This window comes from Stenotrophomonas maltophilia group sp. LNF247 (assembly GCF_054083135.1).
The window spans coordinates 226973-284643 of record NZ_JBSRQL010000002.1 but is presented as its reverse complement, the minus strand read 5'-3'; the positions used below and the strand labels follow the sequence as shown (position 1 = coordinate 284643).

Annotated in this window: 45 protein-coding genes (2 of these 45 running past the window's edge); 20 read left to right on the top strand and 25 right to left on the bottom strand. The window is 67.5% G+C overall.

What is annotated here, in order from left to right; all coding sequences use genetic code 11:
- A protein-coding gene (locus tag ACTXG9_RS03360; protein ID WP_456115850.1) for a type 2 lanthipeptide synthetase LanM family protein crosses the window boundary here: on the top strand, nt 1-1804 show its 3' portion. Its footprint begins 1094 nt before the window's first position; only the last 1804 of its 2898 coding nucleotides appear in the window; its start codon lies off the left edge, out of view; it ends in the stop codon at nt 1802-1804.
- A gap of 21 nt (nt 1805-1825) precedes the next feature.
- On the opposite strand, the gene ACTXG9_RS03355 is transcribed toward ACTXG9_RS03360, so the two are convergent.
- Together ACTXG9_RS03355 and ACTXG9_RS03350 are read right to left on the bottom strand one after the other, a co-directional pair.
- Nucleotides 1826-2389 carry a response regulator transcription factor gene (locus ACTXG9_RS03355; RefSeq protein WP_005409063.1) on the bottom strand — a complete coding sequence of 188 codons (564 nt, stop codon included), beginning with the start codon at nt 2387-2389 and terminating at the stop codon, nt 1826-1828.
- Nucleotides 2386-3612 (bottom strand): ATP-binding protein, encoded by a 1227-nt coding sequence (locus ACTXG9_RS03350; RefSeq protein WP_019661188.1) that lies wholly within the window; start codon nt 3610-3612, stop codon nt 2386-2388. Before ACTXG9_RS03350 ends, ACTXG9_RS03355 begins: the two co-directional genes overlap by 4 nt.
- A gap of 114 nt (nt 3613-3726) precedes the next feature.
- Here ACTXG9_RS03350 and ispG point away from each other — a divergent pair, with 114 nt between their 5' ends.
- The 3 genes from ispG to ACTXG9_RS03335 all read left to right on the top strand — a co-directional run bounded on the left by ispG (nt 3727) and on the right by ACTXG9_RS03335 (nt 6570).
- Nucleotides 3727-4992: a flavodoxin-dependent (E)-4-hydroxy-3-methylbut-2-enyl-diphosphate synthase gene (gene ispG, locus ACTXG9_RS03345; RefSeq protein ID WP_019661189.1), complete on the top strand. Its 1266-nt coding sequence runs from the start codon at nt 3727-3729 to the stop codon at nt 4990-4992.
- Nucleotides 4973-5722 (top strand): phosphatase PAP2 family protein, encoded by a 750-nt coding sequence (locus tag ACTXG9_RS03340; protein ID WP_058980273.1) that lies wholly within the window; start codon nt 4973-4975, stop codon nt 5720-5722. Before ispG ends, ACTXG9_RS03340 begins: the two co-directional genes overlap by 20 nt.
- Before the next feature lie 200 nt (nt 5723-5922).
- Nucleotides 5923-6570 (top strand): response regulator, encoded by a 648-nt coding sequence (locus tag ACTXG9_RS03335; protein WP_021202017.1) that lies wholly within the window; start codon nt 5923-5925, stop codon nt 6568-6570.
- 319 nt (nt 6571-6889) lie between these two features.
- On the opposite strand, the gene eda is transcribed toward ACTXG9_RS03335, so the two are convergent.
- The 5 genes from eda to zwf form a co-directional block, all read right to left on the bottom strand.
- Nucleotides 6890-7549, bottom strand: a complete 660-nt coding sequence (gene eda, locus ACTXG9_RS03330; RefSeq protein ID WP_019661193.1) for a bifunctional 4-hydroxy-2-oxoglutarate aldolase/2-dehydro-3-deoxy-phosphogluconate aldolase — start codon at nt 7547-7549, stop codon at nt 6890-6892.
- Nucleotides 7550-7754: 205 nt separating this feature from the next.
- Nucleotides 7755-9671: a phosphogluconate dehydratase gene (gene edd / locus ACTXG9_RS03325; RefSeq protein WP_021202019.1), complete on the bottom strand. Its 1917-nt coding sequence runs from the start codon at nt 9669-9671 to the stop codon at nt 7755-7757.
- Nucleotides 9672-9729: 58 nt separating this feature from the next.
- Nucleotides 9730-10452 (bottom strand): 6-phosphogluconolactonase, encoded by a 723-nt coding sequence (pgl, locus tag ACTXG9_RS03320; protein ID WP_058980277.1) that lies wholly within the window; start codon nt 10450-10452, stop codon nt 9730-9732.
- Nucleotides 10449-11456 carry a glucokinase gene (glk, locus tag ACTXG9_RS03315; protein ID WP_019661196.1) on the bottom strand — a complete coding sequence of 336 codons (1008 nt, stop codon included), beginning with the start codon at nt 11454-11456 and terminating at the stop codon, nt 10449-10451. Before glk ends, pgl begins: the two co-directional genes overlap by 4 nt.
- Entirely contained in the window at nt 11453-12889 is a 1437-nt protein-coding gene (zwf, locus tag ACTXG9_RS03310; RefSeq protein ID WP_019661197.1) for a glucose-6-phosphate dehydrogenase, read from the bottom strand. The genes glk and zwf overlap by 4 nt, the downstream gene beginning before the upstream one ends.
- 352 nt (nt 12890-13241) lie before the next feature.
- Here zwf and ACTXG9_RS03305 point away from each other — a divergent pair, with 352 nt between their 5' ends.
- Complete coding sequence (locus ACTXG9_RS03305) at nt 13242-14324, top strand: ABC transporter ATP-binding protein (protein ID WP_019661198.1); 1083 nt, start codon at nt 13242-13244, stop codon at nt 14322-14324.
- A gap of 87 nt (nt 14325-14411) precedes the next feature.
- Here ACTXG9_RS03305 and ACTXG9_RS03300 read toward each other — a convergent pair whose 3' ends face one another.
- Nucleotides 14412-14543, bottom strand: coding sequence for a hypothetical protein (locus ACTXG9_RS03300; RefSeq protein WP_457654773.1), 132 nt, complete (start codon nt 14541-14543; stop codon nt 14412-14414).
- A gap of 92 nt (nt 14544-14635) precedes the next feature.
- On the opposite strand from ACTXG9_RS03300, the gene ACTXG9_RS03295 reads away from it, so the two are divergent.
- Nucleotides 14636-16081, top strand: coding sequence for a GGDEF domain-containing protein (locus tag ACTXG9_RS03295; protein WP_206621953.1), 1446 nt, complete (start codon nt 14636-14638; stop codon nt 16079-16081).
- 114 nt (nt 16082-16195) lie between these two features.
- On the opposite strand, the gene ACTXG9_RS03290 is transcribed toward ACTXG9_RS03295, so the two are convergent.
- The 5 genes from ACTXG9_RS03290 to ACTXG9_RS03270 form a co-directional block, all read right to left on the bottom strand.
- A complete protein-coding gene (locus ACTXG9_RS03290; RefSeq protein ID WP_111104260.1) occupies nt 16196-16534 on the bottom strand; it encodes a hypothetical protein in 339 nt (112 codons plus the stop codon).
- Between the two features lie 77 nt (nt 16535-16611).
- Nucleotides 16612-17553, bottom strand: a complete 942-nt coding sequence (locus tag ACTXG9_RS03285) for a DegV family protein (RefSeq protein WP_021203930.1) — start codon at nt 17551-17553, stop codon at nt 16612-16614.
- A gap of 94 nt (nt 17554-17647) precedes the next feature.
- Nucleotides 17648-18280 carry a 2-hydroxychromene-2-carboxylate isomerase gene (locus tag ACTXG9_RS03280; RefSeq protein ID WP_021203929.1) on the bottom strand — a complete coding sequence of 211 codons (633 nt, stop codon included), beginning with the start codon at nt 18278-18280 and terminating at the stop codon, nt 17648-17650.
- 25 nt (nt 18281-18305) lie between these two features.
- Nucleotides 18306-19568, bottom strand: coding sequence for an amidohydrolase family protein (locus ACTXG9_RS03275; RefSeq protein ID WP_021203928.1), 1263 nt, complete (start codon nt 19566-19568; stop codon nt 18306-18308).
- The gene (locus ACTXG9_RS03270) at nt 19568-20977 is read right to left on the bottom strand and encodes an amidohydrolase (protein ID WP_111104237.1); all 1410 of its coding nucleotides are present in this window, start codon (nt 20975-20977) and stop codon (nt 19568-19570) included. Before ACTXG9_RS03270 ends, ACTXG9_RS03275 begins: the two co-directional genes overlap by 1 nt.
- A 245-nt stretch (nt 20978-21222) precedes the next feature.
- Here ACTXG9_RS03270 and ACTXG9_RS03265 point away from each other — a divergent pair, with 245 nt between their 5' ends.
- From ACTXG9_RS03265 to ACTXG9_RS03255, 3 genes are all read left to right on the top strand, one after another.
- Nucleotides 21223-24816, top strand: a complete 3594-nt coding sequence (locus ACTXG9_RS03265; RefSeq protein WP_456115451.1) for an autotransporter domain-containing protein — start codon at nt 21223-21225, stop codon at nt 24814-24816.
- A 125-nt stretch (nt 24817-24941) separates the two neighbouring features.
- Nucleotides 24942-25718 (top strand): AMP nucleosidase, encoded by a 777-nt coding sequence (locus tag ACTXG9_RS03260; protein WP_058983588.1) that lies wholly within the window; start codon nt 24942-24944, stop codon nt 25716-25718.
- A 43-nt stretch (nt 25719-25761) separates the two neighbouring features.
- On the top strand, nt 25762-26301 hold the full coding sequence (locus tag ACTXG9_RS03255; RefSeq protein ID WP_019662077.1) for a DUF924 family protein: 540 nt from the start codon (nt 25762-25764) through the stop codon (nt 26299-26301).
- Nucleotides 26302-26421: 120 nt separating this feature from the next.
- On the opposite strand, the gene grxD is transcribed toward ACTXG9_RS03255, so the two are convergent.
- Nucleotides 26422-27348: a Grx4 family monothiol glutaredoxin gene (gene grxD, locus ACTXG9_RS03250; RefSeq protein ID WP_026347276.1), complete on the bottom strand. Its 927-nt coding sequence runs from the start codon at nt 27346-27348 to the stop codon at nt 26422-26424.
- 59 nt (nt 27349-27407) lie between these two features.
- Here grxD and ACTXG9_RS03245 point away from each other — a divergent pair, with 59 nt between their 5' ends.
- Nucleotides 27408-28187: a polysaccharide deacetylase family protein gene (locus ACTXG9_RS03245; RefSeq protein ID WP_019662075.1), complete on the top strand. Its 780-nt coding sequence runs from the start codon at nt 27408-27410 to the stop codon at nt 28185-28187.
- 100 nt (nt 28188-28287) lie between these two features.
- Here the strand turns inward: ACTXG9_RS03245 and ACTXG9_RS03240 are convergent, their stop codons facing one another.
- The 3 genes from ACTXG9_RS03240 to ACTXG9_RS03230 are packed head-to-tail and all read right to left on the bottom strand — an operon-like array spanning nt 28288 to nt 30907.
- Nucleotides 28288-29007 (bottom strand): class I SAM-dependent methyltransferase, encoded by a 720-nt coding sequence (locus tag ACTXG9_RS03240; protein WP_021203924.1) that lies wholly within the window; start codon nt 29005-29007, stop codon nt 28288-28290.
- A gap of 4 nt (nt 29008-29011) precedes the next feature.
- On the bottom strand, nt 29012-29629 hold the full coding sequence (locus ACTXG9_RS03235) for an SGNH/GDSL hydrolase family protein (protein ID WP_111104241.1): 618 nt from the start codon (nt 29627-29629) through the stop codon (nt 29012-29014).
- Between the two features lie 3 nt (nt 29630-29632).
- Nucleotides 29633-30907, bottom strand: a complete 1275-nt coding sequence (locus ACTXG9_RS03230; protein WP_456115450.1) for a pyridoxal phosphate-dependent aminotransferase — start codon at nt 30905-30907, stop codon at nt 29633-29635.
- Between the two features lie 114 nt (nt 30908-31021).
- On the opposite strand from ACTXG9_RS03230, the gene rsgA reads away from it, so the two are divergent.
- A complete protein-coding gene (gene rsgA, locus ACTXG9_RS03225) occupies nt 31022-32131 on the top strand; it encodes a ribosome small subunit-dependent GTPase A (RefSeq protein WP_021203922.1) in 1110 nt (369 codons plus the stop codon).
- Nucleotides 32132-32257: 126 nt separating this feature from the next.
- A complete protein-coding gene (locus ACTXG9_RS03220) occupies nt 32258-33511 on the top strand; it encodes a flavohemoglobin expression-modulating QEGLA motif protein (protein ID WP_197575523.1) in 1254 nt (417 codons plus the stop codon).
- Between the two features lie 438 nt (nt 33512-33949).
- Here the strand turns inward: ACTXG9_RS03220 and ACTXG9_RS03215 are convergent, their stop codons facing one another.
- The 4 genes from ACTXG9_RS03215 to ACTXG9_RS03200 form a co-directional block, all read right to left on the bottom strand.
- Nucleotides 33950-36247: a TonB-dependent receptor gene (locus tag ACTXG9_RS03215; RefSeq protein WP_197575521.1), complete on the bottom strand. Its 2298-nt coding sequence runs from the start codon at nt 36245-36247 to the stop codon at nt 33950-33952.
- Between the two features lie 199 nt (nt 36248-36446).
- A complete protein-coding gene (phbB, locus tag ACTXG9_RS03210) occupies nt 36447-37187 on the bottom strand; it encodes an acetoacetyl-CoA reductase (protein ID WP_005419193.1) in 741 nt (246 codons plus the stop codon).
- A gap of 24 nt (nt 37188-37211) precedes the next feature.
- A complete protein-coding gene (locus tag ACTXG9_RS03205) occupies nt 37212-38540 on the bottom strand; it encodes a CitMHS family transporter (RefSeq protein WP_029550722.1) in 1329 nt (442 codons plus the stop codon).
- Between the two features lie 74 nt (nt 38541-38614).
- Nucleotides 38615-39754, bottom strand: coding sequence for an OprO/OprP family phosphate-selective porin (locus tag ACTXG9_RS03200; protein ID WP_111098059.1), 1140 nt, complete (start codon nt 39752-39754; stop codon nt 38615-38617).
- Between the two features lie 232 nt (nt 39755-39986).
- On the opposite strand from ACTXG9_RS03200, the gene ACTXG9_RS03195 reads away from it, so the two are divergent.
- The 4 genes from ACTXG9_RS03195 to ACTXG9_RS03180 are packed head-to-tail and all read left to right on the top strand — an operon-like array spanning nt 39987 to nt 43791.
- Entirely contained in the window at nt 39987-40676 is a 690-nt protein-coding gene (locus ACTXG9_RS03195) for a response regulator transcription factor (protein ID WP_019662067.1), read from the top strand.
- Nucleotides 40669-42060 carry a sensor histidine kinase gene (locus ACTXG9_RS03190; RefSeq protein WP_031270791.1) on the top strand — a complete coding sequence of 464 codons (1392 nt, stop codon included), beginning with the start codon at nt 40669-40671 and terminating at the stop codon, nt 42058-42060. The genes ACTXG9_RS03195 and ACTXG9_RS03190 overlap by 8 nt, the downstream gene beginning before the upstream one ends.
- Entirely contained in the window at nt 42057-43112 is a 1056-nt protein-coding gene (locus ACTXG9_RS03185; RefSeq protein WP_111098060.1) for an ABC transporter substrate-binding protein, read from the top strand. The genes ACTXG9_RS03190 and ACTXG9_RS03185 overlap by 4 nt, the downstream gene beginning before the upstream one ends.
- 28 nt (nt 43113-43140) lie before the next feature.
- Nucleotides 43141-43791 (top strand): response regulator, encoded by a 651-nt coding sequence (locus tag ACTXG9_RS03180; RefSeq protein ID WP_111098066.1) that lies wholly within the window; start codon nt 43141-43143, stop codon nt 43789-43791.
- A 558-nt stretch (nt 43792-44349) separates the two neighbouring features.
- On the opposite strand, the gene ACTXG9_RS03175 is transcribed toward ACTXG9_RS03180, so the two are convergent.
- Nucleotides 44350-46992, bottom strand: coding sequence for a hybrid sensor histidine kinase/response regulator (locus ACTXG9_RS03175; protein WP_111098061.1), 2643 nt, complete (start codon nt 46990-46992; stop codon nt 44350-44352).
- Between the two features lie 66 nt (nt 46993-47058).
- Nucleotides 47059-48228 (bottom strand): OprO/OprP family phosphate-selective porin, encoded by a 1170-nt coding sequence (locus ACTXG9_RS03170; protein ID WP_111098062.1) that lies wholly within the window; start codon nt 48226-48228, stop codon nt 47059-47061.
- Nucleotides 48229-48556: 328 nt separating this feature from the next.
- Between ACTXG9_RS03170 and ACTXG9_RS03165 the strand changes: the two genes are divergently transcribed.
- Nucleotides 48557-49900 (top strand): dicarboxylate/amino acid:cation symporter, encoded by a 1344-nt coding sequence (locus tag ACTXG9_RS03165; RefSeq protein ID WP_021204354.1) that lies wholly within the window; start codon nt 48557-48559, stop codon nt 49898-49900.
- Between the two features lie 229 nt (nt 49901-50129).
- Nucleotides 50130-52421: an NADP-dependent malic enzyme gene (locus tag ACTXG9_RS03160; protein WP_021204353.1), complete on the top strand. Its 2292-nt coding sequence runs from the start codon at nt 50130-50132 to the stop codon at nt 52419-52421.
- Between the two features lie 452 nt (nt 52422-52873).
- Here ACTXG9_RS03160 and ACTXG9_RS03155 read toward each other — a convergent pair whose 3' ends face one another.
- Both ACTXG9_RS03155 and ACTXG9_RS03150 read right to left on the bottom strand, forming a co-directional pair.
- A complete protein-coding gene (locus ACTXG9_RS03155; RefSeq protein WP_111098063.1) occupies nt 52874-53617 on the bottom strand; it encodes a basic secretory protein-like protein in 744 nt (247 codons plus the stop codon).
- A complete protein-coding gene (locus tag ACTXG9_RS03150; RefSeq protein WP_111098064.1) occupies nt 53614-56958 on the bottom strand; it encodes a GH92 family glycosyl hydrolase in 3345 nt (1114 codons plus the stop codon). The genes ACTXG9_RS03155 and ACTXG9_RS03150 overlap by 4 nt, the downstream gene beginning before the upstream one ends.
- Before the next feature lie 422 nt (nt 56959-57380).
- Between ACTXG9_RS03150 and ACTXG9_RS03145 the strand changes: the two genes are divergently transcribed.
- Entirely contained in the window at nt 57381-57578 is a 198-nt protein-coding gene (locus ACTXG9_RS03145) for a zinc-finger domain-containing protein (RefSeq protein WP_005410967.1), read from the top strand.
- A 15-nt stretch (nt 57579-57593) separates the two neighbouring features.
- Nucleotides 57594-57671: the start of a glycosyltransferase gene (locus ACTXG9_RS03140; protein WP_019662058.1), read on the top strand. It continues 1038 nt past the right edge of the window; 78 of the gene's 1116 nt are visible here — the first part of the coding sequence; it begins with the start codon at nt 57594-57596; the stop codon falls past the right edge of the window.

Sequence of the window (57671 nt, the reverse complement as noted above, 5' to 3'; positions counted from 1 at the left end):
ACAGCCCGATGTGTCGTTGTACTGGGACCACATCAGCGAGGGCTTCATCGACGCCAGTGGGCGCCTGCGCGCGCTGGACGCGAACGGCGAACTGATGCCGCTGCTGACGGCCTTCGAAGGCTGCCAGGTGCGGGATGTACGGCGGCCGACAATGGCCTACGCCGAGCTCGGGCGGATGCTCTGGCATCCAGCATCGCTTCACCACGAAGCTCGGGCGGTTGAGCGCGCGATCGACCTGCTGGTGCGGAATGCGGCGGTGTCGCCCGCTGCGCCATCGGACCTGGAAACCGTACGCGGAGAGGTCGATGACCTGCGCCACGGTGACATTCCGATCTTCGCATCGCAGCTGGACGCGGCGCGTATCCACTCCGTCGTCGCCAACTGGCGCGCGATGCGGATCGACCTGGAAGACGTGACGATCCGCAGCACGCTGGTCGCCACCGACCTGAACCAGCATGCACTGGCCCGAGCCGAGGCCCGGTCCGGCTACAGCTATGCAGCACGGCATCCCCGCGCCGACGACCTGGACGCACGCCGTCGCACGCTGGCCACGCGCGCGGTGGAAAGCCTGCTGCGGCTGGCGGTGCACGGCGAAGACGGCTCGATGACCTGGATCACACCTGAAGTGACGCGTACCGGATGGACCGTCCAGCCGGTGCAGCCAGACCTGTACTTCGGGCTGGGCGGCATCGCTTTCGCACTGGCAGCCTATCGCCACGAAGTGGAGCAGGGGCGTGCCGATCCGGTGGCCGGGCTGGATCCGGCCATCGAGGGCGCCCTTGCGGTGTTCCAGACCCTGTGCGAGCGGCACCCCGCCGAAATTGACGGTGGATTCGTCGGAACCGGTTCGCAAATGTGGGCATTGCTGGCATTGCACGACCTGTTGCAGCGACCGGCGCTGCTGGCGCTGGCAGAGCGCTGCGCGGAAGCCGCGGAGCATCGCGGTTTCCAGCAGGCGGCAAAGTTCGAACTGATTGATGGTGTGTCCGGCATGATCCTGCCGTTGCTGGCGCTGGCTGAAGCCACCGGCAACGCACGCTGGCTGGAACTGGCGGCCGCAGCGGGACGCCGCATGCAGGACGCTGCGATTGTCGACGCAGACGGTACGCGCTGGCCGACGCCACAGTTCAGCGAGCCGATCGGTGGTTTTGGCCACGGTGCGATGGGCATGGGCTGGGCGCTGGCACGACTGGCCCGCTCCGAGGCTGGCAGCGTGCCCGAGCGGGCCGCATGGCGGCGGCTGGCCGAAGGAGCATTTGCATTCCAGGCAGCCCTGTTCGAGCCACATACCGGGCACTGGCGGGACATCCACCTGCAGGATGGGCAGAAGAACTTCCCGACCTGGTGCCACGGCAGCGTGGGCATCGGCCTGGCGGCGGCGGACCTGTATGCCCGCACCGGTGATGCCGCGCAATTGCGCGACATGCGTCGCGCCGTGGCCGATGCGCGCGGCAAATGGGGGTTCAGCCACACCCTGTGCCATGGCGATGTGTCCACCCGGGAACTGCTGGTGCTGGCCGCTGCGCTGGATCCGGCAGGGTGTCCCTATCCGCAGGACGAGGCCGCCATCGAGATCATTTCTTCGATCGAGGAGCACCAGGGGATGGTTGGCGGCCTCACCCGCGCGGCCTTTACCCCGGGCCTGATGATCGGCCTGGCGGGTTCGATCTACGGCTTCCTGCGCATGCATCCGGCCTGCGTACTGCCATCGCCGCTGCTGCAGGAGACGATGGCCACGCGGGCCGATGCGTGTGCGGTGCGCTCCAGCGCCGCGCAGGACCGGCCGGCGCTGGCCGAGGCCTGAGCCGGACCGGTCCGTCAGCGATCAACGGCTCGGATCGCGTTCCGGGCTCGGCCGCTTTGCCAGCTTGCGCTGCAGCGAACGCCGGTGCATGCCGAGCAGGCGTGCCGCTGCGGACACGTTGCCGCCGGTCTCGTGCATCGCCTGCTGGATGTGTTCCCACTGCAGGCGGCTGATCGGCGTCATCGCGTCCGGCACTTCCATTTCGCCATCGTCGGCCGGGCCGTCGTCTTCCTCGCCAAGCGCGCGCAGGATCATCGGTACCGTGGCCGGCTTCGGCAGGTAATCGTCGGCCCCCAGCTTGATCGCCTCAACGGCAGTGGCGATGCTGGCGTAGCCGGTCACCAGCAGGATACGCATGTCCGCGCGCAGCGCGCGCAGCGGCTGGATCAGCGCCAGGCCGGAATCACTGCCCAGCTTCAGGTCGATCAGCGCGAACGCCGGCGGATGCTGGCGGGCCAATGCCAGCGCGCTGGCGGCATCCTGCGCGGTCTGCGTTTCCAGTCCCTTGCGGGCCAGGCTGCGCTGCAGGGTGCGCAGGTACAGTTCGTCGTCGTCGACCAGCAGGCCGAGGGTTGAGGCGCTCATGGGGTTTCCTCGCGTGGGACCAGCGGCAGGCGGAAGCCGACGCGGCTGCCGGCGCCTTGGGCCGGGCGCATCCACATCTCGCCGTCGAGGCGTTCGATGGTGGCATGGGACAGGGCCAGGCCAACGCCCATGCCCTCGCTCTTGCTGCTGCCGAACAGCTTGCCTGGCAGCACCGCGGCACGGGCATCGAAGCCGTGGCCGTAGTCGCGGACTTCGCCGATCAGGTCGTCGCCTTCGATGCGCAGGTCCAGGTCTACCCGTGGCCGCCCGGCCTGTTCGCCGGCATCTGCGGCATTGTTGAGCAGGACCATCAGCAGATGGCCCACGCCCGGATCCAGTGGTAACCGCAGCGGCGCATCGTCATTGCGATGCAGGTCGATGGTCGGCCGCACCAGGCGCCACTGTTCCAGTACCTGCTGGGCGCTGGAGTGGCTGCGGCCCGGTGCGTCGGCCGAGGCCGGTGCGGCGAGCGCCAGCACGCGTTCCCGGCACTGCACCAGCAGTTCGCGCAGGGTCTCCATGTCTTCGCGCACTTCGGGCTCTTCGCTGCGCTCGGCGACGTCATCGGCAAGCAGGGTCATGGTCGCCAGCGGCGTGTTCAGTTCATGCGCCACCGAGGCGGCATGGGTGGCCAGGGCGACGATCCCTTCGTTGCGGGCGAAGCGTTCCCTGAGTGCCGACAGTTCCAGTTCGCGCTGTCGCAGCGCCAGCGCCAGGCGGGTGGAGAAGGTCAGCACGACCGCTGCGGAAATGAGGAAGTTGGCGACCACGCCCCAACGGTTGAGGTCCTGCGCGCGGAAATAGCCGTCCGGCAGCGGCTGGCCGAAGATGCCGCTGGCGGCGTAGCCGAGCAGGCAGGCCAGGGCCACTGCCAGTGCCCAGCGCAGGGGCAGGGCGAAGGCGGCCAGCGCGATCAGGATCAGGAACAGTGAACTGAACGGGTTGGCCATGCCGCCGCTCCAGCCCACCATCCAGGTCAGGATGATCACGTCCACCAGGATATGGCCGAATGCGGTCAGCGGGGCGGTGTCGGCCGCTTCCGGGCGAAGCTGGGTGTAGATGTTGAACAAGGTGAGCACGGCCACGCCGGCCCATAGTGGCAGCTGGGGCAACGGCAGGCCCAGCACCCAGCTGGCGACCAGGATGGTGGCGGCCTGGCCGCCTACGGCAAGCCAGCGCAGGCTGCACAGGGTACGGAGGAACGGGGCGTCGGGACCGGTCATTCATGCTCATCGTATGCGTTCACGGGCGCGCGTGCCTGCGACAATCGGCCGCAGCCGTGCCGCCGGCTGAATGCGAGTCACCCCGAATGCGGGAGCGGGCGGTAGAATGCGCCCATGCACGACGCCGTTACCCGCCCTACGCCTCCCTCAGATGCCACCTCCTGGCCCCGCCGCCAGACCCATGCCGTGCAGATCGGCGGGGTCACCGTAGGCGGAGGCAAGCCGGTAGTGGTGCAGTCGATGACCAACACCGACACCTCCGACGTGGCTTCCAGCGTCAAGCAGGTGGCCGAGTTGTGGCGTGCGGGTTCGGAAATGGTGCGGTTGACCGTCAACACCGTGGAAGCGGCTGCGGCGATCCCGCGCATTGTCGACAAGCTGGCGATGATGGGTATCGACGTGCCGCTGATCGGTGACTTCCATTACAACGGCCACCAGCTGCTGACCGCCGAACCGGCGTGTGCCGAAGCGCTGGCAAAGTACCGCATCAACCCCGGCAACGTCGGCTTCGGCAAGAAGAAGGACCTGCAGTTCGCGCAGTTGATCGAGTTTGCGATCCGCTACAACAAGCCGGTGCGCATCGGCGCCAACTGGGGCTCGCTGGACCAGGCCCTGGCGGCGAAGCTGATGGACGAGAACAGCCTGCGCGAACAGCCCTGGGATGCCGGCCGCGTGCTGCGCGAAGCGCTGATCCGCTCGGCCCTGGATTCGGCCGAGCAGGCGGTGGAACTCGGCCTGCCGCGCGACCGCATCGTGCTGTCGGCCAAGGTCAGCGGCGTGCAGGAGCTGATCGCGGTATACCGCGACCTGGCTCAGCGCTCGGATTTCGCCCTGCACCTGGGCCTGACCGAAGCCGGTATCGGCAGCAAGGGCATCGTCGCGTCGGCGGCGGCGCTGGGCGTGCTGCTGCAGGAAGGCATCGGTGACACCATCCGCATCTCGCTGACCCCGGAACCGGGCCAGTCGCGCACGCAGGAAGTGATCGTCGCCCAGGAACTGCTGCAGACCACCGGCCAACGCGCCTTCACGCCGCTGGTCACGGCCTGCCCGGGCTGCGGCCGTACCACCTCGGAGTTCTTCCAGGAGCTGGCCAAGGTGGTGCAGAACCACGTGCGCGAGAAGATGCCGCTGTGGAAGATCCACCACCCGGGGGCGGAGAACATGACCCTGGCGGTGATGGGCTGCATCGTGAACGGGCCGGGCGAGTCGCGCCATGCCAACATCGGCATCTCGCTGCCGGGCACGGGCGAAACACCCGCAGCGCCGGTGTTTGTCGATGGCGAGAAGAAGGTGACCCTGCGCGGCGACAACATCGCCCAGGAGTTCGTCGCCCTGATCGACGATTACGTCGAACACACGTATGTCCGAAGCGCCGGATAAGCCTGCAATCCTCGCTGCACCGGAATCCGCCTCCGGTTTCCGCCACTGGATGGCTCGCAATGCCTGGCGCCTGGTCCTGCTGTTCGGCGGCGTGCTGCTGCCGCTGGCTGGCTTCGTCGCCCTGGCGGACGAGGTGCACGAGTTTGAATCGTTCCATTTCGACGCGCCGCTGCTGTGGCAGATGCATGGCCTGCACTCGCCACTGCTGGACCGCTTCTTCGTGCTCATTTCCAAACTGGGCTATGAGTGGTTCCTGATCCCGGCCGACGTGCTGATCATCGGGGTGCTGCTGGGCTACCGGCGCTGGCGCGAGGCCACCTTCGTGGCGGTCAGCTTCGTCGGCTCGGCGCTGCTGAACATGGGCAGCAAGCACTTCTTCCAGCGCCAGCGCCCCAGCCTGTGGGAATCGATCGCGCCGGAATCGACGTTCAGCTTTCCCAGCGGCCACGCGATGGGCTCGATGACCCTGGCGGTGACCCTGGTACTGCTGGCCTGGAACACCCGCTGGCGCTGGCCGGTGCTGCTGCTGGCACCGGCATTCAGCCTGCTGGTCAGCGTCTCCCGGGTCTATCTGGGGGTGCATTACCCCTCCGATATCCTGGCCGGATGGTGTGCCGCGCTGGTTTGGGTGGTAGGGTGCTATCTGGTCATGTTCAGTCGCCGGCACCCTTGGCGGCATCATGGCACGCGGCCAGCGAAGGCCAGCGAAGCATCATCACAGGGGGATTGACGTGGATGCCCCGCGCGGGACGTCTACGTGATAGATCAGTTGTTTCGTTGCAGCAGGTTCTGCAAGACAGGGGGCAAGCACAACGCGCGGTACTGTGATGCGCAAGGCAGATTGCCGGGGCCGCATTCCGAACGCGCTTGCAGGGTATCGGCACCCTGCCTAGCTTGACCTGCAATGGCCGCATTCGAAGAGGTACGTGAATGACGATTCGAGTCTACCTGGTGGATGACCACGCGCTGGTCCGCACCGGGATGAAGATGATTCTGTCGGGGGAAGCCGACATCGAGGTGGTGGGCGAAGCCGAGACCGGCGAAGACGCGCTGCGTGAAGTCCGCCAGCTGCTGCCGGATGTGGTGCTGTGTGACCTGCACCTGCCGGGTGTGAGCGGCATGGAAGTGACCGAGCGCATCGTGCGCAGCCACCGCAACACCCGCGTAGTGATCGTGTCGGTGCTGGAAGATGGCCCGCTGCCGAAGCGGCTGCTCGAAGCCGGCGCGGCCGGATATATCGGCAAGGGTTGTGATGCGCAGGAACTGCTGCGCGCGGTGCGTGACGTGGCAGGTGGGCGCCGCTACCTGGGCACCAGCATCGCGCAGAATCTGGCACTGTCGACGGTGGAAGGCAACGGTTCGCCGTTCGACAGCCTGTCGCCGCGCGAGCTGGAAGTGGCGTTGCTGCTGACCCAGGGCCTGCGCCAGGAAGATATCGCGCGGCGGCTGAGCCTGAGTGCGAAGACGGTGAACACGCACAAGGCGCGGCTGTTCGAGAAGATGGGGATCCACGACAACATCGCGCTGGCGCGGATGGCCAGCCAGTACGGGTTGGTGGATCCGGCGCGGCCGCTGTAACGGGTTTCGGCCAACGGCTGAGCCCCTTGCGGTGTGCGGCAGGATTCGTGGGGTTGGCCCTGCGGAGGGATTGCGCAGGGGACGCCGTGAATCCATCCCTGGAGGCTCGGTCGCGCCATCCATGGCGCTCACGCCCCTGCGCAATCCCTCCGCAGGGCCAAGGACGGTTTTCGTGCGCCGCCACCGCGGAATGAAGAAGGAAGAGCGGGAGCGGGTCGCGCTCTGGATGCTGGTCCTGTAGAGCTGAGCCATGCTCGGCTGCTTTCCATTCCGCTGGCGTGGAGCCGAGCGTGGGCTCGGCTCTACAGCTGCGTTGGGCTCAGTGGTCGCGAACGCGCTTGATGATCTTCGCGGCGTCGGCGGCGCTGGCGCGCACCTTGTCCCATTCGCCGTTGGCAATCCAGTTGCCCGGCACCATCCACGAACCGCCGATGCAGACCACGTTTTTCTGCTCGAGGTATTCGGCGGCGGTGTTTTCGGTGATGCCGCCGGTCGGGCACAGCTTCAGGTCCGCCACCGGGCCGGCCAGTCCCTTGATCATCGCCAGCCCGCCCACGGCCGTGGCCGGGAACAGCTTGCACACGCGGAAGCCGCGGGCGTAGAGCGACAGCAGCTCGGTCGGCGTGGCCGCACCCGGCACCACCGGCAGCGGCGCAGCAGCCAGTGCATCGGCCAGCGCTGGCGGCGTGCCCGGGGTCACCAGGAAGTCCGCGCCCGCATCGATCGACTGCTGCATCTGCTCCACGGTCAGCACCGTGCCTGCACCCACCACCACATCGGGCAGCTCGCGCTTGAGCATCGCCAACGCTTCCATCGCCACCGGCGTACGCAGCGTCAGCTCGATCGCCGGCAAACCACCGTCCAGCAGCGCCGCACTGACCGCCCGCGCCTGGTCCAGCGTATGAACCGTCACCACCGGCAGGATGCCCGCCGCATGCAACAGCTCCGCCGCCTTCACCTGATGTTGTTCGATACCCATGCTTTTGCCCTTGCCTTTGCTCTTCTTGATTCAGTGGCCGCAGCGCAGATGACGCGCCGGGAATTGTCCAAGGGCAGTGGAGCGCCCTGGCCGGGACCGTGAGCGGCATGGATGCCGCGATCGAGCCCCCATGGATGGGTTTACGGCGTGTCCCGGCCAGGGCGCTCTACTGCCCAGGCCGGGAAGCCTGCCGCGGCTTTTCGCTTCAGGCGTCTTTCGCCTCATGCGGCGCTGCCGCCGCCGCGGCATCATGCCCCAGCTCGTACTCCGCGTCGTACTCCCACGGCCCGCCATCGGCCGCCGCCGGACCGCACGAAATCGACATCGCTCCCTGGTCGGCCGGGCCCACCACGCGACGGTTGACCGCGAACAGATTGCGGCCCAGGTCATGCGCGGCCGGCGCAGTGTTCGGAGCCAGCGGACGCGCCGCCCATTCGGCCGGGTCCACCAGCACCTCCAGCGTGCCGGCCTCGCCGTCCAGCCGGATCATGTCGCCTTCGCGGACCTTCGCCAGCGGGCCGCCGCGCGCCGCTTCCGGCGTCACGTGGATCGCCGCCGGAATCTTGCCCGAGGCGCCGGACAGGCGACCGTCGGTGACCAGCGCCACGCGTCGGCCCTGGTTCTGCAACAGGCCCAGCAGCGGCGCCAGCGAATGCAGTTCCGGCATGCCGTTCGCACGCGGGCCCTGGTAACGCACCACCGCCACGAAATGCTCGGGCAGCAGGCCACCGGCGTGCAGCTTGTTCAGCACCTGCGGTGCATCGACCACCACGGCCGGTGCTTCGATCGTGCGGTACTGCGGCTTCACCGCCGACAGCTTGATCAGCGACTTGCCCAGGTTGCCGCGCAGCAGCCGTAGGCCACCCTGGTGTTCGAACGGATTGTCGACGCCACGCACCACCTCGTCATCGGCGCTGCGTTCCAGGCCCGGCAGATAAACCAGTTGGCCGTCGCGCAGCTGGGGTTCGCGGGCGTAGTCGGCCATGCCGCCACGGGCCACGCTGACCAGGTCGCCATGCATCAGGCCGGCCTTGATCAGCTCGCCGAACACGAACGCCGGGCCACCGGCGGCGGCGAAGCGGTTCACGTCGGCCTCGCCGTTCGGGTAGACGCGGGCCAGCAGCGGAATCAGCTGCGACAGCTCGTCGAAGTCGTCCCAGGTCAGCACGATGCCGGCCGCACGCGCCACCGCGATCCAGTGGATGGTGTGGTTGGTCGAACCGCCGGTGGCCATCAGCGCGATGACCGCGTTGATGATCGCGCGCTCGTCGATGATCCGGCCCAGCGGACGGAAGTCATCGCCCAGCGCAGTGATGTCCAGTGCACGTTCGGTCGCTTCGCGGGTAAGAGCGTCGCGCAGCGGGGTGCCCGGATTGACGAACGACGCGCCCGGCAGCTGCACGCCCATCGCTTCCAGCAGCACCTGGTTGGAGTTGGCCGTGCCGTAGAAGGTGCAGGTGCCGGCGCCGTGGTAGGAGGCCGACTCGGCTTCCAGCAGTTCTTCACGGGTGGCTTCGCCGGCGGCATAGCGCTCGCGAACTTCCGCCTTCTGCTTGTTGGGTATGCCCGGGGTCATCGGGCCGGCCGGCACGAACACCGCCGGCAGGTGGCCGAAGGCCAGTGCGCCGATCAGCAGCCCCGGCACGATCTTGTCGCAGACACCGAGGTAGACGGTGGTATCGAACATGTCGTGGCTGAGCCCGATCGCCGTCGCCTGCGCGATCACATCGCGCGAGAACAGCGACAGCTCCATGCCACCACGGCCCTGGGTGACGCCGTCGCACATCGCCGGCACACCGCCGGCCACCTGCGCGGTGGCGCCCAGCTCGCGGGCGATCTGGCGGATCTGCTCGGGATAGGTCTCGAACGGCTGGTGCGCCGACAGCATGTCGTTGTAGGCGGTGATGATGCCAAGGTTCGGTGTCACCCCACCGCGCAGGCGGCTCTTGTCGGTGCCGCCACAGGCGGCGAATCCGTGGGCGAGGTTGCCGCAGCTCAGGCGGCTGCGGAACGGGCCTTCGCGCAGGGAGGCGTCGATCGCGGCCAGATAGGCGGCGCGCGAGGCCGCGCTGCGGCGGATGACGCGCTCAGTGATGGCTTGCAGTTGCGGATGGAGGCTCATTGGCTACCGGCGTTCGTGGTGGCGAGAGGCAAGCGGCGGCGTGGCGCCGCCGCCGACATCAATCAGCCCAGTGGACGCGCAGGCGCGCGCCTTCCAGGTTGATTGCATTGAGGATCGGGTACTGCTGGGGGTCATTGCTGTCCAGTGCCTGGCGCAGTACCTGCAGCTTCTGCTTGCCGCGCAGCAGCAGCAGACGCTGGCGGCACTGGCGCAGGCCGTGCGGGGTCAGGGTGATGCGCAGCGGCCACTGGTTCGCGCCCGGGCAGCCGGTGGCATCCAGTGCCGCATAGGGCAGGGTGCTTTCCAGTGCACGGGCCAGGTCCTTCGAACCCGGGAACAGCGAGGCGGTGTGGCCATCGTTGCCCATGCCCAGTGCCACCAGGCTGGGTGGCTGGCTGTGCTGGGCCTGCAGGTTGGCGGTGTAGACGCACTCCGTCAGCGGCTTGCCGATCCGCACCAGCGGATCGAAGTGCGCACCCTCGGCACGCTTGAGCAGGTGCTCGCGCACCAGCCAGGCGTTGCTGTCGCGATCCTGCGGCGACAGCCACCGCTCATCGGCCAGGCTCACTTCCACCCGGTCCCAATGCACGTCCAGTTCGGCCAGTGCCTGGTATACCGGCGCCGGCGTGGTGCCACCGGAGAGCAGGATGCGGGCCCGGCCCACCTCATTGATGTCGTGGTTGAGGGTCTGCGCCATTTCGGCGGCCACCGCCTCGATCCAGCCATCGGCGTCGCCGTGCTGGATGAACTCGATGCGGTCGTCGTGGAAGGTGGGGCTCATGCGGCAACTCCTGGTGCGTCACGTTCGGCGTCGGCAGCATAGGCGGCAGCGCCCAGCAGTCCGGCGTGGGGATGCATCACGGCAAGCGATGGCACCCTCGCCATGATCGAAGAGAACCGCCCCTTGTGTTCGAAGCGCTGGCGGAAGCCGGAGTGCTGCAGTGAATCGAGCATCTTCGGGGTCAGGCCGCCCGTCAGGAACACGCCGTCCCAGGCGCCCTGGGTCAGTACCAGATCGCCGGCGATGGCGCCGAACACCGCGCAGAACACGTCCACGGTGCGCATTGCCTGCGGATCACCGTGCAGGGCACGCGCGGTCACGTCTACCGGCTGCAGCTGGCCGGGGTCGATGCCGGCCATCTCGCACACGGCGCGATGGATGTTGACCAGCCCGGGTCCGCAGATCAGGCGTTCGTTGGAGACGCGGCCGAACTGCTCGGAGAGGATTTCCAGGATGCGGATTTCTTCCGGTGTGCCCGGTGGGAAACTGACATGACCGCCTTCGGTTTCCAGCGGATAGCAGCGGCCGTGGCGCATGATCAGGCCACCGACGCCGAGCCCGGTACCGGGCCCGATCACCGCGTAGTTGCGCGGCTGTCCCGGCTTGCCCGGTACCCAGGCGGCGCCGCCGACCTGGACGACGTCCTCGGGCTGCAGCAGCGAAATCGCCATCGCCTGTGCGGCGAAGTCGTTGATCAGGTGCAGCTCGTCGAACCCCAGCATCGCGGCGGTGCGGCTGCGCGAGATCACCCACGGATGATTGGTGATGCGCGCCTCGTCACCGTCGACGCGGCCGGCCACTGCGAACACGCCGCGGCTGGCCGCAGCGCCGATCTGCTCCAGGTGGTGGCGCGCGGCATCACCCAGCGACGGGAATTCCGCCACCGCGTACTCGCGGATGCTCTCCTTGAGCAGCGGCGCGTCCTGCGAGGTGTCGGCCAGGGCGAAGCGGGCATTGGTGCCGCCGATGTCGGCAACCAGCACCGGCTGCGAGATGGCACTCATGCCGAGGCCCCGCTGTCCGGCGCGTCCACGCCCTGCGGCAGGAACTCGCCTGCATTGCTCGGGCCCCACTGGCCAGCAGGATACGGTTCCAGCGGCAGCTTGGCCTCCTTCCAGGCGTCGGCAACGCTGTCGATCCAGGCCCACGCTGCGCGCACTTCGTCGTCGCGCACGAACAGCGTGTGGTTGCCGTTGAAGGCATCCAGGAACAGGCGTTCGTAGGCGATGCGGCGGTGCAGGCCGGTCGGCACCGACAGTTCCAGTTCCAGCGGATGCAGTTCCAGGGCACCCCATTCCGGGCCGGCCAGGCTGCTCATCAGGCCCAGTTCGATGTTTTCCTGCGGCTGCAGCTGGAACACCAGGCGGTTCGGCGCGGCCTGCGCGCGCTGCGGGCGCTCGAACAGCCAGTGGGTGACCGGCTTCAGCGTGACCACCACGCGGGTGGTGCGCTCGGGCAGGCGCTTGCCGGTGACCAGGTGGAACGGCACGCCGCTCCAGCGCCAGTTGTCGATATGCGCGGTGACACCGGCGAAGGTTTCCACGTCGCTGCCTTCCGGCGGCTGGTAGGCCTGGGCCGGCTGGCCATTGATGGTGCCGGCGGTGTAGCGGCCACGGATGCTGTCACGCGCGGCGTGCCTGGCATCGAGCGGGCGCAGGGCGCGCAGCACCTTGACCTTCTCGTCGCGGATGCGATCGGCTTCCAGCGATGCCGGCGGTTCCATCGCCACCATGCACAGCAGCTGCAGGATGTGGCTCTGCACCATGTCCCGCAGCGCGCCGGAGCGGGCGTAATAGGCATCGCGGCCATCCACGCCTTCGCTTTCGGCCACCAGGATGTGCACCGATTCGATGTAGTTGCGGTTCCACACCGCTTCCAGCAGCGTGTTGCCGAAGCGCAGTGCGATCAGGTTCTGCACCGCGGCCTTGCCCAGGTAGTGGTCGAGGCGGAACACGCGGTCCTCGTCGATCCACTGGCCGATGGTGCTGATGATTTCCTCGGCGCTCTCGCTGTCGCTGCCGATCGGCTTCTCCAGCATCAGGCGTGCCGGCGCGGCGAGGGCGCCGCCCTTGGCCAGGCCTTCGCAGGTGGAGATGTACAGGCCCGGCGGAATGGCCAGGTAGCTGACGCACTTGCGGTGCACCAGGTCGGAGACGGCGGCGGCAACCGAGTCGACATCGCGCAGGTCCACCGAACGGTAGTCGATGCGGCGCAGCAGGGCAGCGATGTCGTCCTGCGTGGCCATCGGCATGGCCTGCTGCAGGCGCGGCCGGAGGATGTCATGGAAAGCTTCGGTGTCATGCCCGGACAGGGCCAATGCGCGGATGCGGAAGTCCTCCGGCAGCAGGCCGTCGCCAAGCAGGCGAAGCAGCGAAGGGAACAGGTAGCGCTGGGCCAGATCACCTGTGGCACCGAACAGGAAGAGGGTGTCGTGCATCGCTCGAGTTTCAGATCCGGGTGACATCGTTGTCAATCGCTTCATGGCTGGGTTCGGGGGACATCCGCGCAACTGCCTGTCCGAGGTTCGTCAGGGGCGATCTCCGGTGTTGCGGAAGATCGTTCCATTCGAAACCACTACCTCGGCGGAACCTTCGTTCAACCGCCGACGCAGATCGGTGCGCACCGATCATCGGATAGTGCCACGTGAAAACGTTTACATGGCAGAATGGGCAACTGTATTCGATTGCAGTGCTCGCCGTCATGCGGCAGGCGCGCAATCATCACTGCCATCGGGAGGGCCGAGGCAGTCCCAAAAGACAGCCCGGCTTCGGGCGGACCGGATAGGTGATATGGCAAAAGTGCAGTTGCAGGGTGTGCGCAAGGTCTATGACAACGGCCAGGTCGCGGTGAAGGACGCCACCTTCGAGGTCGCCGATGGCGAGCTGATGGTGCTGGTCGGACCGTCCGGCTGTGGCAAGTCGACCCTGTTGCGGATGGTGGCCGGCCTTGAAGAGATCAGCGGTGGCACGCTGACCATTGGTGATCGCGTGGTCAACGACGTGGCGCCGAAGGATCGCGACATCGCCATGGTGTTCCAGAGCTACGCGTTGTACCCGCACATGACCGTGGCCGAGAACCTGGCCTTCGGCCTGAAGCTGCGCGGGCATGACAAGGCGACCATCGACAAGCGCATTGCCGAGGCGGCGCAGACGCTGGGCCTGACCGAGATGATGGACAAGCTGCCCAAGGCGATGTCCGGTGGCCAGCGTCAGCGCGTGGCACTGGGCCGGGCGCTGGTGCGCGAGCCGGCGGTGTTCCTGCTCGACGAGCCGCTGTCCAACCTCGACGCCAAGCTGCGTCACAGCGTGCGTACCGAGATTGCGCAGCTGCACCGGAAGCTGGGCACCACCATGATCTACGTGACGCACGACCAGGTTGAAGCGATGACCCTGGGTCAGCGCATCGTGGTGCTGAAGGACGGCATCATCCAGCAGATCGATACGCCGATGGCGCTGTACGACCGCCCGGCCAACCTGTTCGTGGCTGGTTTCCTCGGCAGCCCGGCGATGAACGTGCTGCGTGGCACGCTGCAGGGCGATGCCGGTGGCGTGACCGTGGTCGACGGCCAGTGGCGTGCACCGCTGGGCCAGGCCACGATCGATCCGGCATGGCTGCAGAAACCGATCGCGGTGGGCGTGCGCCCGGAGCACCTGCAACCGGCTGCTGCCGATGATGCGCACGCGTTCATCGCGCGCATTGAGGGCATCGAACCGGTCGGCAACGAGATCTTCGTCAACCTCAGCAGTGGCCAGCATGCGCTGACCATGCGCGTGGCACCGCAGGCGTTGCCTGCGGTGGGCGATGACATCCGCGTGGCGATCCACCCGCAGGGCCTGCATTTCTTCAACGCAGAGAGCGGCGAGCGCCTGTAACGGGTAGCGCCGGCCGCTGGCCGGCAACCTCAACCGTGAATGTTTGCCGGCCCGCGGCCACGATCCGGATCGTGGCTGCGGCGTTGCTCACTTCAGGTTCTGCTCGAACAGCTTGAGGATGCGCTTGTACTGGTCCAGCCAGGAATCGGCGCACCACCGGAACGCCCAGGGATTCCCCGGCATTGCCGGCCAGCGGCCGGCACTACCATGGTGACGCACGCGGAGTGTCGTTTTGCTGCAGTGGATCACGCCGCTGTGGCGTGCCGGAGCGCTATCGTGCGCTCAGACGGCCTTGCGGATCGGGGGGATGCATGCCGGTAGTGCTGGCGCTGCTGTATGTGCTGTGCCATGGGCTGGTGCTGGCCCTGTGGCCCGGTCCCGCCGGGGCGGGTTCCTTCGTTTTCCTGACCGGCGCCCCGCTGCTGGCTGCGGTCGCCTGCCTGTGGCGGGCCCGCCGCGACCGCGCGGCACTGGGGTGGCGCGCCACGGCGCTGGCCCTGCTGCTGTGGGCCGGCGGCATGGCGTTCAACATGATTGATGCCCTGGGCGCCGGGCGTGCCGATTTCACCCCGCGCGCAAGCCTGTTCCTTTACGTGCTTTACGGTGTGCCCCTGGTGTTCATCCTGGCCCGGGCGCGCCGGGAACGGGTCAGCATCAGCCTGATCGATGCGGCGATGGCGGCGCTGTTGGGCGTGCTGTTCTTCGTGCACGCGCAGTCGTTTGCCGCCCGCGTTGACATCGACGACCACGCGCTGGCCAACATGCAACGCATGTTCGATATCCAGAACCTGTGTATCGCCGCGTTCGCCGTGGTGCGATGGCTGGCCGGCGACGTGCCCGAACGGCGCAGGTTCTTCCGTGCACTGGCGTTGTACGCACTGGCCTATCTGCTGGTGGCCTACTACATCAACCACTACACCTCCGATGATGCGTTCGGTGCGTTCAACGACCTGCTGATCGACGTCCCTTTTCTGCTGATCGCCTGCCTGGCGCTGGACACGGCGCCGGACACAGGCACCACGGCACACCCGCGGCTGGCGAGGACGGTGCAGGCCGCCGGTCCGATCATCCTGCCGTTGCTGCTGCTGGTGGTCGGCACGCTGGTGGTCGATCATGCGCGGCCGTTGGCCGTCGCGGGCTTCGTCGTAGCCACCCTTGGTTTCGGCCTGCGCAGCGTCCTGCTGCAGACCGATCTGCTGGAGCGTCAGGCGGCGCTGGATCAACTGGCGCGGCAGGATGGCCTCACCGGCGTGGCCAATCGCCGCGAGTTCGATGCGCGGCTGACCTCCGAGTGGAATCGCGCGCGGCGCAGCGGCACCGAGCTGGGCCTGCTGCTGGTGGATATCGACCACTTCAAGGCCTTCAACGACCGGCACGGCCATCCGGCCGGTGATCGTTGCCTGCAGGCGGTGGCCGGGGTGCTGAAGGGCGTCGCAGTTCGCGGCGGTGACAGCGTTGCGCGTTATGGCGGTGAAGAATTCGCTGTCATCGTGCCTGGAAGCCCACTGTCGGGCGTGCTGGCGCTGGCCGAGCGCCTGCGCGAAGCGGTCGAAGCGCTGCCATTGCCGGAAGGCCCGGTCAGCATCAGCGTCGGCGTGGGTTACCTGCATCCGCCGGCGCTGGCCAGTGCCGATCAGTTGCTGGCAGACGCCGATGCCGGCCTGTATGCCGCCAAGCGGGCTGGCCGCAACCAGGTGGTCCTGCACGCACACGTGCTGGATGACGAGGGCAACGCGCACGGAACGATGGACTGCTGAGCGGACCAGCCCATGGCGTGCCGCCCGTCCAGGGACATCGCACTGGGTAGTGCCGGCCGGTGGCCGGCATCTCCTCGGTTGCCGGCCAGCGGCCGGCACTACCACGGCGTGGCCTCAACGCACGTCGCGCAGTTCCCAGTGGCTGCCGGCCAGCAGGCGCAGGCGCTGCTTGAACACATCGCTGTCGATGCGGGTGGTGGCGACCAGGTTGATGCGCAGATCCTTCTGTTCGCCGGTCACGGTGGCCTCCGGATCGGTCACGCCCCATTGCGGTTCCACCGCATCCGGGTCGGGTTGCTTGGCCTTCCAGCGCTCGAACAGCGCGCCGCTGCGCAGCGCGTCCTGCAGTTCCTCGGCGAAGCCGGCGGCGCCCTGCGAATGGAAGGACAGGTCAGGGTCGTTGCCGCGGGCCTTGGAGGGATCGGGCAGGCTGATGTGGTACTGCGCAGGCATGGCGTTCTCCTTGAAGTGCGGCAAGACTGGCACAACCGCAGTGGAATCGATGTGCAGATTCCGGCCGTGGCCAGCGCTCATTCGAACCGATGCGGCCCATCGGCGAAGCCTACGGTGACCGCGCCCTTGCCGACGTTGACCATGCCGGTCAGGCTCATCACCGATTCGTACACGGTCACGCCATGGGTGGCGCAGACCTCTTTCAGCTGTGCGTAGCCGGGCAGCGTGCGCAGCTCGTCCAGTTCTCCGCCGTAGCTGACGCACACCGTCGGTGTCATCAGCCCGGCACGCACGCGCTGGCCGACCACCGCGAACAGCTTCTGCACGGCATTGTCGAAGCCCTTGATCTTGGCCACCGGCCCGGTCTCGCCGCGGTAGCCGTGCAGCACCGGCTTGATGTCCAGCGCGCTGCCCAGCGCCGCACTGAGCAGGCCGACACTGCGGTCGCCCTTGTGCCGTGCGCGCGCACGCATGTAGTACAGATCACGGGTGACCATATAGCCGTGCACGTTGCCGGACAGTTCCTCCAGCCGCTCGCGGATCTGCTGCACGCTGGCGTTGCTCTCGCGCAGGCGCACGGCTTCCACCGCCGTAACCGCCTGCGCGGCGAACAGGTTCTGGGTATCGAGCACGCGCAGCGCGAACGGTGAGTTGTAGCCTGCCGCCTGGCGCACCGGCTTGTAGTCGTTGAGGATGGCGAAGCTGGCCTGCAGCGCGTTGTCATGGATCGGGCTGCGGGTCTTGGTGATGGTCATGCAGAACACGTGGTCGTAATCGATCACCAGCTGCTGCAGGAACAGGTCGCGGATCTGGTTGACGCTGAAGGGAATGGTTTCCGCCTCGGCGCCGTGTTCGGCCACGTGCGCGTGCAGGAAGCTCAGCGTGGCCTGCTCATCGCGGTGATCGGCCAGCACGGCTTCGCCGATGCGGACGGTGATCGGCAGCAGCACGATGTTGTGCTCGGCAATGAAGTCCTGCGGCAGGTCGCAGGCCGAGTCGACGACGATTCCGATGCGCATCCGCGGCTCCCCTCCAGGGCGGTTGTAGGTTCGGAAACGTGAAATCTATCTCAAATTCTGGCGTGGCGCGCGAGGGAAATGCGCCAGGCCCTGTTCAGCGACTGCGCTGCACGGCCACCGGAAGTTCGGCCAGGCGCTGCCACTCGGGCTGCTGCAGCAGGGCGGGATCGGCCAGCACGGCGGCCATCAACGGATGGGCGTCGTTGCCCCAGAACAGTTCGTCATCGATGGCCAGGGTTGGTACGCCGAACACGCCGGCAGCAATGGCGGACTCGGTGTTCCTCCGCAGCTGCTCCTTGGCCGCGGGGGCCGCGATGGCGCTGGCGACATCCTCGATCCCCAGCCGCGCAGCCGGTTCGCGCAGGGCCTCGGCGCTATCGGCGGCATTGCCGTCGCGCCAGATCCAGTCGAACAGCACGTCCACCGCCTGCACGGCGCCACCGGCGGCCAGGCACAGCCGCAGGGCAGACAACGGGTTGAACGGGTGGCCCGGCGGGAACCGCAGCGGTGTTCCTTCGGCCTGCGCAGTCCACAGCAGCTGACGGTACATGAAGCGGCGCTTGGCCGGAATCTCGGCCGGCCCGAGGTTGCCCAGGTGATGCAGCACGGCACCGAAGGCGATCGGCACGGTCTGGATCTGTGCGAACTGGGGTAGCTGCTTCAGCTTCTGCCAATGCAGGTAGGAATAGGGCGAGACGAAGTCGAAGTACCAGCGCAGGGTGGCCATGCAGGTTTCCTTGAATAACTGGAGGTCAGGGCTGCGCGTTGCGCTGCAGGTAGCGGTCGCGCAGTTCGGTCTGGCGCGAGCGCATCGGCATCGCCCGGCCGCCCAGCCAGACCTGTTCGGCATAGTGCGCCACGTCCAGCGGGTCGCCCTCCCACAGCACCAGGTCGGCACGCTTGCCCGGCTCGATGCTGCCGATCTGGTCGGCCACGCCGAACGCCTGCGCCGGCACCCGGGTCAGGCCGGCCAGGCCGTCGGCCCAGGGCAAACCGTTGGCCACGGCATTGCCGGCCAGCTGGCGCATCTTGCGGGCGTTGTGCGAGGCGTCGCCACGCTGCACGAACGAGACCGCCACGCCGGAACGTTGCAGGCGTGCCGCATTTTCCAGCGTGGCGCCGATCTGGTCGAAGCTGGCCGGCAGGTTGGACAACACATCGACGAACACCGGTACCTGTGCGGCGGCCAGCTCCGGCGCCAGCTGCCAGGCTTCGCTGCCACCGGCGATGGCGATCTTCACCTTTTCGCGGGCGGCCCAGCGCAGCAGCTGGCGAATGTCCGCCGCGCGGTCCACCTCCACCACGATGCGGCCGTGCCCGGCCAGGTAGCGGCTGAGCGTGCGGCGCCCGGCCGGCGTCAGCAGCGCGTGCGGTGAGTCCGCGGCAACCTGGCCACGCGCCTCGTCCACCATCTGCTGCAGCAGCATCCATTGCGCTGCACGCGACTGCCCGGTCAGCTCCACTGCGGCCGACCCCAGGCGCAGGAACAGCGCGCGCGGCCCGAGGGGATCGGCGCTGCCGTCCAGCCGCATCACGCCACCCTGGCCTGCAACGAAGCCGCCGCCGGTGGCCGCCCCCAGGGCGGTGAAGCCGATGCCGTCCAGGCGTGCCACCGGGATCAGCACCGAGGCCGGGTTGTACGCCAGGGTGACATCGAACTCGGGGCGCAACGGTTGTTCGCCGATCTTCAACGTGCTGTCGACCGTGCTCGCTTCACCGGAGACCTCTTCGATGCCGATCTCGGTGATGCCCCCGAACAGCGCCGGTGTCAGCGGGCGGCCATCGGCCTCGACCACGCTGGCCCCGGCCGGGGCGGACAGCCCGCTGCCGACTGCGCGGATGATCCCGCCCTGCACCAGCACATCGGCGTGCTTCAGGCTGCCGCGCGTGCTGGCCGTATGCACGGTCGCGTTGCGCACCAGCAGGTCCTGCGCCTGCGCGGATGCGGAGAGGCAGGCCAGCACCATGACCGTAGCGCCGAGCCATGCCCGGCGACGCTTGTTCAACGCGCCCATCAGTGCACCTCCTGGCCAAGCTGGAAGTCGGAACGTGGCGTGGCCGCAGGTGCGCTGCGGTCGTACAGGCGGCGGCCGTCGATGAAGACCTGCTCGGCCAGCGCGTACGAGCTGAAGGGGTTGCCGTTCCACACCACCACGTCGGCCATCTTGCCCGCCTCCAGAGTGCCGGTCTGGCCTTCGATGCCCAGCGCCTTGGCGGCGTTGGCAGTCATCCAGGTGATGGCGTGCTCGGGGGGGATCTCCGGCATGTGGGCGCGGCGCGCGGCGGCGATCACCTTGGCCGCTTCCTGGTTCAGGCGCTGGATGCCTTCGGGTGAATCGGAATGGACGATGGCGCAGCTGTTCTTCGGCCGGTCGACCAGCGCGATGTTCTCCGGAATACCGTCGAAGGCTTCCATTTTGAAGCCCCACCAATCGGCCCAGAGTGCACCGCAGACGCCGTCGGCGGCCAGCCGGTCGGCCAGCTTGTAGGCCTCCACGCCGTGGTGGAAGGCGGCCACCTTGAAGCCGAATTCCTTGGCCAGGTCGAGCATGGTGGCCATCTCGTCGGCGCGGTAGCAATGGATATGCACGCGGATGTCGCCCTCGATCGCACCGGCCAGCGTGTCCAGCTTGAGATCGCGCTTGCCGCCAGCATCACCGGCGCTGTCGCCCTTGTCGCTGCCGAACCAGCTCCTGCGCTTGGCCGGCTTCGGTTTGTTCTTGGCGATGTAGTCGGCGGCATCGATGAAGGCGGCGCGGTAACCGGCAACGTTGCCCATCCGCGTGGCCGGAGCGACGCCCTTGCCTCCGCCGTACACCCGCTTCGGGTTCTCGCCGCAGGCCATCTTCAGTCCCCACGGTGCGCCGGGAAACTTCATCGCCTGGTAGGTGATGGCGGGGACGTTCTTCAGGGTCACACCACGACCACCGACCAGGTTGGCCGAGCCCGGCAGCACCTGCATGCTGGTCACGCCGCCGGCCAGTGCGGTGGCGAAACCCGGGTCCTGCGGCCACACCGAGTGCTCGGCCCAGACGTTGGCGGTGACCGGCGCGGTCATCTCGTTGCCGTCGCTGTGCGCGCCGACGCCCGGGCTGGGGTACACGCCCAGGTGCGAGTGCACGTCGATCAGGCCGGGTGTGACCCACTTGCCCTGCGCATCGATGCGGGTGACACCGGCATCGGCCTGCAGCTGGCGGCCGACGGCAACGATGCTGCCCTCGCGCAGCAGCACGTCGGCGTTGTCCAGGCGCTGGCCGGTGCCGGTCAGCACGGTGGCGTTCTGGATCAGCACCGGTGCATCGGGGTGTGCCTGGTAGGTGCTGGGGTAGGGATCGGCGACGAAGCGCGAGGCGCCCACCGCCGGTGCCGTGCTCAATGAAACCAGCGCCAGTGCCACCCCGGTGCGCAACAACGTCGATGCCATGCAGTTCCCCTCGCCAGAAACATGAATCCACCGACGCTAGCCGGGGCCGGTGTGGCTTGCCAAGTGACCTTGGACAGGGGCGTGGGGGGTAGGAATTTTCTGATGGAGGATTTGTGAAGGAAATATTAACGTTGGATGAAGCAATGGGCTGATTACGTCTTGCGCTGACCTGTGTCACCAGCTTACGCACCTGCTCCAACGAGGGAGCCGGGCCCGTACCTCTCATGGAATCAAGGACGCAACCGATGACTGCTGCAAAGCTCCGCCGTTCGACCGTTTCGCGCCGTTCCTTCCTCCCCTCGCCGCTGGCGTCGGCCATTGTCGGTTCGTTGCTGGTGGCCACCGCACTGCCGGTACTGGCCCAGGACAGTGACGACGCCCTGGCCCGTTACCAGCTGCAGCGCAGCCTGCAGTCGGCGTTCGCCGCGCAAAGCGGGGTGAGCACCTCCGCTCCCGCGATGATCGCTCCCTCGGTAGCGATTCCGGTGGCGGCGCTGGCTCCCAGCGCCGGTGCTTCCGCGGAGCCGGTCATGGGCAAGCCCGGCGACGCTGCGAGCTGGCGTACCAGTGAATTCGAACTCGACTGGGGCCTGGCTGCGATCAATGCCGACGTGGCCTATGCGCGCGGGCTGACCGGTGCGGGCATCCGCCTGGGCGTATTCGACAGTGGCACGGGTCTGGACCATCCGGAATTCGCCGGCAAGGACAACCGCAGCATCCGCATCGCCGATCTGATGGCTGACGGCACGCGCTGCACCAACACCACCGCAGTGCGTGGGCCGGCGGCCTGCTTCGCCAGTGATGGCGATGACGTCCAGATCAGCTATGTCGGGTACAACGCCAACGTGCCCGACAACATCCGCAGGATCATCGAGTCGGGCCCCTATGTGCAGCCGGGGATGCAGTTCGAGATCCATGGCACACACGTTGCTGGCACCATCGCGGCGAACCGGGACGGAAGCGGCATGCACGGTGTGTCCTTCGGTTCGGACCTGACCGTTGGCCGGCTGTTCTCCGACAGCATCCGCGAGTGGCAGCGCACGGCGACTGGCTACTCGGTCGTGACACTGGGCGCGATCGGCCCGAAAGTCAGCGCCTTCCAGGACCTGTATGCCCAGATGAACGCGCAGGGCGTGCGTGCCATCAACCATAGCTGGGGCCTGGTCACGGAACCGACAACAGCGACGGACATGGACGCGATCTACAACGACCCGGACGACCGCCAGTACCTGAACACCTTTGCCGACGGATCGCGTGCGCGCGGGATGATCCAGGTGTGGGCGGCCGGCAATACCAGTTCGGTCATTCCGACGCCTGCGCAGAGTCCCATCGCCGGCCTCTACGCCACGCTGCCGCGCGCATTCGCCGACATCGAGCCGTACTGGTTGAGCGTGGTCAACGTCGGTACCAATCTGACCCTGAGCAATCGTTCCAACAAGTGCGGCCTGAGTGCCAACTGGTGCCTTGCCGCACCGGGTTCGGACATCGTATCGACCGCCTATGGTGATGATTCCAGCCTGGCCGGCAGCGTCGGCATCGACGCCAACGGCAACGTCAGCCTGGACATCCAGCAGCGCGTGCCTACCTATGGCTATGCGCTGCTGAGTGGAACCTCCATGGCCGCGCCCCACGTCACCGGCGCGCTGGGCCTGCTGTTTGAACGCTTCCCCTATCTGGACAGCGCTCAGGTGCGCGATGTGCTGCTGACCACGACCACCGATCTGGGCGCGCCCGGCATCGACGACATCTACGGTTGGGGCCTGTTGAACCTGGCCAAGGCCATCGACGGTTACGGTTCGCTGCGCGTGGACACCGACGTGGTGATGAACCAGCGTGCCGGTGGCCTGAAAGTGTGGGAAGGCGATGCCTGGGACAACTGGACCAACGACATCGGCGGCCCCGGCAAGCTGACCAAGAGCGGCATCGGCTGGCTGCGCTTGAGCGGCGACAACAGCTTCAACGGTGCGCTGGTGCGCGAGGGCGTGCTCGAACTGGATGGCGTCAATACGCTCACCGGAGCGGTGGACGTGGCCGGCGGCAGCTTCCTGCTCAATGGCACGTTGAAGAACACTGCGCTGAACAGCCAGGGGGGCGCCAGCCACATCAACGCACGCGGTGTGCTGGATGGCTCCGACCTGAACGTCAACGGTGGCGTGGTCATCTTCGACGGCGTGCAGCGCGGCGCCCACACCTCGGTGGCCGCGCAGGGGACGTTCGAATTGAACGGAAGGCTGGAAAACAGCGCGTTGACCAGCCTGGGCAACAGCCGTGTGAATGCAGGCGGGTTACTCGCAGGCTCCGACCTGACCGTCAACGGTGGCGTGCTGTCGTTCAACGGCACGCAGAGCGGTGGTCACACCCTCGTTGGCCGCAACGGCACACTGAAGGGCATCGGCCAGCTGGGCGATACCACCGTGGCCGGTATCGTTGCACCGGGCAACTCGATCGGCACGCTGACCATCAACGGCGACTACGTGCAGACCGCCACCGGTGTGTACCAGGCCGAGCTGGCCCCGGGCGGGCACAGTGACCAGTTGCGCGTCACCGGTACCGCCACCCTGGGCGGCACCCTGATCGCCCTGCCGGAAGCGGGCACCTATTACCTGGGTGAGCAGTTCAACTTCATCCGTGCCGAGGGCGGAATCCGCGGCCAGTTCGCCACCACCGACTTCAGTGCGTTCTCGCCGTTCCTGAAATTCGGGCTGTCCTATGGCACCGGTGGCGCGCGCATTGAAGTCACCCGTGGCAATCCGCTCGCCAGTGCCGCCAGTACCGACAACCAGCGCGCGGTGGCCACTGTGGCCGACCGGCTGGCGGTCAACCAGGGCCTGCCGCGCCCACTGACCCTGCTGTTCCCTCAACAGGTAGGCGCTGCACTGGACGGCCTCAGCGGCGAGCTGCATGCGGCCACCGCGATGGCCCTGGTCGAGGGCAGCCGCTACGTGCGTGATGCCGCACTGTCGCGCCGCGTCGGTGTGCGCGCGCCGGGAGCAGACAGCGACGCCGCCACGGGGGTCTGGGTACAGGCCATCGGTGGCAGCACCACGCTGGACGGCAATGGCAACACCGCACGCACCGAAGCCAACAGCAGCGGCCTGCTGGTAGGCGTGGACCGCGAGATCAACGGCTGGCAGGTGGGCATGCTGGCCGGTACCGGCCGTACCGATGCCAAGCAGCAGGAAGGACGCCGTGCGCGTGCCAAGGTCGACAATACGCACCTGGGGGCCTATGCCAGTCACGATTGGGGCGCCTTCGGCCTGCGGGGTGGCCTGGCCTGGAGCGAGCATGAGGTGAAGAGCACCCGCGAGCTGGCCTTCTCCGGTTACAGCGATACGCTGGCGGCACGCTATGACGGCCGCACCCGCCAGGCGTTCGTCGAGGCGAGCTACCGCTTCGGCGGCCGCGAGGCGGGGTTGGAACCTTACCTGCAGCTCGCACGTGTGGAAGTGGACATGAAGCGCGTCAACGAACGCGGCGGTGCGGCTGCACTGCAGGGTGAGGTGGACGATCTGCGTACCACCGTGGCCACGGCCGGCCTGCGTTTTGACAAGGGCCTGAAGGCTTCGTTCCAGCAGGACAGCTGGCTGCACCTGCGCGGTGGCGTCGGGTACCGCCATGCCAGCGGTGACCGCGACCCGGCGGCCCGCTTCGCCTTTGCCACCGGCAGCGACAGCTTCGTGGTCAGCGGTGCCCCGTTGGCTGACAGGACGGTGGTGGCCGAACTGGGGCTGTCGGCATGGTTGACCACACGCCAGCAGCTGGAGCTGGGCTATAGCGGCCAGTTTGGCGACGAAAGCCGTGACCACAGTGCCAACCTGCGCTGGTCGGTGCGCTTCTAAGCCACCGGTTCCCGCAGGGAAACCAGGAGGGCGGCCGCAGGGCCGCCCTTCTTCGTTGCCGGCCCAGGTGTGGGTTGGCCCGTGCACGCCTACAATGGCGGCCCCCACGCCGTACCGGACCGCCCATGAAGAGCAAGCAGGAAATCGTCGACAACTGGCTGCCGCGCTACACCGGCGTGCCGCTGGACCAGTTCGGCCAGCACATCCTGCTGACCAACTTCGGCGGCTACCTGCACACCTTTTCCGAGCTGACCGGTGCGCCGGTCATCGGCCTGGACCGGCCGATGGCCAGTGCCACCATCGATGGCATCACCATGATCAACTTCGGCATGGGCAGCCCCAATGCCGCGATCATCATGGATCTGCTGTCGGCAGTGATGCCCAAGGCGGTACTGTTCCTGGGCAAGTGCGGTGGCCTCAAGCGCAAGAACCAGCTGGGTGACCTGGTGCTGCCGATCGCAGCGATCCGCGGCGAAGGTACCTCGGGCGATTACCTGCCGCCGGAAGTCCCGGCGTTGCCGGCGTTCGCGCTGCAGCGTGCGGTGTCCACCATGATCCGCGACCGCGGCCACGACTACTGGACGGGCACTGTCTACACCACCAACCGCCGGGTGTGGGAACACGACGAGGGCTTCAAGGAGCGGCTGCGGGCGATGCGCTGCATGGCCATCGACATGGAAACGGCCACGGTATTCGCCGCCGGCTTTGCCAACCACATCCCCAGTGGCGCGCTGCTGCTGGTGTCGGACCAGCCGATGATACCCGACGGGGTCAAGACCGAGGCTTCCGATGCCAAGGTCAGCTCCCAGTTCGTGGAAAATCATATCCAGATCGGTATCGAGGCGCTTAAGCTTATCCGGCGCAACGGCAAGTCGGTCCGCCACCTGCGCTTCGATGAATGATGATGATGGCCTGGCGCGGCGCGCCGGCCCTGGGGAGTAGGTGATGGACGTTGCCGCGCAAGTGGTGGATTTCTGGAAAGAAGCGGGCCCTGCGAAGTGGTTCGCCCGCGACGATGCGTTCGACGCGCAGTTCCGCCAGTTGTTCCTGGATGAGCATTTCGCCGCCGCTTCGCGTGGGCGTGAACACTGGCTGGGCAGTGCCGAGGGCGCACTGGCGCTGATGCTGCTGCTGGACCAGTTCCCGCGCAACTGCTTCCGCGGTACTGCCCATTCCTATGCCACCGATGGCCTGGCCCGGCACTACGCCATGCGCGCCATCGAGGAAGGCCTGGACCTGCAGCTGGTGCCGAAGCTGCGCGCCTTCATCTACCTGCCGTTCGAGCACTCCGAGGACCCGTTGGACCAGGACCGTTCGGTGGCGATGTTCGATGTGCTGGGCGACAAGGAATACCTGCAGTACGCCGAGCTGCACCGCGACATCATCCGTCGCTTCGGGCGCTTTCCGCACCGCAATGCCGTGCTGGGCCGCATCCCCACCCCGGAAGAACTGGATTACCTGGCCGAAGGCGGTTTCGCCGGCTGAAAAAAGGGGACGGAGGGGATTAAGTCGTTTGTGGCATAAACGACTTAATCCCCTCCGTCCCCTTTTTTTGGGGGCCAGATCCGCTTTCCTCAGGAAAGGGCGCTGACCCCGCGCCGTCAATCAGTACTTCGGCACGCCGTTGTCGACGTCTTCCGACCAGGCATTGATGCCGCCGGTGACGTTGAACACCTTGGTGAAGCCCAGCGCACGGAACTGTTCGGCGGCCTGCGCGCTGCGGCCACCGTGGTGGCACATGAAGGCCAGTGCGGTGTCCTTGGGCAGGGCTTCCAGCTCGGCACGGCCGTTGCCGTCGAAGGTCTTGAACGGCACGCCCACCGCAGCGATCTCGCGCTCGTCGGCCGGGCGCACGTCCACCAGGGTGATGTTGCCGGCACGCACCAGGTCGTCGGCATCGCGCACGCTGATTTCCTGCACCGGCTTGGGCGCATTCGGGTTGTCGATGGCCAGGCCCTTGCCGCGGATGTCGTCCACCCAGTCGATGGTGATGCCGTTGGCGCGACGCGCGCTGGCCAGGTCGAACTGCACGCGCAGGCCGTTGGACTCGGCGGCGATGGCGCTTTCGTCGTGGGGGGCCAGCTGGAAGTTGGGCTGGAAGCGGGCGTCGATGGTCAGCTGCAGGGCCGCGCCCGGGGCATCGGCCAGCGCGCCCTTGAGCATTTCCACGGCCGCCGGCGTGACGGTGATGCTCGGCGGGGTACGGTCCGGTGCCGGCAGCCCCAGCACGCTGCTCAGCTCGCCGCTGGCGGCCATCTGCAGCACGATGTCGCTGCCGCCGACCAGTTCGCCGTCGATGTACAGCTGCGGAATGGTCGGCCAGTCGCCATAGGCCTTGATGCCTTCACGGATTTCCTGGTCGGCCAGCACGTTGACGTGGGCGAACTCAACGCCCAGGTCCTGCAGGGCGCCGACGGCCTTGGCCGAGAAACCACACTGCGGCATCGACGGCTGGCCCTTCATGAACAGCACGACGCGGTTGGCGTTGAGGATGGATTCGATGCGCGAACGCAGGGCGGGATCGAGGGACATGGACGTCGGGGTTCCGGGAATTCGAATCATCAATTCTACCCCTCATGGCATCATGGGGGATGAGCAACGCAGGAACATTGCATCGCATCCCGACCCGGCCCTGGCGCTGGCTGCCCTGGCTGGTGGCGTCGCAGCTGGCCGTGATCCTGGTCTGGTCGCTGGCGGGCTGGCGGTGGGGCCTGCCGCTGATGGTGACCAGCCACGCGCTCTTTCTGGTGCCGGTGTTCCTGCCCAACTGCCACTTCTACGCACCGGTGCTGAGCCGGGTACCGGAGGCCGGCAACAGCGTCTGGTTGACCATCGATGACGGTCCCGGCCCGGAGACCCGGGCCGTGCTCGATCTGCTGGATCGCCACCAGGCACGTGCCACGTTCTTCCTGGTCGGCGAGCGGGCGCTGGCGCAGCCGGAGCTGGTGCAGGAGATCCTGCGCCGGGGCCACGACCTGGGCAACCACAGCCACAGTCATCCACAGGCGCGCTTCTGGCGGCTGGGCCCGGCAGCGATGCGTGCCGAGATCGAGGGCTGCCAGCATGCGCTGCAGGCGGTGGGCGGTCGCCCGGTGCGCTGGTACCGCTCGGTGGTGGGCATGACCAATCCGTTCGTGGCGCCGGTGTTGAAGGCGCTGGGACTGGTGCGCGTGGGCTGGAGCGCCCGTGGCTACGACGGTGTCGGCTGCACGCCGGAGGGCGTGCTGTCGCGGCTGCTGCCGGACCTGCGCCCGGGCGCCATCGTGCTGCTGCATGAGGGGGCCGCCCACGGCCACAACCTGGCGATCATCGAACGCGTGCTGCAGGCGCTGGACGAGCGGGGGCTGAAGGCGCGGCTGCCGGTTCCGTAACGCCGGGCCCTGGTGGTGTAGAGCAGCCGAGCATGGGCTCGGCGCTACAAGGGGGGGCGATCATCCTGTAGCGCAGCGCCGGCACATACTGCACTCGGCGCTACAACGCGGGGCGTTCGGCCACCAGCAACCAGCTGTTGAACGGCGTGCGCCCATGCAGGGGACGCGGGGGGGTCACCTGTAATCCGGCTTCGACCAGCGTTGCCTGCAGCGCCTGCGGATCCGGGTAATGACGGGGGCGGGTGCCCATCCAGCCGATCAGCCAGGCCAGCCGGTCCGCCACCCGGGTAGTGCGGTCGCGGCCATCGCCGGTAGCGAGCGGCGTGCGCAGCAGCAGGCGGCCACCGCGGGCTACCCGTGCACTGGCCTCACGCAGCAGTGCCTGCTGTGGGCCCGCGTCCAGGTACTGCAGCACATCCAGCAGCAGCACATGCCCGGCCTGCGCCGGCAGCGGCGCCTGCACGTCCAGGCAGTCGAAGCGCACAGCGGGCAGGCCGGTGGCGGCACGCTGGGCGCGGGCGATCTTGCCGGCATCCACGTCCACGCCCAGGTAGGGCTGGGAGCCACCGCGCTGGCGCAGCACGTGGGCGAACAGGCCCAGCCCGCAGCCGAGGTCCAGCACGGGTTGCCCGTCGCCAGGCAGGTGCTGCAGCACGCCGTCATACAGCGGGTCGCTGCCCAGCTTGCTGCGGGTGTAGTAGTAGTCGCGGCGGCTGGCCCAGGCGTGCGCGGGGCGGAATGCCTCGGCGATCGCACGGGCCTGCGGTGCGGCCAGGGGAGTGCAGGGCAGGGGCGGGCCGTTCCGTGGCGTGCCGTCCATCGCCTCAGTCCGTTCCGCCGAGCAGGTGGGCGGCGACCGGCAGCGCGCGCGCGCTCCACAGCGCGTACATCCGTGCTGAAGGGTGCAGGCCGTCGTCGGCGATCATCGCCGGGTTGTCGCCCTGGTCACGGCTGATATCGGTGATGTCGACGAAGGCCACGCCCTGCTGGGTGCTGATCACTTCGGCAGCGGCATTGAACTCGTCGGTCTCGATCTCGATCGCGGCCAGGTCACGGCCGCTGCCGATACCAAACGGGGTTGCACCCCAGTCGGGGAAGGACAGCACCAGCACGCGCCCGGCATCACCGCCGGCGAAGCCGATCGCCCGCTCCAACAAGGCCCGGAACTGGCTGCGGTACTCGTCCAGAGGACGCCCGCGGTACTGGTTGTTGACGCCGATCAGCAGGCTGACGAAATCGAACGGCCCCTGCGGCGCGGCCGCATCGATGCCGGCATCGAGTTCGTCGGTGGTCCAGCCGGTGGTTGCAATGGTCTGCGGATCGGACAGCTCAATGCCCTGCGCACGCAGGGCGGCGGCAAGCTGGTGCGGCCAGCGGCCTTCGACGGCAACCGCTTCTCCGGTGGTGTACGAGTCGCCCAGCGCCAGGTAGGACAACGCCACGGCTCAGGCCACCGAACGGCGCGGCTTCAGCGGCACGACCTTGGTGGCGTCCTCGGCACGGCGGGCCAGCACGCGGTCGATGCGTGCGAACACATCGCGCATGACCGAGGCTTCCGGCAGCAGGGTCACGCGGAAGTGATGGCGGTAAGGCACGTTGAAGCTGGAGCCGGGTACGACCAGCACGCCTTCGTTGTTCATCAGGTCCAGGGCGAAGGTGTGGTCGTCGAAGCCCTTGGCGGCGGCACCGACCACGGCCGGGAACGCGTACAGCGCGCCGGCCGGGGCAACCAGCGAAAGGTGTTCGCTGGCCTCGCAGGCCTCGATCACCGTGCGCCGGGTTTCATACAGACGGCCGCCGGGGGCGCACAGCTCGGAAATGGTGTCCGGGCCGTTCACTGCCGCGTCGATGGCGTACTGGCCCGGCACGTTGGCACACAGGCGCAGCGCGCTCAGCAGGTCCAGCGCGGCGCGGAAATCGCCCAGGCGTGCGTCATCGCCACTGAGGTGCGCCCAGCCCACGCGCCAGCCGCAGGCGCGGTGCACCTTGCTCAGGCCGCTGAAGGTCAGGCACGGATGGTCGCCGGCCAGCGGCGCGACCGGCTGGAACACCGCGTCGTCGTACAGGATCTGGTCGTAGATCTCGTCGACCAGCAGCAACAGGTTGTGGCGGCGCGCGATCTCGACCACGCGCTCCAGCAGTTCGCGCGGGTAGCTGGCGCCGCTGGGGTTGTTCGGGTTGATCAGCACGATGGCGCGGGTGCGCGTGGACACCAGCGTCTCGATCTCGGTCGGGTCGGGCTGGAAGCCGTTTTCCGGCGCGCAGCGGTAGTACACCGGGCGGCCGTCGTTGAGGATGGCCGCGGCCGACCACAGCGGGTAGTCCGGCGAGGGCACCAGCACTTCATCGCCCGGGTTCAACAGCGCCCGCAGCGACAGATCGATCAGTTCGCTCACGCCGTTGCCGACGAACACCCGGTCCGGATGCGCATCGGGCGCACCGCGGCGCGCATAGGCGGCGGCAATGGCTTCGCGTGCGACCGGCAGGCCCTGCTGGTGGGTGTAAGGGTCGGTACGGCCCATGTCATCGGCAATCGCGCGCTGCAGGTGCTCGGGCGCACGGAAACCGAAGTTGCCCGGGTTGCCGATGTTGAGCTTGATCAGCTTGCGGCCCTGCGCCTCCAGTTCCCGGGCTCGCCGCGCCAGTTCTCCGCGGATTTCGTAGCGCACTTCGGAAAGGCGCTCGCGGATGGCCAGGGGCTTGGGCGAAGGGGTGGACATGGGGAATGGGCCGTCAAAAGGCATGGGGCTTCCATCCTACCGGAATTGCTGCAATGCATGGCAAGGGCTCCGGGCCCGCCATTGCTGGGCTGGCAGGGCGTCGGCACAGGTAGAATGGCCGCGATGACCCAGACCCCCGATTTCATCGCCCTGCAGACCATTGGCTGGCCCTGGCCGGGCCCGGCGCAGCAGGCCGACTGGCAGGCCGCGATGGCCACGCATCCGCAGGCCCGCCCGGCGCGGGTGATCGAGCAGCACCGCACCCACTACGTGGTGGCCGATGGCCCGGATGCGTCGATCAAGGCCGAGTCGCTGCCGGAATGGCAGCGCCCGCGCTTCCCCAGCCATGAACGGCCGGCGGTGGGCGACTGGGTGCTGCTCGATGGCATCCGCATCGTCGCCCTGCTGCCACGGCGCACCGCGATCAAGCGTGGTGCCGCGGGTGAGCACTACCACCAGCAGGTGATCGCGGCCAACATCGATACGGTGTTCATCGTCTGTGGCCTGGACGCTGACTTCAATCCGCGCCGCATCGAGCGCTACCTGCTGCTGGTCGGCGGTGGCGGTGCCGAACCGGTGGTGGTGCTGACCAAGGCCGACCAGACCGAATACAGCGAGGACGCGCTGGCAGTGCTGGAAGAACTGGAGATGCAGGGCATCGCCTTGCATGCGATCAACGGCCTGGACGCCGACAGCGTGGCGGTGCTGCAACCGTGGCTGGGCCCCGGCCGCACGGTGGTGCTGGTCGGCTCCTCCGGTGCCGGCAAGTCCACGTTGACCAACACGTTGCTCGGCGAGCAGCGGATGAGGACCAACGCGGTGCGTGCCAACGATTCGCGCGGGCGCCACACCACCACGCACCGCGCGCTGATGCCGCTACCGACCGGTGCCTGCCTGATCGACACCCCCGGCATGCGCGAGCTGAAGCCGACCGGTGAAGAGACGCTGTCCGAAGGCGGCTTCGCCGATATCGAAGCGCTGGCCGCACAGTGCCGCTTCAACGACTGCAAGCACCAGCAGGAACCGGGCTGTGCTGTTCGCGCAGCGATCGACGCGGGTGAGATCGAAGAGAGCCGGCTGCTGAACTACTTCAAGCTGAAGGAAGAAGTGGCCGTGGCCGCAGCGAAGCTGGCCGTACGCCAGGCCGAGACCGCGCAGGAACGCGGCGGCAGGAAGGGCAAGGGCCAGCAGTTCCGGCCGGCGGGGAAGCCGCGTAGGCGGTAACAAGGCAGCCGAGCATGGGCTCGGCTCTACAGCTGGTCCGCGGTGGAGTCATTTCATGTAGCGCCCGAGCCGATGCACGGGCGGCGGCGCACCGCGCCGGGCACGGCAGGGCGTTATAGTCCGCGCATGGAACCGACTGCGACGCTGGACCGTGACGTGGCCCACCATGCAGCGCTCGATGCGCGCCTGGTCGAGGCCGTGGGGGGCATCCGCCTGCTGGGCCTGACCAGCTGGCCGGCCACGCTGCAGGCACCGTTCCTGGAAAGCGTGGCGCGCGGCCAGCCGGTGCTGCCGAAGGTGGACTACCCGAGGCTGGATTTCAGCGAGGAGCGCCGTGCGCTGGCCGCGATCGCCGGCAACTGCGATGACAGCCACCCGCTGGGCCACTATGTGCAGCAGTCGGCGCAGAGCTGGGATCTGGCCGCGCAGCTGTTGGAGGGGCTGGGCACTGCGGCAGTCGATACCTGTTCGGTGCAGCTGTTTGGCGCACCCGAGCAGCCGCTGCCGGGCAATGGTCCGAGCACGCGCGACGCAGCGCGCCACTTCATCCAGATCGCTACCGAACTCGATCACGAACTGCTGGCGCCGGAAGAGCAGGTACCGGTCTCGGCCATTGCCCTGCAGCTGCAGCTGCAGAACGATCTGGATGCGTTCTTCGAATCGCGCATCATCCAGGTTCAGCTGGATCCGGAGCTGGTGTCCAAGGCCGCTGCCGGTCCGACCCGCATCCGCCTGCGTACCAGCGCGCGCTTCAGTGCCTACGACCGCGCGCAGCTGTTCCACCATGAAGCGCTGGTGCATTCGCTCACCGCATTGAACGGTCGCGGCCAGCCGGTATTGCCCAGCCTGGCACTGTCCTCGCCACGGGTGACGGCGACCCAGGAAGGGTTGGCCACGTTCGCCGAGCAGATCACCGGCAGCATCGACATCGAGCGCCTGAAGCGGATCAGCCTGCGTACCGAAGCGATCGCGATGGCACGCGAAGGCGCCGACTTCATCGAAGTGTTCCGCTATTTCTGCGATGCCGGGCAGAACCCGGAGGAGAGTTTCGCCTCGGCACAGCGCGTGTTCCGTGGCGTGCCGCCCAATGGCGGCTTGGCGTTCACCAAGGACACGGTGTACCTGCGCGGGCTGGTGTCGGTGCATACCTTCTTCCGGCACATGCTGGCCGAGGACCGCCTGCAGGTCTGCCGCTGGTTGTTTGCCGGCAAGATGAGCCTGACCGATGCGATTGCGTTCGCGCCACTGTTCGAAGCGGGTGTGCTGAAGCCGCCGCGCTGGCTGCCGCACTGGGTGAGCCGGGCGAACGGGCTGGCCGGGATGCTGGCGTTCTCGCTGTTCGCCAACCGGATACGGATGGACCAGCTGGCGCCGGAATGAAATGCGTTGGCGGGATGATGCGCTGGCGCCTCGATGGATATCGCTGGGCGGCGGTGGGGCACCCTGGCCAGGACACGCCGTAAACCCATCCATGGGGGCTCGATCGGCGCATCCATGCGCCTCACGGTCCTGGCCAGGGTGCGCCACCGCCGCCAGACAGTTTCCCGCGCGGGCGGCAGCACATCACCGCGCCGAAGGGATTGCGCTTGAAAAGCAAAGAGCCGGGCAATGCCCGGCTCTTTGCTTTTGCTCTTCTTTGCCTTCCGCACCGTGGCGCGGGAAACCGTCGAGCAGGGTCGGATGGGCCGGCGCAGGACCGTTGACGCCATGGATGGCGCCATCGAGCCCCCATGGATGGGTTTACGGCGTGTCCTGCGCCGGCCCATCCGGCCCTGCCCCGCGATGATAATCAAGACGCCGCGGAGCAACGCTTTCGACTTAGAACTCCGCCGCCACCGTCATGAACAGCTGCCGCGGCGCGCTCGCATGGATCGCATAGCGCGTGCCCTTCGGATCGGTCGGCGCGAACGAACTCAGCTGGCCGGCATAGCGCTTGTTGGTCAGGTTGGTCGCATTCAACGACACCCGAACGTTGCGCAGGCCCAGGCCCGGGCCGAAGTCGTAGCCTGCACCGGCGTCGAAGGTGGTCACGCCCGGCACCGACTGGTCGTTGGTGTAGGTGTAGTAGCGCTTGCCGGTGTACTTGGCACGCAGGCTGGCGAAGAAGCCATCGCGGTTCCAGCTGATCTCGCTGGAGGCCATGCGCTGCGGCGTATCCACCGTGATCTTGCCGGCCACCGGTACGATCGCACCGCCCGAGGTGTAGTCATCCTCGTAGGTGGTCTTGTTCCAGGACAGCGCGTTGTACCACTGCAGGCCGTCGATCGGCTTGAGGATGAAGGTCAGTTCCGCGCCGTGGCTCTTCACCGAACCGACATTGATGAAGCGCGTTACGCACTCCGGACGCGTGCCGACTTCGATGCTGGAACACGGGTTCAGCGACAGCAGGCGGTTGTCGAACTTCACGTTGTAGGCCGCGATCGAGGCCTGGTACTTCTCGCCGAAGGTACGGAAGCCGGCTTCCAGGCTCTTGGACTTCTCCGGCTCCAGCCCGGCGCTGGCCGCGAACGATTCCGGCGACACCTGCAGCGGGCCGCCGCTGCCACCGCCGACGAAGGCGGCGATGTTCTCGGCGTAGGAGGCGAACAGCTCGTTGTTGGCGTTGAGCTTGAAGCCCAGGCCCACCTGCGGCAGCACCGATTCCTTGGCGGTCAGCGTGCCCGAGGCGATGCGGGTTTCCACGCCCGGCTGGGCGGTGGCGCGCATGCGGGTGTTGGGGCTCTTGATGCCCACGTCTACGGTCAGCCGTTGGTCCAGGAAGCGCATGCGGTCCTGCACGTAGAACTGGCGCGTGCGGATGTCGAAGTCCTGGTTGAACAGCAGGCGGTCGGGGTTCTTCAGGTACAGGTCGTCCAGGAACGGGCCACTGATGTAGTAGAAGTTGCGCGACACGTTATGGTCGTTCTGCTCGTACCACAGGCCGGCTTCCAGTTCGTGGATGCCCACCGTCCACGACAATGCGGCGGTCAGGCCATCGCGGTTGATCGTGTAGTTGGTGCTGCGGATCGAGATCGGCAGCATCCTGTCGGTGCCCGGGTAGGATGGCTGGCCCGGTGCCCACCAGTGGCCCTGGCCACGGTTGTCGTGGTGGTAGGCCAGCAGCTTCAGGCGGCCCTGCTCGCCCAGGCGAAGGTCGGCATCGACCGAATAGAGGTTGTCGTCGCGCAATGCGCGGCTCTGGTAGTAGGCATCGTCGATGCTGTTGACGCCGCCGCTGAACTTGCAGCGTGCCTTGTTGTAGGTGCCCGGCGCGCAGTACGCAGCGGCCACGGCGCGATCCCAGTCCGGCGCGTAGATGTTCCAATCCCAGCCCAGGCCACGCGCCAGCATGTCCTTGGACAGGTAGGCGTAGTTGGCCTGGCTGGCGCGCGAGGTGGCCACGAACGCACCGAAGCGGTGGTCGCCGACATTCCACACTGCCTTGGCGTTGAACTGGCGGGTGGTCTGGTTCTGGTAGGGCGCGGCCCACATGTCCTGGTCCTGGTGCACGCCGGACACATAGGCCGAGAAGCCGTTGATGTCACCGGTATCCACGCGCAGGTAGCCACGGCGCTGGCTGTTGTCGCCGACGGTGACGCTGGCGCGGCCACCGAACTCGGTGGACGGGTCCATCGAGAAGTACTGGATGGTGCCGCCCAGGTTGCTGGTCGAGGCCACGCCCAGCGAACCGATGCCCTGCGACAACTCGGCACCGGCCAGATTCTCGGCGATGATCGCGCGGGCGATGCTCAGGCCGTTGTAGTTGCCGTAGCTGTTGTCGCCCAGCGGGATGCCGTCCAGCGTATAGCCGAGGCGGCTCTTGTCGAAGCCGCGCAGGCTGATGGTCTGCGATTCTTCGTTCGCGCCGAAGGCATCGTTGGACTGCACCGACACGCCCGGCAGGCGGTCGAGGATCTTCTGGCCACTGGTGCCTGGAGGCAGCACCTGCTTGTCGACCGCGGTGATGCGCTGCACCTGGCGGGTCTCGCCCTGGCCGATCACGGAGACGGTATCCAGCGTCTGCGCGCTCAGTGCGGCGTCGGTGCTGGCGCCGGTGTCGGCAGCGGTGGCGGCATGGGCGCTGGCGGCGGCGGAGAGCGCGATCGCCACGGCGATCGTCAGGTGTCGGGTCTGCATGGTGGTCCGTTGCATGGGGGGGGGCACCGGCACGCGTGCGCGGTGCATGGCCACTATGCGAGCGGAACATGAAACCTTCTTTACGAAAAACCAACGAACGACGCAGGCCCCCGTGCGTGTCCTGCTACCCGATAGAAAAGGGGCCGGATCCCACTCGCGAACGAAGGTTCACCGGCCCCGCGCACTCCGTGGGGAGGGCTCACCCCATGTACAGGCCACCGTTGACCGGATAGTCGGCGCCGGTCACGTACGAGGCTTCATCCGAGGCCAGCCACGCGCACAGGCCGGCCACTTCTTCGGGGCGACCCAAGCGGCGCACCGGCACCGAGGCGGCCAGCCGGTCCAGCACATCCGGCGGGAAGCTGCTGATCGCCTGGCTGGCGATGTAGCCCGGCGACAGCGTGTTGACGGTGACCCCGCGCGACGCAACTTCGGCAGCCAGTGCACGGCTGAAGCCATGCATCGCGGCCTTGGCGGTGGCGTAGTTGACCTGGCCGATCTGGCCCTTGTGGGCGCTGACCGAGCCGATGTTGATGATGCGGCCCCAGCCGCGCGTGGCCATGCCATCGACCACCTGCTTGGTCAGGTTGAACAGCGCGTTGAGGTTGGAAGCGATCACCGCGTTCCAGTCCTCCACCGTCATCTGCCGGAACAGCAGGTCGCGGCTGCCGCCGGAGTTGTTGACCAGTACATCGACCTCACCGACTTCGGCGCGGACCTTGGCGAACGCCGCGCTGGTCGAGGCCCAGTCGGTCGCGTTGCCTTCGGAGGCGATGAAGTCGAAACCCTGTTCGCGCTGCTCGCGCAGCCAGTTGGCCTTGCGCGGCGAGTTCGGCGCGCAGCCGGCAACCACGGTGTGGCCGCTGCGGGCCAGGCTCTGGCAGATGGCAGTGCCGACACTGCCCATTCCACTGGTGACGTAAGCGATTCGAAGCGTCATTGCAGAAGGCTCCTTGGCAAAGGGTCAGGCGGCAAGGGGATACAGGCCGAACAGCAGGCTGCCGATCATCAGCAGCATCGAGATGGCGATGGCCCACTTCAGGGTGAACTTCTGGTGGTCGGCGAATTCGACCTTGGCCAGGCCCACCAGCAGGTAGGTGGACGGCACCAGCGGGCTGAGCAGGTGCACCGGCTGGCCGGCCAGCGAGGCGCGCGCCATTTCCACCGGGGTGATGCCGTAATTGCCGGCGGCCTCGGACAGGATTGGCAGCACGCCGAAGTAGAACGCGTCGTTGGACATGAAGAAGGTGAACGGCATCGACGCCACCGCCGTGATCACCGCCAGGTACGGGCCCCACGATTCCGGAATCACGGCCAGGAAGCTGTGCGACATCGCCTCCACCATGCCGGTGTTGTTGAGGATGCCGGTGAAAATGCCTGCGGCGAAGATCAGTGATACCACCGACAGCACGTTGCCGGCGTGGTTGACCACGCGGCGGCGCTGCTCGGCCAGGTTCGGATAGTTGATCACCAGGGCGATGGCGAAGCCGACCATGAACAGCACCGGCATCGGCAGCACGCCAATGATCAGCGCGGTCATCAGCGCCACGGTCAGTGCCAGGTTCACCCACAGCAGCTTCGGCCGCTTGATGTCTTCGGCATCTTCCACGGTCGGCAGCGCGTTGCTGTCGTCGGACACGCTGTTGTCCATCCAGCTGCCGCCCTTGGGCAGGGTCACAACACCCAGGCGACGGCGTTCCTTCAGGCCCAGGTACCAGGCCAGCAGCAGCACGCCGGCACAGGCGATCACCATCGACGGGATCAGCGGCACGAACACGTCGGCCGGGTCCACGTGCAGCGCGGTGGCCGCGCGTGCGGTCGGGCCGCCCCACGGGGTCAGGTTCATCACGCCGCCGGCAAGGATGGTCACGCAGGTCATGTTCAGCGCGTTCATGCCCAACCGCTGGTACAGCGGCAGCATCGCCGAGACGGTGATCATGTAGGTGGTCGAGCCATCGCCATCGAGCGAGATCAGCATCGCCAGCACCGCGGTGCCAAGCACGATCTTCATCGGGTCGCCCTTGACGAAGCGCAGGATCACCCGCACCAGCGGATCGAACAGGCCGGCGTCGATCATCACCCCGAAGTAGAGGATGGCGAACATCAGCATCACGCCGGTGGGTGCGATCTTCTTGATGCCCTCCAGCATCATCTCGTCGATGCCGGCACCGAAGCCACCGATCAGCGCGAACAGGATGGGGATGGTGATCAGGGCGACGAGCGGCGACAGGCGCTTGCTCATGATCAAGTACATGAACGTAATGACCATGCCAAAGCCGAGGATGCTCAGCATCATCTGCGGACTCCTTGCGAAAACAGGACGTGGGGAGTGGAAGGGGCCCGGGCGGAATGCCCGGAATGTCGGGCCTAGAAGTCGTACTGCAGGCGGCCGGTGACCGCGCGCGTGCGGTCCACCGTCACCCCGGCCAAGCGGTCGCGGTTGCGGCTTTCGATCACGTTGAGCATGAAGCGCAGGTTGTCGCGCAGGTACCAGTTGCCACCCAGCGTCCACGCCTCGGTGCTGCCGCGGCGCAGGTCCGGCGCACCATCGAGATGCTGCGCGCCCCACATCTGGTCGTAGCGCAGCGCCACTTCGAACGCGCCGGCCTTGTGGCGGATGTCCTTCACCCGCGCGAAGCGGCCGGTCTTGCGGTCGTAGGCGCGGCTTTCGCCGGTGACGAACCAGCTGACCATGCCGTAGGCGGCCATCACGTCGCCACGCTGCGCACCGTCATCGAAGGTGGCGCCACTGAACTCGCCCTGCCACGACAGCGGGCCGCGCACCTGGGCGTACTCCAGCGACCACTTGTTGACATCGGTATCGCGGCCGGCGGAGAAGTCCACCAGGGTCAGGCGGCTGTTGTCGGACAGGTGGCCGGCCGGGCGCGGACGGATCTTCAGGCCCGGAACGCCGTTCGCGCCCGGGTTGTCATAGGCCTCGCGGGCCAGCGACAGGCCCAGGTGCAGCACGTCGCCATCGGCGGGCGAGGGCGCCCAGGTGACACGGCCACCCGCAGCACGCCCCTTCACCTGCCAAGCGTCGATGCTTTCCAGGCTGTAGATGCTGGCGGCCCAGGTGAAGTCACCCGGATTGGCCTGCCACGACGCGCCCAGTCGGTACAGCGGCGCCAGCGTGGTGCCGGCATTGCCGCGCTCCAGGAAGCTGCCGTAGTTGGAGCTGGTGCGGTCATCCAGCGAGAAGTACTGCTTGAACTGGCCGACGGTCAGCTTGCCGGCCTTGCCGAAGCTGCGCGCCAGGTACACGTCCTTGGCCTCGACGCGGTCGCCGGAGAAATCGGCTTCCAGCTTGTAGTCGACCACGAAGAACTTGCCGGACACGTCAACCCACGCACGGCGGATTTCGGTGTCGTCCTTGTTCGGGGTGCCCCGGTTGTCATTATCGAAGGTGGCGAAGTCCAGGTGCAGGCGGCCACCCAGGGTGGCGGTGACCGGACGGTCGTCTTCGGCAGCGAAGGCCGGCGCCGACAGGACAGCCAGCGCCATCATGGCGGCAGGACGCCGCCAGGCAAACGTGAATTCCACAAACCCTCCCAGGTGCGCGCCAGGCGCGCGGCAATCGTGGGCACCGGACGGTGCGCGGCCGCAGTCTGGGTCGCCGTAGCTGTCATCGTCCTGTCAGCGGTTTGTGCGGTGCAGCGTAAATGGTCGCCAGGCATGGCCCGGCGGGCGGCCCCGGCGTCATGCGGTAGCATTCGCTTCCCCTCCCACCGTCGTGCCCATGCGCCTGCTGCTGGTCGAAGACAACCCGGATCTGGCCGATGCGATCATCCGTCGCATGCGTCGCAGTGGCCATGCCGTGGACTGGCAGGCCGACGGCCTGGCCGCTGCCAGCGTGCTGCGCTACCAGAGCTTCGACCTGGTGGTGCTGGATATCGGCCTGCCCAAGCTGGACGGCCTGCGCGTGCTGGCCGGCATGCGCGAGCGCGGTGACAGCACGCCGGTGCTGATGCTGACCGCGCGCGATGGCATCGAAGATCGCGTGCAGGCGCTGGATGTGGGCGCCGACGACTACCTGGGCAAGCCCTTTGACTTCCGCGAGTTCGAAGCACGCTGCCGCGTACTGCTGCGGCGCGCGCGTGGGCAGGCCAGCGAAGTGGTGCAGATTGGCGGCTTCCAGTTCGACAACGCTGCGCACCGGGTCAGCCTCGACGGGGAGCCGATCGAACTGCCCAATCGCGAGTACCGCCTGCTGGAGATCCTGGTCGGCCGTCTTGGTCAGGTGGTCGGCAAGGACGAGATCGGCAACGGCCTGTTCGGTTTCGATGACGAAGCGGGCCCGAATGCCATCGAGTTGTATGTTGGCCGCCTGAGAAAGAAGCTGGCGGGCGCACCGCTGCGCATCACCACGGTGCGCGGTGTCGGCTACCTGCTGGAAGCCAGCGATGGCAGCGCCGACGCCGATGGCTGACGCACGCGCTGCGAACGCCGCACCGGGTTCGCTGCGGCGCACGCTGCTGCTCTACCTCGGCGCGCTGCTGGCGGTATTCGCGGTGGCGCTGCTGTTCGCCGCGCGCGACTATGGCCAGCGTGCGGCAAACCGTTCCTACGATCACCTGCTGGTGTCTTCGGCGCTGTCCATCGCCGATTCGGTGGCGCTGGTCGACGGCCAGTGGCAGGTCGATCTTCCCTATGCGGCGCTGGACCTCCTGGCGATGGCCCCGGAAGACCGCGTGTTCTATCGGGTGGCCGACAGCCGCGGCAACCTGATCACAGGTTATGGCGATCTGCCGTCGCCGCCGCGCCGTCCGGGCACGCAGCCGCAACTGTTTGATGCGGCGTACAGCGGCGAGACCGTGCGCTTCGTGGTGGTCGGCCGCAGTTTCGCCGCGGCCTCGGCGCAGGGCGAGGTGCAGGTGCAGGTGGGCCAGACCCGGCGTGCGCGCGAAGCCGTCGCGCAGGACATGGTCAATCGCGCACTGCTGGCGATCGGCGTGCTGTCCGGCCTGCTGCTGGCGCTGGTGGCGTTTGGCGTGCACCGCGCGTTCCGCCCACTGGTGCGGGTGGAACGCGAGCTGTCGCGCCGCGAACCGTCCGACCTGAAGCCCCTCGACGCGCGCGTGCCGCGCGAGATGGACCAGATGGTGGCGGCGTTGAACCGCTTCATGGAACGCCTGTCCAGCAGCAACGAGACACTGCGCGCATTCATGGCCGAGGCCGCGCACCAGATGCGCACGCCGTTGGCTGCCCTGCGCGCGCAGGCACAGCTTGCGCTGGACGACGACGACCCCGAAGACATGCGGCGCAGCCTGCAGGCGATCGAGCGCAATGCCACCCACATGAGCCGGTTGCTGAACCAGCTGCTCAGCGATGCCAGCGTGATCCATCGTTCGCATCTGCAGCGCTTTGCAGCGGTGGACCTGGCCGAGACCGTGCACCAGGCCCTGCATGAAGCGCTGCCGCAGGCCGGTCCGGCGCCGCGCGTGCAGTTGGCGATGACCGCCGAACCGGCACTGGTGCACGGCGATGCGCTGCTGCTGCGCGAGGCGATCAAGAACCTGGTCGACAACGCACTGAAGTACGGCGGTGACGGCGACCTGCAGATTGCCCTTACCGTGGAAGGCGAGCAGGCCGTGCTGACCATCGCCGACCACGGCGCAGGCATCGCCCCGGCCGATGCCGAGCGCGTATTCGAGCGTTTCGCACGTGGCGAAGGCGCGCCCTCAGGTGGTGCCGGGCTGGGCCTGGCCATCGTCAAGCGCGTGGTCGACAGCCATGGCGGCCGCATTGACCTGAGCAACCGCCCGCAGGGCGGGCTGGTCGCCACCATCCGCCTGCCACGGAGCAGTCCATGATCCGCCTGTTCGCTGCTGCCGTTGCCTTGCTGCTGGCCCTGCCGGTACTGGCCGCGCCCGGCGACGTACGCCGTTTCCCGGCCCAGGCAAAGGCCACTGCGCAGCTGCGCATTCACGGCACCACCGACATCGAAGTGTTCGCGGTGGTGATCGCCGATTACCAGCGCCTGCATCCCGGCACCGAGGTGGTGTACGAGGACATCATCACCCAGGACCTGTACGCGCGTTACCTGCACGACCGCGCCGGACCGGCATCGCCGGACCTGCTGATCTCCAGCGGCATGGATCTGCAGACCAAGCTGGTCAACGATGGCCACGCGCTGCCACACCGTTCGGCGCAGACCGCCGCACTGCCGGCCTGGGCACAGTGGCGCAACGAGGCGTTCGGTATCAGCTACGAGCCGGTGGTGATGGTCTACAACACCCGCATGCTGCCGGCCGCGAAGGTGCCGCACACGCGTCGGCAGCTGCTGGACCGGCTGCGCGCCGAGGGAGCACCGCTGCGCGGCAGGGTCGGCACCTATGACATCGAGCGCAGCAGCGTCGGCTACCTGCTGTCTACCCAAGATGCGCAGCGTGGCAGCATCGCCGGTGCGTTGCTGGGCGCGCTGGGTGACAACGACGTGGTGCGCGAGGAGCGCACCGGCGTGCTGCTGGACAAGGTGGCCAGCGGACAGCTGTCGCTGGTCTACAACGTGCTCGGCTCCTACGCGCAGGCGCGCGTCGATGCGGGTGCCCCGCTCGGCATTGTGGAGCCCGAGGACTACACGCTGGTGGTGCTGCGTACCGCAGTGATCCCGCGTACCGGCCCACACCCGGAAGAAGCCCGGCGCTTCCTCGACTACCTGCTGTCGCCACGCGGCCAGCAGGTGCTGTCGCGCGAGGCACGGCTGATGCCGATCGTGACCGGCAACGCGCGCGGCGATGATGCGCCGGGCCGCAGCCGCCGCCCGATCCAGCTCGGCCCGGGCCTGCTGGTGTACCTGGACGCGCTCAAGCGTCGCCAGTTCCTCGATGCCTGGCGCAGCAGCGTCGAGCCGGCCGGGCGCTGAGGCGGCGACCTGCCCGTACAATGGCGGCATGAGCGAATACACCATCCTGATCGCCGATGACCACCCGCTGCTGCGTTCGGCGGTGGTGCAGTCGTTGCGGCAGAGCCTGCCGCTGGCGCAGGTGCGCGAAGTCGCCAGCGCCGAGGCATTGGCCGAAGCGCTGGATGCCCACCCGGATGTGGACCTGGTGCTGCTGGACCTGACCATGCCCGGCGCGCACGGTTTCTCCGCGCTGCTGCACGTGCGCGGCTCGCATCCGGACATTCCGGTGGTGATCCTCTCCTCCAACGACCATCCGCGGGTGATCCGTCGTGCCCAGCAGTTCGGCGCGGCGGGTTTCATTCCAAAGTCTGCTCCGGCCGAGACCATCGGCGAGGCGGTGCAGGCGGTGCTCGACGGCGGCCTGTGGTTCCCGGCGATGGCCGCCGAACGTTCCGAGGCAGACGCGTTGCTGGCCAGCCGCCTGGCCCAGCTGACCCCGCAGCAGTTCCGCGTGCTGCTGTGCCTGGCCGATGGCCTGCTGAACAAGCAGATCGCCTACGAGCTGGGTCTGGCCGAGAACACGGTGAAGGTGCACGTCACTGCGATCCTGAAGAAGCTCGAATGCCATAGCCGCACACAGGCCGCGGTACTGGTGAAGGCGCTGGAGCCTGAGGGCGACGCCGGCATCGGGTTGTAGTTTCCAGCCAACGGCGCAGCCCCTCGTGGGTGGACACGTAGAGCAGTTCATGGGTGAGGCCGGGCAGGTGGACTGCGCAGGGGCCGCTGCAAGTACGTCCATGTAAGCTCGGTCGCCGCATCCATGCGGCTCACGCCCCTGCGCAGCCCACCTGCCCGGCCACGGACACGTTCCGTGCGCGTCCACCCGCGGAAGAGAAAAGAAGATCAAAAGCAAAGACAGCCTGACAGGCTGCTTTTTGTAGAGCCGAGCCCACGCTCGGCTGCTTTCTGGACGGTCCGTGAAGCCGAGCATGGGCTCGGCTCTACACGAGCAAGCGCAGCGCGCGACCCGCTTTTGATCTTATTTTCTTCTTCGTGGGTGCAGGCCACCGAAATCTGTCGGAGGCCGGTCGGGTTGGGTGCGCGGGGGTGTCAGCCGCATGGATGCGGCTGCCAAGTCTCCAGGGACGGATTCACGGCGTCCCCCGCGCACCCAGCCCGACCGGCCCACCCACGGCTTTTGCTTTCCACGACCAACCAGACACCAACCACGAGGGGCTGCGCCGTTGGCTGGAAACTACCCGCGATGCCGGATCAGCAACTGACTCATCAGCGCCCGCAGCGCCGGCGGCTTCACCGGCTTGGCCATCATTCCCCAACCGCGTTCGGCAGCCATCTCACGCAATCCCGCATCGCGCTCGGCGGTGACCAGCACCACCGGCGGACGGGCCTGCCACAGCTCTGCCAATGTCTCGTACAGCACCGGGCCATGGTGGTCACCCATGCGCACATCCAGCAGCACCAGCTCTGGCACCGCGCCTGTTGCCGCCAGCTGCAGCGCCGCCTGCGGGCCGTCGGCCAGCGCCACCTCGCAGCCCCAGCGCTCCAGCAGCGCGCGGCTGGCGGCGCAGACGTGCGGATCGTCGTCGATCACCCACACCCGGCGACCGCGAAGCGGGTTGTCCGCGGCCGGTTCCTGCATCAGCACCGGCACAGGAGCAGTAGCGGGAATCGCGCTGGCTTCGCCGAACGGCACGCCCACCGCGAACACGCTGCCCTGGCCCAGCTGCGAGCGCAGGCGGATCGGGTGGCCGAGCAGCCGACCGATGCGGTCGACGATCGCCAGGCCAAGGCCGGCGCCGCGCTGCTGGCCGTCGTGCAGGCGGCGGAACTCCTCGAAGATCTCGCCCTGCAGCGCATCGGGAATGCCGGGGCCCTGGTCGTGAACTTCGATCCACAGCAGGCCTTCGCGGCGACGGCAGCCGAGCAGCACGCGGCCACGTTCGCTGTAGCGCAGTGCGTTGGACAGGAAGTTCTGCAGGATGCGGCGCAGCAGCGCTTCATCGCTGACCACCACCGCAGCGGTATCGACCCAGTCGACCACCAGCCCACGTGACTGCGCGGCGATGCCGAACTCGCGTGCCAGCGTCTGCAGCAAAGGCCCGAGCCGGAACGCCTGTACGCGCGTGGGCAGGCTGCCCGATTCCAGGCGCGCGATATCCAGCAGGCTGTTGAGGATCGCATCCTGCGCGGCCAATGCAGCATCGATGTGGTCGCTGGTCTGTTGCTGCGCCGGGTCACTCAGCTTGCCGCGCAGCACCGAGACGAACATGCGCGCCGCGTTGAGGGGCTGCAGCAGGTCGTGCACGGCCGAGGCAACGAAACGGGTCTTGTAGCGGTTGGCCTGCTCGGCTTCGCGGCGTGCTTCGTCCAGGTCGCGGGTGCGTTCGGCGATGCGGTGTTCCAGCGCATCGGCCAGGGAGCGCAGTTCGCGCGCGGCGTTCTTGTAGCTGGTGATGTCGGCATAGCTGGTGACGAAGCCGCCGTCAGGCAGCGGATTGCCACGGATCTCCAGCACCGTGCCGTCGTCCTTCTCGCTCTCGCGCATGTGCGGGCGGCCGCTGCGCAGGTGGTTCAGGCGACGCTCGATTGCTTCATCGACGGGGCCCGGACCGAGCAGGCCACGGCGTGCGTTGAAGCGGAACAGTTCCTCGATCGGCCGGCCCACGCGGACCAGGTCTGCCGGGAACCGGAACAGTTCCAGATAGCGCGAATTCCACGCGACCAGGCGCAGTTCGCGGTCGATCACCACCACGCCCTGCGGCAGGTGTTCGAGGCTGCGGCTGAGTCCGCTGTCGGCGTCGGTGGCCGCCTGCAGCAGGCCATCCTGTGCGGTGCGCAGTTCCTGTGCATGCTGCTTGAGCAGGGTTTCCAGTTCGCGGCGGCTGCGCAGGCGATGCTTGGCCAGGCGTCGGCGCTGCTGCACGAACAGCACCAGGAAGCCCAGCGCCAGCCACGCGGCACCGCCGGTGAGTGCGGCCGCGCGGCCGGCGGCGGTGGCGGCGCCGGCGTCGTGCAGCAGATGCAGGTTCCAGCCTTCGGCGGGCAGCGGCAGGCTTTGCCACAGCATCGGCTGCGGCAGTACGGGATCGAGCAGGCGCACCATGCGGCCACCATCGGCAAGCACGTCTTCAGTACGCGCGCGCAATGGCTGCAACGCGCGGTCGGCGTATTGGCGGGCGTCCAGCATTTCGCGGCGCTCATCGGCGCCCAGCGGGCGCAGCAGGCGGTAGCGCCAGCTGTCACGGTTGGCCAGGAACACCACGTCATGGTCGTCGCTGGCCAGCACCACGTCCGGGCTGCTCAACCATTCCTGTTCCAGCGCCGACAGCTCGACCTTGATCACCACCACGCCGAGCCGCTTGCCACCTTCCTCGATGGCCTGCGACAGGTAGTAGCCGGGTACGCCGGTGGTCATGCCGATGCCGTAGAAGCGGCCGCGGCCCTGCGCCAGTGCCTGCCGGTAGTAGGGGCGGTAGCTGTAGTTCTCGCCGACGTTGCTGGTCGGCTGGTCCCAGTTGCTGGCCGCCACTGCCACGCCGTCGTGGCCGACCAGGGTCAGGGTCGAGGCACGGGTGACTTCATTGGCGCGTTGCAGCTTGAGGTTCAGCCGCTGCTGTTCGGTGGGCGAGGGCGGCACACGCAGGGCGTGCAGCAGATCCGGATCCAGCGCCAGTACCTGCGGCAACGTGCCGAAGCGGTCGATGCGCTGCTGCAGGCCCTGGCCGTACAGCTGCAGCTGGCGTTGCACCTGGCTGCTTTCCTCGCCGAGGGCGCGCCGCCAGGCGTAGTGGCCGGCGGCGACCGCACACAGCACGGTGCCACCGACCATCACCAGGAGGGTCAGCAACAGCATCCGGTGGCGGCTGAGCCGGTACATGGCGGCAGTCTACGCAGGGCCGGCGGGCGTGACGTGCACGCCCGCCGGGGTCTGACGTGGAAGGGGTCAGAAGTGCATCTGCGCGCGCAGTTCGAAGATCTCCGGCGTGCTGTGCACACCGCGACGGCTGGCGTCGACCTTCACATAGTTGGCCTGGAACTTGAAGTGGCTGGTCAGGTACCAGTTCGCGCCCAGGGTCAGGTCGTGCTGGCGGCCACCAAGGATGCTGCCATCGTCGAGGTCCAAGCGGCTGTAACGGGCCACCAGTTCCACCGCGCCGTAGTCGTGCGCCGGCTTGATGTTGGCCACGGCACCTGCGTTGTACGGGCGCGACTCGCCGGTCAGCACCCAGCTGGCCATCGCGTACTGGCCGCTGCCGGTGTAGTCGGGCTTGCCGTCATGGCGGGTGACCGTGGCACGCAGGGCTTCGGCCTGCAGCGAGAACGGACCGCGGATCCAGATGCCTTCCAGGCCGGTGCGGCGGATCTGGTCGGCGGTGACCAGCGCGCCGGAATCGACATAGCGGATGTCGGTCAGGCCGGCTTCCGGGCGTGCACGCAAGCGCGCGCTGGCCTCGTGGTGCACGTCACGGCCATCGCTGTAGCCGCGCGGATTCTCCTGCGAATAGGCCAGGCCCAGGTGAATCACGTCACCCGGCGCCTTCACCGGGGTCCACACCGCACGCACGGCCTGGGTGGTGCCGGGGTTGTCACCCTGCAGGTCCTTGCCGCCATAGGCGCCGGCCTGCAGCAGGTACTGCGGGCGCTCCAGCACCCATTCCACGCCGGTGCGGCGGCCGGCGTAGAAGGCCTGCACGGGCAGCGCGGTTTCCAGGAAGCTGCCGGCGCGCGAAGAGGTGTTCGCGTCCAGGCCGACCGGGGTCTTCATGTAGCCGAAGCGGAAGCGGCCGATGTCGCGGCCGAAGAAGGCCTTGCTTTCAAAGCGCACGAACACGTCCAGCCAGGTATCGGACTGGAAGTCGTAGTAGACCATCGCGTCGTAAACGCCCTTCTTCTTCAGCGTCGCACCGAACTCCTTGCGACGCACCGCGTCGTCATCCTCCAGGCCACTGCCCGAGGAGAAATCGTTGTAGTCGTAGGCGATGTTGGCGGTAGCGGCCAGTTCGGTGCCGTCGCCGAAGGCGTACTTGGTCGGCCAGTTGTCGAAATCGGCGGCCGAGGCGAAGGCGGGAAGGGCGGCCAGCGACAGGGCCAGCAAGGTGGGATTCGGGCGCATGTTGGGTGCGGCTCTCTCGGATTGCGTGTGGACAGGACAACAACGGCCGCAGGGGCCGAAACTTTCGCAAGGACGCGCCCGGCCGTTCAGCCCGGGCCACCGGCCTTCCCGTGTCTGGGCGGTGTGGCGCCAGTGTAGGCACCTGCGCCACCTGAACCGGGGGGCTAGTACCAATAGGTTATCTGCGCCGACGTGCCCAGCGCGTACAAAGGCGTCCATTGGTCGCACCTCCTGCGCGTGCAGCACAGGGCGATCAGTTTCCACGGTAGCGGTTCCCGTGCAGTCCCGGGGCCGTACGTGCCTGAAAACGCCCCTTCCGGAGTCCGCCATGCACATCCCGACCGCAGCCCCGGCGCCTGCAAAGCCGTTGCCGATCTATCGCCAGCTGTACTTCCAGGTGATCGTGGCGATCGTCCTCGGCGCCATCCTCGGCCACTACGAACCGTTGGTGGGCGAAAAGATGAAGCCGCTGGGCGATGCCTTCATCAACCTGGTGAAGATGATCATCGCACCGGTGATCTTCCTGACCATCGTCACCGGCATCGCCGGCATGACCCACCTGCGCACGGTGGGCCGGGTGTTTGCCAAGGCGATGGCGTACTTCCTGTTCTTCTCCACGCTGGCGCTGATCGTCGGCATGATCGTGGCGCACGTGGTGCAGCCCGGCGCCGGCATGAACATCAACCCGGCCGAGCTGGACCAGACCGCGGTGCACAGCTACGTCGAAAAGTCGCATGACCTGACCCTGGTCGGCTTCCTGATGGACATCATCCCGAAGACGCTGGTGAGCGCCTTCGTCGATGGCAACATCCTGCAGGTGTTGTTCATCGCGGTGCTGTTCGGCATCGCGCTGGCCTCGGTGGGCGAGAAAGGCAGGCCGATCGTGAACTTCCTGGAGGCGCTGGTCGCCCCGGTGTTCAAGCTGGTGCACATCCTGATGAAGGCCGCCCCGATCGGTGCCTTCGGCGCGATCGCCTTCACCATCGGCAAGTATGGCGTCGGCTCACTGATCAACCTGGCCTGGCTGGTGGGCTCGTTCTACCTCACCGCCTTCCTGTTCGTGGCGGTGATCCTGGGCCTGGTCTGCCGACTGTGTGGCTTCTCGGTGTTCAAGCTGGCGCGCTACCTGAAGGCCGAGCTGCTGCTGGTGCTGGGCACCTCTTCGTCGGAGTCGGCGCTGCCGTCGCTGATGGAGAAGATGGAACGCGCCGGCTGCAGCAAGTCGGTGGTGGGCCTGGTGGTCCCGACCGGCTACTCGTTCAACCTGGACGGCACCAACATCTACATGACCCTGGCGGCACTGTTCATCGCCCAGGCCACCAACACCGAACTGACCCTGGGACACCAGATCGCCCTGCTGCTGGTCGCGATGCTCAGCTCCAAGGGCGCGGCCGGTGTCACCGGCGCCGGTTTCATCACCCTGGCCGCCACCCTGGCCGTGGTGCCGGAGGTGCCGGTGGCCGGCATGGCGCTGATCCTGGGCGTGGACCGCTTCATGAGCGAATGCCGCTCGCTGACCAATTTCATCGGCAATGCGGTGGCCACCGTGGTGGTCTCGCGCTGGGAAGGTGCGCTGGACCGCAACCGCCTGCAGCTGGCGCTGGACGGCCGCGAGAGCGAACTGCCGCCGCCGGTCGATGCGCTGCCCGAGGCGCTGCCGGCCAAGGGCTGATCCAGGTGTGTGGTACCGCGGGGCCGGCCACGACAGTGGTACGGCCCCGCGGCGTTTCAAGGCGTCCCATGACTGTCATGGGCAACGCCGATGCTGGTCTGGGGCCCCGCCGCATACGGCACGGAATTGTGCGGTCGCAGCATGGCTGCGACAGGATAGCGACAGGTCCAGACGCTCCAACGGGGGTATGATCCCCTGTCCCTTCTGCCCATTCATGTAACCCACATCGATGTCCAACGAAGATTTCAAACAGGCCGCCCTCGATTACCACCGGATGTCCCCCCCGGGAAAGATCAAGGTTTCCGCTACCAAGCCCATGCTGACGCAGCGCGACCTGTCGCTGGCGTATTCGCCGGGCGTGGCGTATGCCTGTGAAGCGATCAAGGCCGACCCGCAGCAGGCCAGCGAGCTGACCGCCCGCGGCAACCTGGTGGCGGTGATCTCCAACGGCACCGCGGTGCTGGGCCTGGGCAACATCGGCGCGCTGGCCGGCAAGCCGGTGATGGAAGGCAAGGGCGTGCTGTTCCAGAAGTTCGCCGGCATCGATGTGTTCGACATCGAAGTGGATGAAACCGACCCGGACAAGCTGGTCGACATCATCGCCTCGCTGGAGCCGACCTTCGGCGGCATCAACCTGGAAGACATCAAGGCGCCGGAGTGCTTCGTGGTCGAGCGCAAGCTGCGCGAGCGCATGAAGATCCCGGTGTTCCATGACGACCAGCACGGTACGGCGATCATCGTCGGCGCAGCGGTGCTCAACGCCATGGCGATCACCGGCAAGAAGATCGAGGACGTGAAGCTGGCGACCACGGGCATGGGCGCCGCCGGCATTTCCTGCGTGAACATGCTGGTGCAGCTGGGCCTGAAGCCGGAAAACATCCTGGCCTTCGACCGCGAGGGTGTGATCCACACCGGCCGTACCGACCTGGACCCGGAAAAGCAGCGCTATGCGCGCGATACCGACAAGCGCACCCTGGCCGAGATCGTCGACGGCGCGGACATCTTCCTGGGGCTGTCGGCACCGGGCATCCTGACCGCCGAGATGGTCAAGACCATGGCCCCGGATCCGGTGATCTTCGCGCTGGCCAACCCGACTCCGGAAATCATGCCGGAGGTGGCGCGCGCCGCCCGTCCGGACGCGATCATCGGCACCGGCCGCTCGGACTACCCGAACCAGGTCAACAACGTGCTGTGCTTCCCGTACCTGTTCCGTGGTGCGTTGGACGTGGGCGCGACTGCGATCAACGAGGAAATGAAGATCGCCTGCGTGCGTGCCATCGCCGCGCTGGCGCGCCGCGCGGCCACCGACATGGGCTCGGCCTATGGCGGCGAGACCCCGAGCTTCGGCCGTGAATACCTGATCCCGCGTCCGTTTGACCGCCGCCTGCTGGTGGAGCTGTCGGCGGCCGTGGCCCAGGCCGCGATGGACTCGGGCGTGGCTTCGCGCCCGATCGAGGACATGGGCGCCTACCGCGACAAGCTGGCCCAGTTCGTCTACCGCACCAGCCTGATGATGAAGCCGGTGTACGACCGCGCGCGCAGCGACAAGCAGCGCGTGGTGTACGCCGAGGGCGAAGAGGAAGTGGTGCTGCAGGCGGTGCAGAACGTGGTCGATGACGGCCTGGCGCATCCGATCCTGATCGGCCGCCCGGAAGTGATCGAGTCGCGCATCGAGCGCCTCGGCCTGCGCCTGAAGATCGGCGAGAACGTTGAAGTCACCAACATCAACGACGACCCGCGCTTCAACGAATACTGGCAGTACTACCACGGCCTGACCGGCCGCCGTGGCGTGACCGTGGCCGCGGCGAAGAACCTGATGCGTTCGCGCCCGACCCTGATCGCAGCGGTGATGGTGGCCCGTGGCGAAGCCGATGCGATGCTGACCGGCATCGTCGGCCGCTTCCACAAGAAGCTGGGCTACGTGCGCAGCGTGCTGCCGCTGGAGCCGAAGGTCACCTCGACCTCGGCGATGACCGGCGTGATCAACCAGCAGGGCGTGTTCTTCTTCGTCGATACCCACGTGCAGGAAGACCCGACCGCCGAGCAGCTGTGCGAAGCAACCCTGCAGGCGGCCTACCGCATGAAGCTGTTCGGCATCGAGCCGAAGGTGGCGCTGCTGTCGCACTCCAACTTCGGCAGCCACGATTCGAAGGATGCACTGAAGATGCGCCAGGTGCGCGAGCTGCTGCTCAAGCGCAACCCGCGCCTGAACGTGGATGGCGAAATGCAGGGCGACACCGCATGGGATGAAGCGCTGCGCCAGAAGCTGCTGCCGGGCTCGACCCTGCAGGGCCGAGCCAACCTGTTCGTGCTGCCGAACCTGGAAGCGGCCAACATCGCCTACAACCTGGTGCGCGTGTTCACCGACGGCGTGGCGATCGGTCCGATCCTGATGGGCGTGAACAAGCCGGTGCACATCCTGACCACCAGCGCGACCTCGCGCCGGATCCTGAACATGACCGCGATTGCGGCGGTCGATGCGCAGATCCGCAAGCAGATCGAAGCGGAAAAGAAGGCGTAAGCCTTCGTTCCGCTGCGATCTGCAGAAACGCGCCCTTCGGGGCGCGTTTCGTTTCCGCCCAGCGGAAACGGGTAGAGTCGACTGTTAGTCGACTGCCTTTCCTACAACCACCGAAAATCCCGCGCGATCGCGCGATAGTCGACTAACAGTCGACTCTACCGGTCCCGATGCCGGTCCCACCGCTGCCACACGCGCTACGCACCCCGGTCATTTCCCTGCAACGCCGCTGCGGCCCAATACGCCCACGCGGCCTGGCCGTGGGAAGGGACCGGACCGGCCTCCCCACCCTGGGCCCGACCAACTTTCCATGGACGAGGGTGTCATGCGCAATCGAGTGACGCGGCGGTACTTCCAGCAGTTGTTCGCGCTGTACGCCGGCTTCGTGCAGTCGCGCTGAGGCCGCGATGCGGTAGCGCCGGGCAATGCCCGGCGAACGTAAAGTGCGTTGGGGCTCAGCGCCGCTTGCCGCGGCGCGCTGGTGCCGGCGGCGGTGCATCCGAACGCGGCTTGGCATACTGCGTCCACAGCGCAGGCAGTGCCTTGCCGGTGTGCTTCTGCCACAGCACCGGTGCATAGCGGCCGTCGCGCAGGGCCTTGTCCAGTGCCAGCACCAGGCCCGGATGTTCGGCGTCGGCCCATTTCAGGAACGCACCGGTGACCCGGTAGCCGCTGTCGAAGTTCTGCCCCGTCTCGACCTTGCCCGGCAGTGCCCAGCCCGCAGCGGCATTGTCCATGCCGTAGCGGTCGCGTGCGTAGTCGGCGATGCCCTCCACCAGCCAACCCGGCACCCGTGCGTCGCCATAGCCCGGATAGCCCTGCACGATGTGCATGGCCTCATGGGTGACCAGGTCGATGTCGTTGGGGTGCTGCGCAAGCCAACCCGGGTTGATGGTGATCGTTGCGGCCTGGTCCTTGTCACCGACGAAGGCGATGCCGGTGTAGGCCGGGTCGATCACGATGCGCACCATCGCCGGCGCGGCCGGGTGGAAGTCCGCACGTTCGCGCAGGTAGGCGAAGAAGAACGTATCGATCACCCGCTTGCGCTGCGGCGCGGCCAGGGCGCCACGGGCGTCCTGGTAGTTCAGCGTCACGCCGTCGCGGGTCAGCTGCGTATCGAACGCCTGGGTCTGGCCGAAACTGGAGAAGGACAGGGCAACAAGGGCCAAGGGCAGAAAACGGAAGCGCATGCCGCTCATTGTACGGTGCCGGCCGCCAGCAGTTCGATCTCCGCCAGCGGCAGCCGTGCCGGTGCCGCCAGGCGCAGGCGGTATTCGCTGTAGCGACCGGGTTTTGCAATGCGGAATGGACGGGTCTGGCGGGCGGATTCGAAGTCTTCGCCGCTGCGCTGGTCGAGCACGGCCCAGCTGCCGCTGCCGTTGCGCGCTTCCAGCGTCCACTCACCGCCCTGGATACGGCTGTCACCGCTGGTCAGCGTGTACATCGTCGGGGTGCCCTCAGCCAGGCCGGCCAGCGCGATGGTTGCACCGCCGCCCAGGCCCACCGTCGTGCCGGCATCGTCATCGACCAGCGCGGGCAGGGCGCGGCCATCGGCCAACGTCGCCTTCGCGCCGCTGCCGAGCAGGTCGTGCAGCAGCTGCGGGCGCTGGCCGCGTGCGGTCAACGAGCGCGGCACATCATCCACGCCACTGCCCCAGCGCGAGGGACGGGGGCCCATCACGAAGTCGAGGGTCGCGCCCTTGGCGATCAGCTCGTGCGGCACCCAGGTCTTCGTCCACGGTTTGCCGTTGATCGTCAGCGACTGCACGTAGACGTTCTCACGCGAGTTGTTGGCCGCGTTCACGGTCAGCACGGCACCACCCTGCAGTTCCACGCGCGCATGTTCGAAGGCCGGCGAGCCGATCACGTACTCCGGTGCGCCCATGCGCAGCGGGTACAGGCCCAGCGATGCCAGCACGTACCACGCCGAGGTCTCGCCGTTGTCCTCGTCACCGGGATAGCCCTGGCCGATCTCACTGCCCACATACAGCCGCGACAGGATCTCGCGCACATGCTGCTGGGTCTTCCACGGCTGCCCGGCGTACAGGTACATCCACGGGATGTGGTGCGCCGGCTGGTTGCTGTGCGCGTACATGCCCATGCGCACGTCGCGCGCTTCGGTCATCTCGTGGATGGTGCCGCCATAGGAGCCGGCCAGTGCCGGGTCGGCGGTTTCCGGCGTGGCGAAGAAGGCATCCAGCTTCGCCGCCAGCTTGTCGCGGCCACCGTACAGCGCGGCCAGGCCTTCGCCATCGTGGGCGGCGGTGAAGGCGAAGGTCCAGCCATTGGATTCGGTGTAGTCGTGGCCCCATACGCGCGGGTCGTAATCCTTGGCGTCCACGCGCCAGCGGCCATCGGCCTTGCGGCCCTGGAAGAAGCCGGCGGCCGGGTCGAACATGGTCGCGTAGCTGGCGGCGCGATAGCGGAAGTACTCGGCCTCGGTGCTGTAGCGCTCGCGTGCAGCCGGCGTGGTGGCGCGCTTGGCCAGTGCATCGGCCATGTTGGCGATGCCGAAGTCATTGAGCGCGCCTTCCATCGTCCATGACATGCCTTCGTGCACGTCCGCGCTGGCGTAGCCACGGAAGGTCGAACGGTCCATGCCCTTGCGGCCGACATGACGGTCGGGCGGGACCACGGTCGCGTTCTTCAGCGCGGCGGCGTAGGCCTCGGCCGGATCGAAGCCGCCGATGCCCTTCAGCCAGGCATCGGCGAAGGCCACGTCCGAGCTGGTGCCGACCATCAGGTCGGCGTAGCCCGGCGACGACCAGCGCGCGATCCAGCCGCCGGCGCGGTACTGCTCGATGAAGCCTTGCACCAGCTGGCCGGCATCGTCGGGCGTAAACAGCGCATAGGCCGGCCAGGTGGTGCGGAAGGTATCCCAGAAGCCGTTGTTGACGAAGACCTTGCCGTCGCGCACGGCCGCATAGCTGCGGGTCGCGCTGCCATCGGTGTTGTCATCGCTGGCGCTGGCCTGGTTGGCGTAGCGCCAGTCGGGTAGGGCCGCGCTGCCCACGTTTTCATGGCCGGAGTTGGGGTACAGGTACAGCCGGTACAGGCTGGAGTACAGCGTGGTCTTCTGGTCGTCGCTGGCGTTGCCGATGTCGAAACGGGCCAGGCGCGCGTCCCATGCATCCTGCGCACGGCTGGCCACGCTCTCCAGCGTATCGGCAGCGCTGATTTCCAGTGCCAGATTGTGCCGCGCCTGCTCGACCGAGATCAGCGAGGTGGCGATGCGCATCGTCACCCGCCGGTCGCTGCCGGCGTCGAACTTGATGTAGCCGGTCGGGCGGCCGGTGTCGAGGCGGCCGCTGCTGCGCCACGGCTTGTCGAAGCTGGCCACCACGTACATGCGGCTGGCTCCGTTGGACAGGCCGCTGCGCGTATCGGTGTAGCCGGACAGCGTCTGCGTGGCGGCGTCCAGGGTCAGGCCACCGCGCGCATCGACATTGTCGAACAGCAGGTTGGCGTCGCCGCCCTCGGGGAAGTCGAATCGGAACAGTGCGGCATGATCGGTCGGCGCGATGGCGGCAGCGATGCCATTGTCAAAGCGCACGTCGTAACGGTACGGGCGGGCGCTTTCGTGGCGGCGGTCGAACGACAGCGCGCGTTTGCGGCGGTCGGCGTCCGGCGCGCCACGGCTGGCCGAAGGCATCACCTGGAAGGTCTGGCGGTCGCCCATCCACGGGCTGGGCTGGTGGCTCAGTGCCAGCGCCTGCAGCTGCGGGCGGTTCTGCGCATCGTTCTGTTCGTTCCAGCGGTACAGCCAGTTCAGTGCGCCGGCATCGGTCACCGGGGTCCAGAAGTTGAACCCGTGCGGCACCGCCGTGGCCGGGAGGTTGTTGCCGCGCGAGAACGTTCCGTTGGCCTGGGTGCCGCGTGTGGTCAGCACCCAGTCCGAGACGCGCTGCGGCTGCTGGCGCGGCTGCGCATCCAGGCATACGTCGTCGATCCAGCCGGAGACCGGCGCACCTTCGGCACTGGCCACCTCCAGCTCGATCGCCACCACGCGGCGGCCTTTCAGCGCGGGCACGTCGCCCAGCCGCACCGCCTTGCGCGCCCACTGCTGTGGGTACAGCGTCTTCGACTCGCCCTGCGCATGGGCGCCAAGGGCCACGCCATGCTGGTCGCGTGCCGTGCCAGCCGAAACGCGGCTGCCATCGTCCAGCAGCAGGTCCAGCGATACATAGGTCGAGGCGACGGTGTCCTTGCCGACGATTTCCGGCAGCACCAGCCACGACAGCGTGGTATCGGCCTCGATGGGCAGGTCGGCCTTGAACAGTTCGCGCCGCGCGCTGCCGCCTTGGCTGCTGTAGCGCAGCGCATGCAGGCCGCTGTAGCCGGCGTCGCGCTTGGCGGCGTAGGGCGCGGCCGGTCCATTGCCGATCGTGACCTGAAGCGCACTGGTGGCCTGCGCCGGGACAGGCTCGCCCGGTTCGAACGAGGTGTGCAGCCCCTGCGCCAGCGCCGGCATCGCAGTGGTCACGCAGGCCAGGGCCAGAGCGAGCGGAAGCAGGGCGCGGCGTGGATCAGACAGGGTCATGCAAGGGTCTCCCGAGAGGCAGGCGGCAGGCAGAACCCGCATCGGCGGACACCACGGACAGCATCGCTCCGCCCGCCGGGAGGGCAGTGGAAGAGGCGATGCCGGTCCGGTGGGGGCGGGCCATGCGATCGGGTCGGATTGGGGTGGGCCGATTCACGGCCTGGCCCGATCCTGCAACAGCGGCAGCAGCCTGACAAGTGCCATTTAGTTCGATCCAAATGCGGCAAATTTCGCAGTCGGCGGGTTTCCAGCGTGAACCCGCTGGATCGATTGAAGGATTTCCGCCAGTGCGAGGCCTTGGATCTGCCGCGCAACCGCGCAAGGAGACGCCCTGCGGCGGGCAAAGACCTGTTGTTGCGCAATGTCGGGGCGGCCCGGATGCTAGAATCACAGGCCTCGCAACCCGTTCATCGACATCCGCCATGAGCCATACCGCCACTGCGCCCGCCAACGCCGAGAAGCGCTACACCGTGCACCGCAGCGATCTGCCGCTGAGCTGCCCGACCCCGGAAATGGCGCTGTGGAACTCGCATCCGCGCGTATACCTGCCGATCGAGGACGAGCCCAATGGCGAAGCGCAGTGCCCGTACTGCGGTTCCGTGTTCGTGCTGGCCGACTAAACGGCGGCCTTTTCGATGCGCCGATTGACCGTGGTGCAGTTGCTGCCGGCGCTGCACTCCGGCGGTGTCGAGCGCTCGACCCTGGAAATCGCT

What these genes read in the sequence shown, in the direction of transcription:
- ACTXG9_RS03295 (WP_206621953.1), top strand. Translation starts at nt 14,636, where the DNA reads ATGCCGGTAGTGCTGGCGCTGCTGTATGTGCTGTGCCATGGGCTGGTG.
- ACTXG9_RS03270 (WP_111104237.1), bottom strand. Translation starts at nt 20,977, where the DNA reads ATGGCATCGACGTTGTTGCGCACCGGGGTGGCACTGGCGCTGGTTTCA.
- ACTXG9_RS03305 (WP_019661198.1), top strand. Translation starts at nt 13,242, where the DNA reads ATGGCAAAAGTGCAGTTGCAGGGTGTGCGCAAGGTCTATGACAACGGC.
- ACTXG9_RS03185 (WP_111098060.1), top strand. Translation starts at nt 42,057, where the DNA reads ATGATCCGCCTGTTCGCTGCTGCCGTTGCCTTGCTGCTGGCCCTGCCG.
- ACTXG9_RS03170 (WP_111098062.1), bottom strand. Translation starts at nt 48,228, where the DNA reads ATGCGCCCGAATCCCACCTTGCTGGCCCTGTCGCTGGCCGCCCTTCCC.
- ACTXG9_RS03145 (WP_005410967.1), top strand. Translation starts at nt 57,381, where the DNA reads ATGAGCCATACCGCCACTGCGCCCGCCAACGCCGAGAAGCGCTACACC.
- ACTXG9_RS03340 (WP_058980273.1), top strand. Translation starts at nt 4,973, where the DNA reads ATGTCCGAAGCGCCGGATAAGCCTGCAATCCTCGCTGCACCGGAATCC.
- ACTXG9_RS03355 (WP_005409063.1), bottom strand. Translation starts at nt 2,389, where the DNA reads ATGAGCGCCTCAACCCTCGGCCTGCTGGTCGACGACGACGAACTGTAC.
- ACTXG9_RS03285 (WP_021203930.1), bottom strand. Translation starts at nt 17,553, where the DNA reads ATGCGCATCGGAATCGTCGTCGACTCGGCCTGCGACCTGCCGCAGGAC.
- ACTXG9_RS03220 (WP_197575523.1), top strand. Translation starts at nt 32,258, where the DNA reads ATGGAACCGACTGCGACGCTGGACCGTGACGTGGCCCACCATGCAGCG.
- pgl (WP_058980277.1), bottom strand. Translation starts at nt 10,452, where the DNA reads ATGAGCCCCACCTTCCACGACGACCGCATCGAGTTCATCCAGCACGGC.
- ispG (WP_019661189.1), top strand. Translation starts at nt 3,727, where the DNA reads ATGCACGACGCCGTTACCCGCCCTACGCCTCCCTCAGATGCCACCTCC.
- ACTXG9_RS03240 (WP_021203924.1), bottom strand. Translation starts at nt 29,007, where the DNA reads ATGGACGGCACGCCACGGAACGGCCCGCCCCTGCCCTGCACTCCCCTG.
- ACTXG9_RS03280 (WP_021203929.1), bottom strand. Translation starts at nt 18,280, where the DNA reads ATGGCCACCCTGCGCTGGTACTTCGACTTCGTCTCGCCCTATTCCTAC.
- ACTXG9_RS03245 (WP_019662075.1), top strand. Translation starts at nt 27,408, where the DNA reads ATGAGCAACGCAGGAACATTGCATCGCATCCCGACCCGGCCCTGGCGC.
- ACTXG9_RS03290 (WP_111104260.1), bottom strand. Translation starts at nt 16,534, where the DNA reads ATGCCTGCGCAGTACCACATCAGCCTGCCCGATCCCTCCAAGGCCCGC.
- ACTXG9_RS03180 (WP_111098066.1), top strand. Translation starts at nt 43,141, where the DNA reads ATGAGCGAATACACCATCCTGATCGCCGATGACCACCCGCTGCTGCGT.
- ACTXG9_RS03150 (WP_111098064.1), bottom strand. Translation starts at nt 56,958, where the DNA reads ATGACCCTGTCTGATCCACGCCGCGCCCTGCTTCCGCTCGCTCTGGCC.
- ACTXG9_RS03350 (WP_019661188.1), bottom strand. Translation starts at nt 3,612, where the DNA reads ATGACCGGTCCCGACGCCCCGTTCCTCCGTACCCTGTGCAGCCTGCGC.
- eda (WP_019661193.1), bottom strand. Translation starts at nt 7,549, where the DNA reads ATGGGTATCGAACAACATCAGGTGAAGGCGGCGGAGCTGTTGCATGCG.
- edd (WP_021202019.1), bottom strand. Translation starts at nt 9,671, where the DNA reads ATGAGCCTCCATCCGCAACTGCAAGCCATCACTGAGCGCGTCATCCGC.
- ACTXG9_RS03200 (WP_111098059.1), bottom strand. Translation starts at nt 39,754, where the DNA reads ATGATGGCGCTGGCTGTCCTGTCGGCGCCGGCCTTCGCTGCCGAAGAC.
- ACTXG9_RS03190 (WP_031270791.1), top strand. Translation starts at nt 40,669, where the DNA reads ATGGCTGACGCACGCGCTGCGAACGCCGCACCGGGTTCGCTGCGGCGC.
- ACTXG9_RS03215 (WP_197575521.1), bottom strand. Translation starts at nt 36,247, where the DNA reads ATGCAGACCCGACACCTGACGATCGCCGTGGCGATCGCGCTCTCCGCC.
- ACTXG9_RS03265 (WP_456115451.1), top strand. Translation starts at nt 21,223, where the DNA reads ATGACTGCTGCAAAGCTCCGCCGTTCGACCGTTTCGCGCCGTTCCTTC.
- ACTXG9_RS03160 (WP_021204353.1), top strand. Translation starts at nt 50,130, where the DNA reads ATGTCCAACGAAGATTTCAAACAGGCCGCCCTCGATTACCACCGGATG.
- ACTXG9_RS03335 (WP_021202017.1), top strand. Translation starts at nt 5,923, where the DNA reads ATGACGATTCGAGTCTACCTGGTGGATGACCACGCGCTGGTCCGCACC.
- zwf (WP_019661197.1), bottom strand. Translation starts at nt 12,889, where the DNA reads ATGCACGACACCCTCTTCCTGTTCGGTGCCACAGGTGATCTGGCCCAG.
- ACTXG9_RS03230 (WP_456115450.1), bottom strand. Translation starts at nt 30,907, where the DNA reads ATGTCCACCCCTTCGCCCAAGCCCCTGGCCATCCGCGAGCGCCTTTCC.
- phbB (WP_005419193.1), bottom strand. Translation starts at nt 37,187, where the DNA reads ATGACGCTTCGAATCGCTTACGTCACCAGTGGAATGGGCAGTGTCGGC.
- ACTXG9_RS03155 (WP_111098063.1), bottom strand. Translation starts at nt 53,617, where the DNA reads ATGAGCGGCATGCGCTTCCGTTTTCTGCCCTTGGCCCTTGTTGCCCTG.
- grxD (WP_026347276.1), bottom strand. Translation starts at nt 27,348, where the DNA reads ATGTCCCTCGATCCCGCCCTGCGTTCGCGCATCGAATCCATCCTCAAC.
- ACTXG9_RS03175 (WP_111098061.1), bottom strand. Translation starts at nt 46,992, where the DNA reads ATGTACCGGCTCAGCCGCCACCGGATGCTGTTGCTGACCCTCCTGGTG.
- ACTXG9_RS03195 (WP_019662067.1), top strand. Translation starts at nt 39,987, where the DNA reads ATGCGCCTGCTGCTGGTCGAAGACAACCCGGATCTGGCCGATGCGATC.
- ACTXG9_RS03205 (WP_029550722.1), bottom strand. Translation starts at nt 38,540, where the DNA reads ATGCTGAGCATCCTCGGCTTTGGCATGGTCATTACGTTCATGTACTTG.
- glk (WP_019661196.1), bottom strand. Translation starts at nt 11,456, where the DNA reads ATGAGTGCCATCTCGCAGCCGGTGCTGGTTGCCGACATCGGCGGCACC.
- ACTXG9_RS03165 (WP_021204354.1), top strand. Translation starts at nt 48,557, where the DNA reads ATGCACATCCCGACCGCAGCCCCGGCGCCTGCAAAGCCGTTGCCGATC.
- ACTXG9_RS03255 (WP_019662077.1), top strand. Translation starts at nt 25,762, where the DNA reads ATGGACGTTGCCGCGCAAGTGGTGGATTTCTGGAAAGAAGCGGGCCCT.
- ACTXG9_RS03260 (WP_058983588.1), top strand. Translation starts at nt 24,942, where the DNA reads ATGAAGAGCAAGCAGGAAATCGTCGACAACTGGCTGCCGCGCTACACC.
- rsgA (WP_021203922.1), top strand. Translation starts at nt 31,022, where the DNA reads ATGGCCGCGATGACCCAGACCCCCGATTTCATCGCCCTGCAGACCATT.
- ACTXG9_RS03275 (WP_021203928.1), bottom strand. Translation starts at nt 19,568, where the DNA reads ATGGGCGCGTTGAACAAGCGTCGCCGGGCATGGCTCGGCGCTACGGTC.